This window comes from Gordonia effusa NBRC 100432, from assembly GCF_000241305.1.
GTDB classification, from domain to species: domain Bacteria; phylum Actinomycetota; class Actinomycetes; order Mycobacteriales; family Mycobacteriaceae; genus Gordonia; species Gordonia effusa.
The window spans coordinates 1-45,476 of sequence record NZ_BAEH01000098.1; the positions used below are offsets into that span (position 1 = coordinate 1).

Genomic DNA, 45,476 nt, shown 5'->3' on the forward strand with positions numbered 1-45,476 from the left:
GATGCGCCACCGGCGTCTGGATGAAGACCTCGCGGGTGACCGCGGTAATAATCGGCAGGATCATCACCGCCAATACGATTCCGGCGGTCAGCAGGGTGCCACCGGTGGACATATTGGTGACGTTGGCCTCTGGCGTCTTGAAGAACGGGAGCCAGCCGAGGTTGTTCACCAGCCAGGTGTTGACCGGTACCAGCGCGGGCCCGAGAACCAGGATGCCCCACAGGCCGTAGACGATCGACGGCACCGCGGCGAGCAGATCGACGAGGTAGGTGACCGGGCCGACGACACGTTTGGGTGCGTATTCGGTCAGGAAGATCGAGATGCCAAGCGCGATGGGCATAGCGATGAGTAGGGCGATGATCGCGACGACCGCCGTCGCGTAGAACAGTTTCGGAATACCGAACTGCAAGCTTCCGCCGTCGACTACCCAATCACCTTGGTAGGTAAAGAAATTCGCCTCGTTGTCGAGGAGCGCGGGGGCCGCCTGGACGACGAGGAACAGTGCGATCAACGCGATGACGATTGATACGAGAAGTCCCGACCCCACCGCGAGTCTGCGGAAGATGGCATCGCCCAACCGACCCCGCGCGGAGCCCGCCAGATCCGTCGGAGCACCGCCTGGTGACAGAGGTGGCGTCGCGCCGGAGTCGACGCTGACAGCGTCGGCGGCGTTATCCCCCTGGCTCTTACTCAGTGAGGTCATGCGTCCTTCTACGGATTCGGCTCTGGTCATGATTCGATTGGGTCCACTGGTCAGCTCGCGCTGACGTCCTGGCTCCCGCAGCCTTCCCCAAGTGTGTCAAGTGCGCCCGCGAGACCGCAAACGCTGCGGCCTCGCGGGCACGATGGTCATGCTGACGTGCTCACGAAAGCGCGTCGACGGTACCGCGGAGAGTCGCCTTGTAGGCGTCGGGCAGCGGCACGTAGCCCAGCTCGGTCAACCCTTCCTGGCCCTTGTCCAGGATGGTGGTGAAGGCACCCTTGAGAGCCGCACCGGTGTCCGCGTTCGAGTAGCCCTTGCTGCAGACGACCTCGTAGGTGGTCAGCAACAGCGGGTACGCACCGGCAACCTTGGAGGCGAACAACTTGTCCGAGTCGACGACGAGGTCTTTGCTACCCGGAGTCTTGAAGGTAACGGCGTCGAGCGCCTTACCGGCCGACGTCGCGTCGAGCTTGACCGCACCGGCACCGAAGTCGATATCGGCGACGCCGAGCTTGTTCTCGGTGGCGAAGCCCCACTCGACGTAGGTGACCGAGCCCGCGGTCTTCTTCACGGTGTCGCCGACGCCGGTCGACTTGGCGGCAGCCGAGCCGCCCTTGCCCTTGAATTCCTTGCTGTGCTCGTACGGCCACGCCTGCGGCGCGGCGTTCTGCAGGAACTTCTGGAAGTTGTCGGTGGTGCCCGAGCTGTCGCTGCGGTGAACCGGAACGATCTTGGTCGACGGCAGTTTTGCGCCCGGGTTCAGCGCGGCGATGGCCGGGTCGTTCCAGGTGGTGATCTTCGAGTCGAAGATGCCCGCAAGCACGGTCGGGTTGAGTTTCAGATTGTCGACGCCGTCGAGGTTGTAGGCGATGGCGACCGGTCCCGCGACGAGCGGGATGTGCCATGCGTCGTTGCCGCCGCAACGTTCCTTTGCCTTGGTGACCTCGTCGCCCTTGAGCGGGGAATCCGAACCCGCGAAGTCGACATCGCTCGACAGGAACTTCTTGATGCCGTCGCCCGAGCCGCTACCGGTGTAGTCGAGGACCGAACCGCCCTCGTCGGTCAGGACCTGGCTGAAATGCTCCAACGCCTTCTGCTGAGCCGTCGAGCCCTCGCCGGTGATGGTCTGTTCGGAGTCCGAGCCACCGCAGGCCGCGACGGCCATGATCGCCGCGACACCTGCAACTGCTGCACCCGCACGGATGCCTTTGCGCTTGATATTCACCGTCAGACTTGCCTTTCGCTCGATACTCCAACCACTGGAGTCTGTCGATCAGCGACGCTATGGGCCGGTAGTGGACGGTCGGACGCGGCAAGGTGAACACACGGTTAACTGACAAGGTCAGGCAAGGGGCAAAATGTCCGATTTCGTTGCCGTTGCGAACGAAATACTGCGACTATGCCCGGCCATATGCGACATCGATCGCATACTGGGCAAATCCCAACCGCTGATAAGTATGCAAAGCGGCGGTGTTGTCACCTTCGACGTAGAGATTGCATTCCGCGACCAGTGGCTCGAGATACCGTAGCCCCGCAAGCGTCAGGTATCTCCCCAGGCCACGGCCCTGCGCCGACGGATCAACGCCGACGATGTAGACCTCGCCCAGGTCCGGGCCGTGGATCTTGGTCCAGTGGAAGCCCAGGAGTCGCCGCGGCTGTTCGGCGTCGAAGGCCAGAAATAGACCGGCCTCATCGAACCAGTCCGATCCGGTGCGGGCCGCGATGTCATCCAGACTCCAGCCGCCCTGCTCTGGATGCCAGTCGAAGGCCGCGTTATTGACCCGCAGGATCTCGGCGTCATCCTCGGCGCCGGCATAGGTCCGCAGGATAATGTCCTCGCGGAGCGGGAGTTCGGGGAGCGCGGCGGCTGTTGTGCTTGACCCGAGAACATTCGGCCCGCTCGCTCCGCTCCCGGCGCCGAGCGCGCGTCGAAGCTGCAGCAGCTCGCGCTGCGACGAAACCCCAACCGATGCCGCGAGAGCCTGTGCGCCATCCAGATTCCCGTGCGCCCATAGTCGAACGTGCGGATAGGCATCGAGTATCGCGGTCAGCAGGGCAGTTCCGACACCGTTACGACGGTGCTCGGGTGCCACCACCAACTCACCGGTCGATGCTTCGCCGTCGCGGCCGGGCAGCACGTTGCCGTAGCCGCTCGCGGCGCCGGTCACCAAAAAGTGTTCGACCTGCGGCGCCGCGTGCGCGATCGCCAACTCCGCCTGCTCCGACAATGCCGCCACGCCGTCTTGCGCCAACGCGGCGTTGAGCATCTGCGCGACGTCGTGCCGCTGATCCGCCGTCAACGTCGACAAGCGGGCCACGTCAGTCATTCGACTGCCTCCTCCAACAGCTCGAAATCATCGGAATCCATTGCGGCAGAATCTGATTCATCATCCGATGGCCGAGTTCGACTAGACGGACGCACCGCCTTGTACCCGACGTTGCGCACCGTACCGATCAGCGATTCGTGGTCGCCGCCGAGTTTGGCACGCAATCGCCGAACGTGAACGTCGACGGTGCGGGTACCGCCGAAGAAGTCATAGCCCCACACCTCTTGTAAGAGTTGCGCACGGGTGAAAACGCGACCGGCGTTCTGCGCCAAGTATTTGAGTAGCTCAAATTCCTTATACGTCAGATCCATCGGCTTGCCGCGCAGCCGGGCGGTATAGGTGTCCTCATCGATGACGAGCTCGCCGAGCGCGATCGTCGATCCCGATTCCACCATCTCCCCACCGCGGGCTCGTACCGCGAGCAGCCGCAGCCGGGTGTCGAGTTCAGCGGGACCGGTCGTGGTGAGCAAGAAATCGTCGAGATCCCAGTCGGCATTGACCGCGACCAGTCCACCTTCGGTCAGAACGGCGACTACCGGTATCGACCCGGTGCTGCCCAGCAGCCGACAGAGCCCACGAGCGGCCGCAAGATCGGTACGCGCGTCAACCAGAACGGCTTCGGCGCTTCCGGTCGCCATCAGCGACGAGACTTCGGCCGGCGCGACGCGGGCGCTATGAGCCAACAGGGAGAGCGAGGGCAGCACGGCGTCGGCACTGGTTTCGCTCGTCAGAATTACGAGGTCCACTCCCACTCCGATCTGAAGTAGCGGCCCGTGGGGGCCTGAGTCGTCATCAACGCATCGAGATGAGTCGACGTTGACTCGGCGGTTTCACGCAGCGCGATAAATGACAGAATAGCCCCGATGTCGTTCACCGCAGCAGGCCCACCGGCCATTCCCACGTCGGACGGCGCGGATGAAACGGCCCGATCGGCTCGGCCACGTCTGCGCAGAGCCGTCATCGTTGGCCTGGCGACGGCGCTGGTAGTGGTCGTCGCATTGGTGATTGCCGACACGGTATTGGCCGCACGCAGCGAAAAGCGACTGTCGGAGGCACTGCAGACATCGCCTCGCCTGGAATTCGCGCCGGAGGTAACACTCGGTGGAATGCCATTCATTAGCCACGCGAACAGCGGCGAATTTCCCTCGCTCACCGTCACCGCCCGCGGCGTGCCGCTGCCGCGATCCGGGTCGGTCGCATGCGTCGCAACGCAATGTTGGGCCGAACTCGGTATCACCGCGACCGGCATCCGCGCCGACGACGGGTGGAGTTTCCACCCCACCAGCCACCTCTTCTTCGACACGGTCAACGGCTACGCGAAGTTGGATTCGGTCAACCTCGGCCGGCTACTCGACATCACCGACCTCTCGGTCAATACCCCCGCACCGGAAGGCAAGGCAGGAGGCGGCGGCCCCGGCGACGGATTGCTCGAACGCTCGTCGGGGTTACTGCTGACCGGGACCGTGGCCCTGCCCCCCGGACAGACGACGTCGTCCACCGTCCCCCCGTCGGCGTCGAGCTATCGCGGCGACAAGATCCGGGTCAGCGTTTCCGTCGACGTCGCGGTACGCGATGACGCCCTGGTGATCCGAGCAACTGACTTCTACGACGGCCCCGAGGAGCACGCATCGGCCGACGTCCCCGCGCAGTACCGGCAGGCGATCCTGGACCGGTTCAGTCGCGTACTCCCGATGCCCGCGCTGCCGTGGGGCATCATCCCGACGTCGGCGCATAGCGCGGGCAGTGACGTGCTGATTTCCGGCGACTCCGTGCGGCGTCGAGTCCGCGTGGATGAGTTCTGAGTGCTGTTGTATCCTTTCAGCCATGCAACCGTGCCGTGAGTTCATGCTCACCCGCCGCCGCGCCATCGACTTCTGTCGTGTCGCCAACTGTTGCTGTCGGTAAACGACGGTCGCCGCTACCGCGACCATCGTTGATGGCGGTATCGCACAAGCATTCCTGAGAAGGTTTTCGCACGTCACGTGCGCGCCGTCCATCACTCCCCCTGGATGAGAACTTCCCGCTCTAAAAGACGTTCATCATCTGTCCCCCTGAATCACCCGAAACATATTTCGAAAGGGAGCCATCATGGCACGTTCCGATGTCCTGGTCAGCACAGATTGGGCTGAGCAGAACCTCAATGCCGACAAGACCGTCTTCGTCGAGGTCGACGAAGACACCTCCGCCTACGACGGCGGACATATCGCCGGCGCGATCAAGCTCGATTGGAAGGCCGATCTGCAAGATCCGGTCCGTCGCGACTTCGTCGACGCCGATCAGTTCAGCAAGTTGCTGTCCGAGCGCGGGATCGCCAACGACGACACCGTGATTCTCTACGGCGGCAACAACAACTGGTTCGCCGCCTACGCGTACTGGTACTTCAAGCTTTACGGCCACAACGACGTCAAGCTGATCGACGGCGGACGCAAGAAGTGGGAGCTTGACGGCCGTCCGCTCTCGAGCGACGCCGTCACCCGTCCGGCAACCGAATACAAGGCCGGCGCAGCGGACAACAGCATCCGCGCATTCCGCGACGAGGTCGTCGAGGCGATCGGCAACAAGAACCTCGTCGACGTGCGCAGCCCTGACGAGTTCTCCGGCAAGATCCTCGCACCGGCACACCTCCCCCAGGAGCAGAGCCAGCGTCCCGGCCACATCACCGGTGCGATCAACGTGCCGTGGAGCAAGGCCGCCAACGAGGACGGCACCTTCCGCAGCGACGAAGAGCTCACCGAGCTCTACAAGGAAGCCGGCCTGGACGGCTCCAAAGAGACCATCGCGTACTGCCGCATCGGCGAGCGCTCCAGCCACACCTGGTTCGTGCTGCAGGAGATCCTCGGCCACCAGAACGTCAAGAACTACGACGGCAGCTGGACCGAATACGGTTCGCTGATCGGCGTGCCGATCGAGTTGGGAGAATAAGAAATCATGTGTGCCGCACCCAAGCAAGGACAGAAACTGCCCGCGGGCGTTGACGTCGAGAAGGAAACCGTGCTGACCGGTCAGGTCACCGACGGCTCGGGTGCACCGGTCGCCGGTGCGTTCGTCCGGTTGCTCGACTCGACCGGCGAATTCACCGCCGAGGTTGTCGCCAGCCCCACCGGAGACTTCCGGTTCTTCGCCGCACCCGGCACCTGGACGCTTCGCGCGCTGTCCGCCGCCGGCAACGGCGACGTAACCGTGAGCCCCGAAGGCCCCGGCGTCCACGAGCACGACGTCGTCGTAGCGAAGTAGCCCGGTAAGACTCAGAGCCCCGGTCCGCACAAGCGGGCCGGGGCTTTGTCGTTTCCGGCGAAACGAGATATTGGCCACCACCGCGATACGCCACCGACCGGTCGCGCTAGAATTTGGGCCGTGGTCCTCTTCTTTGAATTCCTGCTGGTGCTCGCTTCCGTGCTGATCACCTGGTTTGGCCTGTACGCCGTCTACCGCCTGGTCAAAGACGAATCGTGACGTCGGCCGACGATAGCCAGCCCGGCGATATCCGCTCAGGCAACGAGGCGATCGAAGCGGCCGAAGTACGCGCCAAGCAGACCGGTGATGTGAATCTGCCCGAATGGGGCGATCTCCCGGTCGCGCATGACACCGCTAATTTGCGTCAGGGCGCCGACCTTCATCCCGGCCTGCTGGGACTGTTGCCCCTGGTCGGCATCTGGCTCGGCGAGGGCGAGGGCCACGACCCGGTAACCGGCAAGGATTACCCCTTCGGCCAGCAAATCATCGTCAGCCACAGCGGTGAGAACTATCTAAACTGGTCGTCGCGCATCTGGCGCCTCGACGACGACGGCGGCCTCGACCGTCCTGACCTCCGCGAGAGCGGCTTCTGGCGGATCAGCGACGACGACAACATCGAACTACTTCTTGCCCACGCAGAAGGCTGGATCGAATTGTTCTACGGCCGTCCGCTCAATCAAACGTCGTGGAATCTCACCACCGACGTCGTGATCCGGTCAGAAACCGGCCAGCATGCCGGTGGCGCCAAACGGCTATACGGGCTGGTCCCCGACGGCGACCTCGCGTATGTCGAAGAGCGTGTCGATACCGACGGTGATCTGACGCCGCGCCTGTCGGCGAAGCTCAAGCGGTACGCGGGCTAGCAGCCCCGCCGAGGTCGGTCGACAGACCCGAGCAATCCAGGCCCGGCCCCGCCCCATCGGCAAAACTCTGGATATAACCCCGGTACCAAGGGCAACTTGCCCCCGACGGCATAACTATCTCCAGATTTCTCCGAAGGCCGCGCACATGAAACGGCCCCCGCACCACTCCCGTTGACGGGAGTAATACGACCGGACTGGGTCGTGATGCGAGGGCCGGGTGATCATCTGGAATTCGCCAAAGCGCTTGCGCGTAAACGAATTACAGCGTGACCGCTCTAGCGGATGACCACCTCACGTGTCCGTTTGTCAATCAACTTCAGACCACCTCCTTCCGTGTGTACCGACGAAACTACGCCTCGCCACGGAGCCTCGCAACGGATTATTCGACGCCGAGAGCCAGTCCATACTCAGCCAGGTCAATCACACGATCGGCGCCATGCCCGCGTGGCAGGTGATGTGTCGCCACGATGACGCTACGGCCCGCCCCGAATAGCGAGCCATCGCGCGAAAAGATGTCACGCAGCACGGCATCGGCGTCAACCGGATCCAGGTGTTCGGTTGGTTCGTCGAGCAACACCACTGGCGCCCGGTGCAATAGCGCTCGTGCGAGCAGCAACCGACGGCGTTGTCCGCCGCTCAGCGCCGCCTCGCCGCCGGACAAGGTGGTGTCTACGCCGTCGGGTAGTCCGTCGATCCAGGCGCCGAGCCCGACGGCGGTCAGTGCCACGACGATCTCCTCGTCACTCGCATCGCCGCGCGCGACCCGCAGGTTCTCCGCGACCGACGTCGAGAAGATATGCGCGTCGTCGGCGAAATAGCAGGTCGATGCCGAGAGGTCGCGGCCACCAGCGTCGATCGAACCGCCACGCGGGGTCAACAGACCGGCGAGGGTCATGAGCAGCGCGGTCTTCCCGACGCCGCTCGGTCCGACGACGGCCAACCGTTCACCCGGCTCGATCACGACGTTCAGTGCCTCGCCCACCGGCGACGTCGGCCAGCCCCACCGCAGGTCTCGGCAGGTCAACCGTGTCGGCCGAACATCGACCCCGATGTCGTCCGCGCTGGCGAACGCGTCGATGCCGGCATTGTCGAGTTCTGCCGACCCCGCGTCGTCGATCAGTGACAAGATCCTGGTGGCGGCCTGCCTACTGCGCTCTAGCTGCAAGCCGGCTTCGGTGAGCGGAGCCGTCGACTCGAACGCCGACAGCGGTAGCAGGATGAGCACACCCAAGGTCATCGGAGTCAATGTCGGGTCGCCGGCCAAGCCGATACCGATGACACAGGCCGCGAGCAATGAAATACCAACGGCCAGTGGCATTGCCGCGCTGCCTAGCGACTGTAGGCGCAGACCTTTGTCAGCGGCGGCGCGGACAGATCGCTCCGCGTCGGCGACCTCGGCCAATACCCGTGCGCGACTTCGCGCGACGGTCAACTCATCTGCGTGCCACAGGGCCAGAGTCACCGAATCGGCCAACTCCGTACGTGCTCGCGCACCCGATTCGACGACGTCGGCGCTGCCGCGCGCCGCCAATACCGGTGCGGCAACACCACTTACGAACAGAGCGACGCCTAACACGACTGCCGCCGGTACCGACACCACAGCCATGATCGCCACCGCGGCGATGTCGGTAATCACCGCGATGCCGATCGGGATCACGCCTCTAATGAGAGCGTTTCCCAAGTCGTCGAGGTCGGCACCGGTTCTCGACAGTAAGTCGCCGCGACCAAGCTGGACCGAATAGGAAGGTCTTCCCGCCGCGAGCGCGACGAATACCCGCGACCGCGCCGACGACATCGCCCGTAGCGCGAGATCATGGGTCGCCAGCCGCTCGAGATAGCGGAACACACCACGCGAAATCCCCAGCGCCCGAACGGCGGTGATCGCGACCGACAGATACAGGATGGGCGGCATCTGCCAGGCACGCGTAATCAGCCAGGCCGACAGCGCGGCCAAACCCAACGCGCTCAACGAGCCGCCGACGCCGAGCCCAAGGGCGGCCACTACCGGCCGGGGCTTCACACCCAGGTAGCCGAGGATTCGCCAAAGCGGGCGATCAGCGGGCCGACGCATGTGCGTTCCCTGTTTCGACGCTCCCGAGTTCGACGCTCCCGAATTCAACGAGGTGATCGGCTGCGGCCCACCAAGATTCGCGGTGACTGATCACGACGACGGTGGCACCTCGCTCGACGCGAGAACGAACGGCCGCGACCACCGCATCGGCAGAATCGTCATCGAGATGTGCGGTCGGCTCGTCGAGCAGTAGCAGCGGCGCCGGCGACGCGAGCACCCGGCTAAGACCCAGTCGCTGTCGCTGACCGGCAGACAACCCCACGCCCCCCGCACCCAACCGAGTCCGCACGCCCTGTGGCAACTGCTGCACCACCGCATCGAAACCTGTTGCGGCCATTGCCTGTTCGAGATCGCTCGAGGTGGGGTTACCGAATAGCTCGAGATTGTCGGCGACGGTCGCGGGCAGAATCGCCGGATGCTGCGGTAGCCACGCGATCTGGCTGCGGAAATGGTCGAGGTCGAGGTCACCAATCGATTGGCCGCTCACGGTTACGGTGCCCGAGTAGCCATCGACCAGACCGAGCAGCACCGACAGTGCGGTCGACTTCCCGATGCCGTTCGGCCCACGCCAGAGGGTAAGTGAGCCACCGGGAATCACCGACGAAAGACGATCGGGTGCTGGCCCATCTCTACCATCGACCGACAAGGCGTCGAATTCGAGGTCGGCGCCGCGCAGGTCAACTCGAGACACCCCCGATGCGGTCGCTGTCTCGTCACCGATCAGCTCGAAAACGTCGTCGGCCGCGGCCAAACCATCGGTCGAGTTGTGAAACTGAGCACCGACCTGCCGCAACGGCAGGTATACCTCTGGCGCCAAAATCAACGCGAAGACGCCCGCGAACAAAGACATCTCGCCGTACACAAGACGAACGCCAATCCCCACCGCCACCAACGCGACACACAGCGTCGCGAGCAATTCCAGCACCGCGCCGGAGAGAAAAGCGATACGCAGGGTAGCCATCGTCGAGCGCTGCCACCGCTGCCCCAACTCAGTTACCTGTCTGGTCGGGCGGTGGACACGATGTAACGCGCGCAACGTCGGGAGTCCGGCCACCAGGTCCATCAATTGACCCGACAATTGGCTTGTCGCAGCAAGTTTCGCGGCGGTTCGGTCCCGCGTCATCACACCGATCAGCACCATAAAGACCGGTATCAACGGCAACGTGATGAAGACGATGATCGCGGATGGCAGATCCACGATCGCGATAACCACCACCATCACCGGCGTGATCACCGTCGAAAGGATAAGCGCCGGAACATATCCAGACAGATACGGCGCCAAATCATCCAGACCGCGCAAGATTACGGTGACCGCATGATCGCGTACCTCAAGAAGTCGACGCGGCGCGGTCCGTCGCGGGTCGCTCAACACATCGGTCGCCTGGCCGCGCAAGTCGGCGATGACCAGGTCGGCCGCTCGTTGCGCGTATCGTTCTCGTGCGTAATGTAGGGCAACCCGAAGCAGCAGCGCACCGGCGAGCACAATCAGATGAGTCGACTGAGCCTCGAACGCCCGAGCATCGACGTCGACAACCAGCTCGGAAAGTATCGACGCCGTGACGGCCGCGATCACGATGACGCAGATCGAGGTAGCCACCGCGAAACACACTGTCGCCGCGACATATCGGCGCGCCGGCGCCGATCGTCGCAGCAGGCGGGGGTCCAGCGGCGGCCGTCGCTTCGCTCGCCCTGCCGGATCTTCCCGTCGCTTCGCTCGCCCGGTCACTTCCCGTCGCTTCGCTCGCCCTGCCGGATCTTCCCGTCGCTTCGCTCGCCCGGCCGGATCCCGTCGCTTCGCTCGCCCACCAACAGCGAGGGCAACCCCACCGACGGCGGGATCTGCTCCAGCGAAATACGTTGTCGGAACACCCAATACGACCATCCCTGATAGAGGATCACCACCGGCGTAATGAAGACCGCGGCCCAGGTCATGATGGTCAGGGTGTAGTGACTCGACGACGTATTGCCAATGGTGAGGTTGAAGGCCGGATCGGTGGTGGACGGCAAGACATTCGGATAGAGGACGCCGAACAGCGTTACAACGGTGCCGGCAATCGCGACCGTTGTCGCGGCAAACGCCAGGCCCTCAGCCCGTCGAAGTGTCGCGAACACCGCTCCGACCGCCGCCAGCGCGGCCAGGATGACCGGCACCCACGTCCATGTCTTCCCATACTCGAGTTGGGTCCAGAGTAAGAAGGCTCCCGCCACAACCAAGGTCGCAACCGAAAGCCGCACAGCGTATTTGGCGGCCTCGTCGCGGATCTCACCGGCCGTCTTCAACGACAGGAACACCGCCCCGTGGGTGGCGAAGACCAGTAACGTTGTCAACCCACCAAGCAGGGCATACGGGTTGAGCAGGTTGAAGAAACCGCCGGTGTATTGGTGATCCGCGGCTATCGGCAGGCCACGAACCACGTTGGCGAATGCGACACCCCACAACAACGCGGGTATCCACGAACCCAACCCGATGCCTACGTCACACCACATCCGCCAGCGCGGGTCGTTGATCTTGCCCCGCCATTCGATCGCCACCACCCGAACGATGAGACCGACCAGTATCAGCAGCAACGGGAAGTAGAAGGCGCTGAACATCGTTGCGTACCAACCACCGAAGGCCGCGAACATGGCACCACCAGCAGTGAGCAGCCACACCTCATTCGCGTCCCAGACCGGGCCGATGGTGTTCAGTAGTACCCGACGTCGGGTATCACCATCAACGCGACCATCCCCTCGCCCGATGAACGGCATGAGCATCCCGACGCCGAAGTCGAACCCCTCCAGGATGAAGTAGCCGCCGAAGAGAACCGCGATGACGATGAACCAGAACTCTGGCAATCCCATATCTGACTCCTAGTAGGCGAACGAAAGTTGTTCGGGGGCATCGACATCCGGCGAATCGTCACCGTCGCCGGAATCGTCGGAGCGAGCACTCGGACCTTCGATGATGTAGCGGCGCTGGAGCGCGAACCAAATAACCCCGAGGACGCCGTACAAGAGGGTTAGCGTGATCAGCGATACCCACACCATCCCGGCGGTGTGATTAGACACGCCATCATTCACCAGCATGCTGATCCGCAACGGGTCCAGCCGGTCGACCCAGTTCGGCGCGACCACCCAGGGCTGTCGGCCCATCTCGGTGAAAATCCAACCAGAACTGTTGGCCAAGAACGGAGTTGGCAACATCCACAGGGCGAAGAGTCCGAACCGGCGCGACTCAACCACGCGCTTCTTGCGAGTGAACCAGAGTCCGGCAATCGCCAGTAGTGCCGATCCCGCTGCCCAGGTGATCATCGCCCGGAAACTCCAATACGTAACAAACAGATTGGGCGCGAAGTTCTGGTCCGGCTTGTTGAACTCCTGGGCATACTGCGCCTGCAGTTCTTCAACGCCCTGCAAGCGGGTGTCGAAGCGATGATCAGCCAAGAATGACAACATATTCGGGATCACGATGACGTGATCGATGTTGGCGCAGTTGTTCTGTCGACCGATCGAGAGGACCGAGAACCCCGCGCCGGTCTCGCTCTCGCACAACGATTCCGCCGCCGCCATCTTCATCGGCTGCTGTTTGAACATGATCTGCGCCTGGAAGTCGCCGGTGATGAACAGAGCGACCCCGGCAAACATGGTGAGCCACAGACCAAATCGAGTCACCGGACGCCACAGTGTCCGCGCGTCGTCGCGTAATTGTTCCGGCGTCGCGCTGACCTGACTTGGCGAGACGGTATCGGGAATGTCGACGGTATCGTCGGAGTCGGCAGCCGCGTCAACCGACGTCGCGTTGGCCTTCTCCAATTGCTTTGCGCGCCAAATGTTTCGCGCCATCCACCAGCACCCGATACCGGCGACGAAGGTGGCTGCGGTGAGCAATGCCCCGGCAACGACGTGCGGAAACGCGGCAAGGGTGGTGTTGTTGGTGATGACGGCCCAAAAGTCGTTCATCGCAGGGCGATTGCGTTCGTTGTCCCACGTGACACCAACGGGATGCTGCATCCACGAGTTGGCCGCGATGATGAAGTAGGCCGACGCGTTCACACCGATGGCGACCAGCCAAATACAGGCAAGGTGAACACGTTTGGGCAATCGATCCCAGCCGAAGATCCACAGTCCGATGAAGGTGGATTCCAGGAAGAAGGCAACCAAACCTTCCAACGCCAGGGGCGCACCGAATACATCCGCCACAAACCGGCTGTACTCACTCCAGTTCATTCCGAACTGGAATTCCTGCACGATCCCGGTCGCCACCCCGAGCGCGAAGTTGATGAGGAAGAGCTTCCCGAAGAACTTGGTGGCGCGCAGCCACTGCTCGTTTCCGGTGACATGCCACACGGTCTGCATCACGGCGATCATCGGGGCAAGACCGATCGTGAGTGGGACCAAAATGAAGTGATAGACGGTGGTGATACCGAATTGCCATCGCGAAACGTCGACGACATCCATGGCCAGATTCATTGACACGGTGTCCATCTATGGGCATCCCATCGCAAGCAGTGGTGAGCGGGCTATCTCTCCGGTGCTACTACTCGTCGTAGTAGACAAATGTAACGCTACGCCCGCTCGGCTACTCCAACAAGAGACCTCAGTCTCATACCGGTCGACCGCTGACCAAATTGTGCCTCAGATCACATGCACGGGAGCGGGGAATCCAGATATTCCTTCGACCGTCGACGCCGACTTTCCGCTGCTAGCAACCGTTTTGACGCCACCGACGCGGGTCCACTACCCCGCGCAGCGCTCGCATAAGACCGGGACCGTGACGCTGCACACCTACGTGTTCAGTCGTCAGCGATCGCCCGGTTGACCAGCGCGGCGAGGTCGACCTGTTCGCGATCGCCGAGGTGGTCGTCGCCGAACTCATATGAGTTGAGTCGACGCACTCGTGCGGCGAGCGTCACGCTCGAAACCATCCATACCGAGTCCGCCGCGATCAGGTCCTCAGTCAGCAACGTCTCCGATTTGGTCTGCCAGCCTTGCGCCTCGGCCAATTCGAATAGAGCTTCTTGCGTTGTGCCAGGAAGGATTCCGGCTTCGGTGGGAGGGGTGACGAGCGTCTTGCCGGTCACCGCGACAACTGTGGACCGTGGCCCTTCGAGGACCACCCCCTCGCTGCTGAGGTAGATCACGTCGTCGTAGCCCAGCCTCGCCGCGTGGCGCAACGCCGCCATATTCGTCGCATAACTCAACGTCTTAGCGCCCAAGAGCGCCCAGGGCGCCGACGGCGCGAGATCCACTGAATAGCCGCGGTCGAGAGTCACAACCGAGACCCCGCTCTCACGCGCTTCGATCGCACGCGGCGCTACCGGACCGACCGTCACGTACGCGGTCGCTTTATCCGGCTCCTGCGCCGACGCCGGATCCGCTTCTCGCCCACGCGAATAAACAATGCGGAGTAGCCCTTCCGCGTCCGCGTGCTGTTCAGTCCAGAGCCGAGCTGCGGCATCCACGGCTGCGGCGAAGGCTTCGCGATCCGGAGCCGGTAGGTCGACGATGGCCGCGCTGCGCGCGAGTCGGTCAAGATGCCGCCTGACGCCACAGGGGCGCCCCTCTCGGACGAGAAGTGTCTCGAAGATGCCGTCACCGCGTACCGCGGCGAGATCATCGGCGAAGAGTAGGGGCGCACTCGCGTCGGCCGGACCGTCGGCAACCGTGACAAGGATCAAATCCGCCATGGGTTCACAGTCTAGTGTCGCGGGTAGGCTTTCTTCCGTGACCGCGTCGCCGATTCTCAATACTTTTTCCACTGCGGGAGCTGTCCCCGAGCCTGCGCCCGGCGATAACACCCGAAGTGTTGCTTGGCATTTTGGCGATCCGTTTGGTGAGCAGCGAGCCGCGACGACCGGCGCGGTGATCATCGACCGCGCCGACCGCGCCGTTCTCGAACTCGACGGTGACGAGCGACTGTCCTGGTTGCACACCATCTCCAGTCAGTTCGTCGCCGACCTCGCCGACCGTCGTAGCGCTGAAAATCTCTCTCTTGATCTGCGCGGACACGTCGAAGAACATTTTGTGTTGACCGACGTCGATGGCGTCACCTGGATCGATACCGAAGGTTCGCACGGTCCGGGGCTGCTCGATTTCCTGACGAAAATGGTGTTCTGGGCCAAGGTCACTCCGGTCGGCCGTCCGGACATGACGGTGCTGACGCTGGTCGGTCCCGCGGTTCGCGCGGGCGCGATCGCCGACCTGCTGGAGATCCCCGCCGAGGCCGGCGTGTACGCCGCGGGCGATCTCCCCGAACTACGCCACGACGACGAGCCACTGGGCTTCTGGCGAGTCATGCCGTCCATCGGTGAGGGCCGCACGCTTCCGGTGGTCGATCTGATCGTTCCCGACTCCGACGTCCTCACCTGGTGGAAAGCCATCGCCGACGCTGGCGCGCAGATGTCGGGCACGTGGACCTACGAGGCATTACGTGCCGCGGCGATCCGTCCCCGTATCGACGTCGACACCGACGACCGCACGATTCCGCACGAGGTCAACTGGATCGGTGGCCCGGATGAGCAGGGCGCCGTCCACGTCGACAAGGGCTGCTACCGCGGCCAGGAGACCGTCGCGCGGGTGCACAACCTCGGAAAGTCGCCGCGCCAGTTGGTGCTGCTTCATCTCGACGGCAGCGACGACATCCGGCCGCAGACCGGCGATCGGATACTCGGCGGCGCACGAGCTATCGGACGGGTCGGAACCGTCGTCGACCACTTCGAATATGGCCCGATCGCGCTGGCGCTGGTCAAGCGCGGGATACCCGTCGACACCGAACTGGCGATCGCCACCGGCGAGGACGCCGTAACGATTCCCGCTCGCATCGACCCCGACTCGGTTCAGGTCGACGACCGTGTTCAGGCTGGCCGCGAGGCCATTGCCAAGTTGCGTGGCACACAATCCTGACCGCTCCGACTGGGACTTTGCGCCACACCCGAGGGAGGAGTCCGCATTATCTTCGCGAGCGCGCTAGACTGTTCACTACGACAGAAATTCCTAACCTAGAACGGGGCCGCCACCAGTTTGGTCGCCCCGTCATTGTGCGAGGGGGTCCCATATGGGCCGCGGCCGGGCAAAGGCAAAGCAGACGAAAGTTGCTCGTCAGCTTAAGTACTCTGCACCCAATACGGATTTCGACAGCTTGCAACGCGAGCTGTCCGGAAGCACCGCACCGGAGCGACACGATCCGGTGGATGATTGGGTTGAGGAAGACGAGTGGCGTCGCGCTTGACGCGATTAGCCACCTTCCCCTCCTGAGGTAGATCAGTCGCCCCAACGGGGCGTTCCACACTTCTCACCCGGCCCTGCGAGCAGGGTCGGGTGCCAGTGTGCGTTTTGATGGCGTGATCCGGGTGGTTCTCTACGCCCGTGGTTACCCGCGGCGAGCCTCTATCCGCTGGTCGAGTGCCCGGCGAGGCGCCAGCCGAGCCTTATCCGCTGGTCGAGTGCCCGGCGAGGCGCCAGCCGAGCCGGGTGTATCGAGACCACGCACCGACATAACAAACCACAACCGTGGTCGCCGCACGACGTCGTCTCACCCAGTCTTGATACACGCGCGTCTCGCTACGCTCGGCGAGCGCACTCGACCACCAGAACTACCGCTGGTCGAGTGCCACCGCTAGTCAGACGCCACTACCGCCAGCCGCGCCTTTATCCGCTGGTCGAGTGCCCGGCGAGGCGCCAGCCGAGCCGGGTGTATCGAGACCACGTTCGGCACAAGCGCAACGCAACCGGCCCGCGACGTCAGAACCGCGGATGCTCCCCCAGCAGGACGGCCGAACCGGTCTTGGCGCCCTCGGAGGGTTCGCCGGACCGCTTGATGGAACCGAGCACCCAGTTGTCGACATGCTTGGCGGTGAGTACGGCCTGTGCCCGGTCGGTGTCCTCCGGTGCCACGATCGCGACCATGCCGACGCCCATGTTGAAGGTGCGTTCCATCTCCTCGCGCACCACGCGACCACGCTGCGCGATCATCGAGAAGATCGGCGCGGGCGACCAGGTGCCACGGTCCAATTCGGCGACAAGCCCACGCGGCAGGACGCGACCTAGATTGTCGGCAAGTCCACCGCCGGTGATATGCGCGAAAGTCCGCACGTCTGCCTCGGCGGCCAACGCCAGGCAGTCGCGAGCATAGATACGAGTCGGCTCGAGCAATTCTTCACCGAGACTGCGACCGAATTCTTCGACATGCCCGCCGATATCCATATGCCCCCAATCCAGGAGCACCTTGCGCGCCAGCGAGTAGCCGTTGGAATGCAACCCCGACGACCCCATCGCGATGACCACGTCACCGGGACGCACCCGATCCGCGGACAGCACAGCATCGGCTTCGACGACGCCGACACCCGTCGCCGAGATGTCGTAATGCCCGTCTTCCATCAGCCCGGGATGTTCGGCGGTCTCGCCGCCAAGCAGCGCACACCCCGCGTCGACGCAACCGTCGGCGATGCCCTTGACGATGTCGGCGACCACCTCCGGCACGACTTTGCCGATCGCGATGTAATCCTGCAGGAATAGCGGCTCGGCGCCGCAGACCACCAGGTCGTCGACGACCATGGCGACCAAATCGCGGCCGACGGTGTCGTGTATACCCATCGCCTGCGCCACCGCGAGCTTGGTCCCGACGCCGTCGCTCGACGCGGCGAGCACCGGTTCACGATAGTCACCCTTCAGCGCGAACAGTCCGGCGAAGCCGCCGAGTCCACCCAAAACCTCTGGTCGCGTCGCGCGTTTGGCATGTGGCTTGAAAAGTTCAATCGCGCGTTCACCAGCGTCGATGTCGACACCCGCTGCGGCGTACGAGGCTCCAGCCGAAGGTGCGTCGTGCTGATCGGCATCGCGATCGGACATGGTGATGAACTCCCCGAATAGTCGAGTGAAATGAGAGCTGCCGCTCGGCAGGACGGCTTTACGCTACCCGACCGACCGCGTCGACCACACATCCACGTCGCGCCGACGTGCCCGTCGTCACGATGCGGGACGTCAGGGCCGCATTACCGCGCTGACGTTGTCATTGGCACTCGTGAGCGGATCGACCGTAGCCGTCTCGCCGAGGTCTTCGGCGGCATTCTTGAGCATCGTCTCCAACACCGCTTTGCCCATCGACGTTTCCTTCGGCAGCGGAATCGGGTAGTGGCCGTCGAAACATGCGGCACAGAGTTTCGACGACGGCTGCTCGGTTGCCTTGATCATCTCGTCATTGCTGATGTAACCCAGCGAGTCGGCTCCGATTGCCTGCCGCACACCGTCGACCATGCCTTCTTCGGATTCCATTCCGTTGGCGATGAGTTCGGCCGGCGAAGCGAAGTCGATGCCGTAGAAGCAGGGCCAACGCACCGGCGACGAGGCGATGCGCACGTGCACCTCGGCGGCCCCCGCCTCACGCAACATGCGGATCAGCGCTCGCTGCGTATTGCCGCGCACGATCGAATCATCAACCACCACAAGGCGTTTGCCGCGGATGACATCTTTGAGCGGATTCAGCTTGAGCCGGATGCCGAGCTGCCGGATGGTCTGCGACGGCTGAATGAACGTGCGTCCGACGTAGGCATTCTTCATCAGGCCCTGCCCATAGGGAATGCCGGATTCCTGCGCGTAGCCAACTGCCGCTGGCGTTCCTGACTCCGGCACCGGGATGACCAGATCCCCCTCGGCGGGATGTTCGCGCGCGAGGCGACGACCGATGTCGACGCGAGTCGCATGGACACTGCGTCCGTTGATCACGCTGTCCGGACGCGCGAGGTACACATATTCGAAGACACAGCCCTTTGGCGTGGCCTCGGCGAACCGCTTGCTGCGCACACCGTCGGCGTCGATGGCAAGGAGTTCGCCAGGCTCGATATCGCGGACGAAGGAGGCGCCAACGATGTCGAAGGCCGCGGTTTCCGACGCGACCACCCAGCCGCGGTCGAGGCGACCAAGCGACAGCGGACGGACGCCGTGCGGGTCACGGGCGGCGTAAAGCGTGTTTTCGTCCATGAACGTGAGGCAAAACGCGCCCTCGACCGTCGGCAACACTTCCATCGCGGCTTGTTCGATGGTGCGGTCGGCGGCACCGTGCGCAAGCAGCGCGCCAAGAACATCGGAATCCGACGTCGCGCCGGCGGAGCCGGTAAGCCCCAGGTCGCGGGCTCGGCCGGCGAGTTCGGCGGTGTTGACCAAGTTGCCGTTATGCCCGAGTGCGATACCCGAGCCGGCGGCGGTGGTACGAAAGATCGGCTGCGAATTTTCCCAGGTGGTCGACCCGGTGGTCGAGTAGCGGCAGTGCCCAACCGCGACGTGACCGACCATTGCGGCCATTGTCTGCTCGTCGAATACCTGGCTAACTAGACCGAGATCTTTAAAGACGATGACCTGCGAGCCGTCGCCGACCGCGATACCCGCGGCTTCCTGACCGCGATGCTGCAGGGCGTAGAGGCCGTAATAGCTGAGTTTGGCGACATCCTCGCCAGGTGCCCAGACCCCGAAAACACCACATTCCTCGCGGGGTTCATTCTCCGAAACATCGTCGGCCGCAAGGAGATTCGGGCTGGTGATGGACATATCGGCCACAAGAACTCCCGGGGGGTTGGGGCTGGAATCAGGAGGCGCATGGCCTACTCTACCGGCCAGTCCGTGACAACTCCGAATCTCACAACGCGTGTACCGCGCGGTTTACTCCCCGCCGCCGGGCGCTGGCACTCGAATCAGTGGTAAGAAGCCACCGACCTCGCTCGCGCGGAAGCCCGACGACGACACGTCGCCAGCGGCCACCGCCGCATCGAAATCGACGAGTCCGGCTACCAGACGAAGCCAGACCCGCGGCGTCGTTTCCACGACGTTGGGCGGCGTGCCACGGGTATGTCGCGGCCCGGCAATACACTGCACCGCGACGAAAGGCGGCACGCGGACCTCGACAGATGCCCCCGGGGCCAGTTGCGCGAGGGTACGCGCGGACTGCCGGACCGCTGCGGCGATAGTCGGCCGCTGTGGGTCGGGCACATCAGCGTCGACGAGCCAGGGAAGTACATCCAGCACAGCGGCGCGCATCTGGGCGGGATCTACCGATTTCGGACGAGTCACGACGTCCATGTTGCACGATGGAGCAATGGGCGCCGATGTGTCGAAACGCACATTCACCGGAGCTGACCGCGTGCGGTTCCGACGTCAGGTCTCTCGCGGCACCGAAGCAATCGCACGAATGCTGACCGAAGGGCTCTTCACCGATCAGGGGCGCCCACCCGAACCGCTATTGGGAATGGAAGTCGAACTGAATCTGGTCGATGCGGCGATGCAGCCCGCGCTTGCCAATGCCGCTGTCCTCGACACCATCGCCGACCCCGACTTCCAGACCGAATTAGCTCAGTTCAATATCGAGATCAACGTCGCGCCGCGGCCGCTGTCCGGCGACGAGATGGTCGGCCTCGAACAGCAGCTTCGAGCCTCACTGAACTCAGCCGACGCGCGTGCTGCCGCGAAGGACACTCACCTGGTGATGACCGGCATGCTGCCAACCCTTCGGCCCGAGCACCTTACCCACGACGCGATATCGGCAAACCCGCGTTACGGGATACTCAACGAACAGATCTTCGCCGCCCGCGGCGAAGACATCACCATCGAAATCGCCGGGGTCGAATTGCCGTCGGCGCACCAACTCGAGCAGTTACACCTGACCTGCGACACGATCGTCCCCGAAGCCGCGTGCACGTCACTTCAATTGCACCTGCGGCTGGCGCCGGAAGACTTTGCCGCACACTGGAATGCAGCGCAGGCAATCGCCGGAGTGCAGGTGGGTATCGCGGGCAATTCCCCGTTCTTCGCCGGAACGGCTCTGTGGCACGAGAGCCGCATCCCCGTCTTCGAACAGGCAACCGACACCCGGCCATTGGAGTTGAAGAATCAGGGGGTACGCCCACGAGTCTGGTTCGGCGAGCGCTGGATAACCACCATCTTCGATCTATTCGAGGAGAACACCCGGTATTTCCCCGCGTTGCTGCCCGTATGCTCCGACGACGACCCGCTCGACATACTCGACTCCGGTCAGATTCCGCTCCTCGACGAGCTGCGTTTGCACAATGGAACGGTCTACCGCTGGAATCGCCCCGTCTACGACGTAGTCGACGGTCAGGCACATCTTCGGGTGGAGAATCGGGTGCTGCCGGCCGGACCCACGGTCATCGACACAATGGCCAACGCCGCGTTCTACTACGGACTGCTGCGGGGGCTCGTCGACCAGGAGCGTCCAGTGTGGTCGCAGATGTCCTTCGACGCCGCAGCCGAGAACTTACACGCCGGAGCACGGGAAGGCTTTGCGGCACAACTCTATTGGCCAAAGGTGGGATGGGTACGGCCGGACGAGCTCACGTTGCGAAAGCTTCTCCCCATCGCCGATGCGGGTTTGACGGCGTTCGGCGTTTCGCGCAAAGCGCGGTCGAGGTACCTGTCGGTGATCGAAGGACGTTGCCAGTCGCGGCAGTCGGGTTCGGAATGGCAACGACGCGCGGTTGCCGCGCGCGAGGCCGCTGGCGATGATCGCGACGTCGCTCTCGCCGGCATGCTCGCCGACTATGTCACCTTGATGCACGAGGGCGAGCCGGCGCATACCTGGCCGCTATAACAGGCTCAATAGCCTGAAGCAGACCGGCCGGTCGAGCCGATCAGCTGCTCCGTCGGTCGAGCCGATCAGCCATCTCCGCCGGTCGAGCAGGCCAGTCCACATCCGGTCGAGTAGGTCAGTCATCTCCGCCAGCGAGCAGGCCAGCCCACATCCGGTCGAGCAGGCCGCCCATCTCCGCCGGTCGAGCAGGCCAGCCCACGCCAACCGAATCAGCCACCCCCTCCGCCGGTCGAGTAGGTCAAACGAGCTTGCGAGTTTGACCGTATCGAGACCACCGCCGGCTAACAGACCAACCCAAAGTCCACTCCGCCAACCAAAGCCGGAAATTCCCGTCCCCTTCAGCACAACCAAAGGGCAATATGCCCTCGAAACCCTCTGAGGGGGACGATATTTCACGCGACTCTCACTCGTCCGATAACTACGGAGCCTTCCGACGGATGTAGCTGTCGGACGTGACCACAGCGGTGGGAAGAATCAGAAGGCGAACGAATGCCGGAGTACCACCGACGACCCCCGGTTCTAGCCTCCCGATACCAGTCCCCGACCACTCACCAACGGAAGATCAAGCGCAGTAACCAATCCCGGCTCCGCCGCCACCACGGCCCCGACCGCATTGACCAGCCGCTGGGCAGTGACGATCATGCCCGAGACGTTGTGATCCCCATTTTCGCCGTGGTGCGTGAACTCCACCTCCATTGCCGGCTCACCGGTAATGGCGATCCGATAACAACCGTCTCCCTTGGCCGGCTTCGGCCAATCGGGTCGCTGGTCGGGATGCGTACGGGTGTAGTGCTCCAACACGATTCGATCGACGCCGCCGACCTGCCCGACCACCTCGAAGCGCAAGGCCGCCATCGTGCCAGCCGGAATTTCGACAGATACCGTCGAATAACCCTGTTCCGCCACAACACGTTCCACTCGCTCGACGAGCGGTTCGTCAAGTGTCACACCAAGACCCGCGGCGAGCTGCCGCACAACACTTCCCCAAGCGAGAGACAGTACTCCGGGATTAAGTAGCATCGGCGTGCTGTCCATCGGCTGACCGAAGCCGAAAATCTGCTTCATCACAACTGGCTGATAGTAGGTCGAGTAGTCCGCGATCTCCTGACACCGCACCTCATCGATGCGCTGCGACAGGCTCGTCATCGCAAGCGGCAGAACATCATTGGCAAATCCGGGGTCGATTCCATTGACATGCAGACTCGCGCCGCCCGACTTTCCGGCCGTCACGACGCGTTCGACCATCGGATCGGGAATGACGCCCATCGGAAATTGAAGGACCACCGGCCCGCTCGAGACGACGTTGATCCCCGCCTCAAGAAACGACACCAGGTCGTCGATCGCCTCCATGATCCGATCGTCGGTCATAGCCGTATGGACGATGGCATCCGGCTTTAGCGCGAACAGTGCCTCACGATCATTGGTGGCAGCGACGCCAAGTTCGCGGCCGAGGTCGGCCAAGTCGCCTGCATCGCGACCGACTTTCGCCGGGTCAGACACCCACACTCCGACCAGCTCCAGGTCCGGATGCGCATCTATTCCGGCAATCGCGTGGCGCCCAACTGTTCCCGTCGACCATTCGACAATCCGTAGAGTCATACTCCGACCCTAGTTCACCGAAGTAGAACACGTTTCAGTTTGCTAGGATCCACTGCTTCGTCGGCGGAATAACAGCGAGCACGAGAGTTGCGATCGGGAAGATCAGCACGCAGAACGATCCGACAAATCCGCCTGCCAAAGTCGGCGTCGCCTCGTCCCCTACGCCGAGTGAATCAACCACAGAGTTAACGATCGCCATGGAGATGAGGTTGAGAACCAGAGTAAGAACCGCCAGTACCCCGCAGGCAGCGGCGACCAGGGTTCGACCAATGAGACGGTGTCGGAGGATCTGTATTCCCCCAACGGTCAACAACACGCCCACCAGAACGGCCATGACTACTTGTCCGACCGCCACGACGGTCATCTTGCCGTCATAGAAGTGGATCATCTCCTCGCTCGCAGCCAGATACACGCCCGTGCCCACGAGCACCAGCATGTGAACTACGCCGAGAAAGGACAGGACCGCAGCCGTGATAGCCGTGCCGCCCGACGGTCTCGGCTGCGGGTACGGGTACGGATAGCCCGGTTGACCATACTGGGCGCCGTAGGCAGAGTAGTCGGGCTGCCCGGCATACTGGGGCTGGCCATACTGAGGTTGACCGTACGGCTGGCCATACTGAGGTTGCTGGCCATACTGCGGCTGCTGTTGGCCATAGGGGTCGTAGGTCATGAGTTCTCCGATGTGCGACTTTGGTGTTCCACCCCGAGCGGAATTCGGCGTTTTCCCACCACACAGTACTCGAACCGGACAACTGTCGGGCGATAGCCACCGTTGGTCGCTAGCCTATGCGGATGGTCCTCGAACATGTAGTTCTGCCCGTTCGCCCCGGAATGGAACCGGATTTCGAGATCGCATTCCAGGAAGCGAAGGGGATCATTTCCGCTATCCCAGGATTTCTCTCACTACGCCTCTTGCGCGGGATTGAGAATGACTCGCATTATTTACTACTGGTCGAGTGGAAGTCGTTGGAAGCGCACACAATTGACTTCCGGCAGTCAGCCGACTACACGCGCTGGAGCAAACTTTTGCATCATTTCTACGACCCATTCCCCAACGTCGAACATTTCACCAGCGTTGACCAGGTGCGGGCCGGTTGAATCTCAAACCCTCAGCGCAGTAAACGGATACACGGGAATGTTGCGAATGACAAACCAGATTCCAACTACCACCAGCAGGATCATCGCCATCCAGCGATGATGCTGCCAACTTCGCACTCGCCGCCCCCGCCAGAGCCCTAGGCAGTAGGCCCCAAATGCCCAGAGCAACAACGCGATACACAAGACGCCCACCGCATTGAAATGCACAGCGGCCACAACGTCGCCGTGCATGAGCGAATAAATAGCCCGAAGCGATCCACATCCTGGGCAGTTGATGCCGAATAACAGTTTGGTCGGACAGATCGGCGACGGTCCCCCCGGCGTCGTGGGATCCGCAAGCCAGATGCCGACGCAGGCCGTCGAGGCCAATCCGATAACAGTCGCCGGCCCCGCGACCCGGTGGTGACTGATCTTCCCCACGACGCCCAAAACCCGGTCGGTAACGGGCACCGACCGGGTCTTAGATGAATCAGCTTGAGTCAGCACGATTCTCAGTAACTTGGGTACGTGTACGTGTACGACGGCGGTGTGTAGTCCGGCGTCGTCGAGGCGACACTGAATACAAAGATGAACAGCACTATGTAGAAGATGATCGCGACGACATAGATAATCACCGACGAGATCGCACCCCACATCGCCCACTTCTTGGCTTCGTCGGCCGCCCGCTGGGCCCCGGCGTAGTCGCCCGTGGCCCACAACTTACTCACCGACGTCGACTTCACAATCGCCACAATTCCCAGCGGCAAGCAACACAACACCGTGCACAGAATTGCCCACACCAAGTTGTTATCCGGTTCCGGCCCCGGAGGCGGGCCGTACGCACCGTATTGTGGTGCGCCATAAGGTTGTTGGCCGTATGGCGGGTGCTGACCGTACGGCTGTTGACCGTATGGGTCGTTCGGGTAGCTCACAATGACTGCCTCAGTATGTCGTCGATGTGGATACCGCGGCGACGCCGATAATCACATAGAAAATGATGAGCAGCACAATGCTCACGGCTCCGGCGATCGCACCCCACATCGCCCACTTTTTCGCTTCGTCGGCTGCGGCTTGAGCGCCAGCATAGTCGCCCGTGGCCCACAACTTACTCACCGACGTCGACTTCACAATCGCCACAATTCCCAGCGGCAAGCAACACAACACCGTGCACAGAATTGCCCACACCAGATTGTTGTCCGGTTCCGGACCGGGAGGAGTGCCGTATTGCGGTGCGGCACCATAAGGCTGGGCCGGCTGACCATACTGCGGCTGCTGACCGTATTGGGGCTGCTGACCATACTGCGGCTGCTGACCATATTGGGGCTGCTGACCATACTGCGGCTGCTGGCCACCCTGTGGCTGCTGACCTTGCGGATCGTTGTTATCGCCTGGGGTGCCATACGGGCTCGTCATCGAAGAGTCCTGTCCAATTAGGTGGTACGGAAATAGATTGTGCGATGTCTCTACACCTCAATACACACGAGGTGAGTGCACTGAGCCTACTAAACAACATTGCCATTTGGCGAGCACTCGCCAATAGGCTGTCCATTCATCGAATGACTAATGCCCTTTGCTAACGATTATCATGCGAGTCCGCTATTTCTGACCGCGGAAACCACTAGCCAAACAGTGCCGGCAATGTCGCCTCGAAGGTTGTGCGCAACTCTTCGAGCGGAAGGTCGAAATGGTCCTGAACACTGACCGAATCGCTGCCCTGGTCCACGACGCCGATGCGCGTCCACGGCATACCGCGAGCGTCGAGCATCGCGGAAAAACGCGACTCCTCGGTCCGCGGCACCGCGACCAGAACCCGGCCGGCCGACTCGGAGAACAGCGTGACGAATGGATCTGCGCCTTCGGGAAGGATTATGCGGCAACCTGTTTCGCCGGCGAGCGCAGCCTCGATGACGGATTGGATCAGACCACCCTCGGATAGGTCGTGTGCTGCCGAGATCAGACCGTCACGTGACGACGCGACCAGAATCTCACCGAGCAACTGCTCATGCGCCAGATCGACCACCGGGGGCACGCCGCCGAGGTGATCGTGCACAACCTGCGACCAAATCGAACCGTCGAACTCATCTCGAGTCTCACCCAGCAGAATCAGCGTCTCGCCGGGTTCGGTGCCAATACCGGTCGGGATCCGACGTCGCACGTCGTCGATGACGCCGAGTACACCGACCACCGGTGTCGGCAAGATCGGTGTCGAGCCGGTCTGGTTGTAGAAACTCACGTTGCCGCCGGTGACTGGAATGCCAAGTTGCACACAGCCATCGGCGAGTCCGCGAACGGCCTGCTGGAACTGCCACATCACCGCGGGGTCCTCCGGCGAGCCGAAGTTCAGGCAGTTGGTGACCGCCGCCGGCGTCGCCCCGGAGACCACGACGTTGCGATAGGCCTCAGCCAACGCCAATTGCGCTCCGCGATACGGATCGAGGAAGGTGTAGCGGCCCGACGCGTCGGTCGCCAGCGAAATGCCGCGACCGGTCTCCTCGTCGATGCGGATCATGCCCGAGTCGGCATTCTCGGCGAGAACGGTATTGCCGCGCACGTAGCGGTCGTACTGCTCGGTGATGAACTTGCGGCTGCACAACGCGGGTGAGGCCAGCAGCTTCAGCGTCGTCTCACGCAGTTCCGCGGCCGACCTCGGGCGTTGCAGACCAGCGGTGGTCGAGGCGACGACGTCGTCCTGCGATGCCGGTCGCTGAACCGGTCGCTCGTAGACCGGGCCTTGATGCGCGACCGTGCGCGGTGGCACATCAACGACGGTCTGTCCGTGCCAATCGATGACGAGGCGCTCACCGTCGGTGACCTCACCGATCACCGTGGCCAGCACGTCCCACTTGCGGCAGACCTCCATGAAACGGTCAACGTTCTCCGGTGCGACGACTGCGCACATGCGTTCCTGCGACTCACTCGACAGCACCTCGGCCGGGGTCATACCTTCGGCGCGCATCGGCACTTGTTCGAGATCGATGTGCATGCCGCCATCACCGGCTGCGGCCAATTCCGAAGTGGCGCAAGACAATCCGGCGCCACCGAGATCCTGAATGCCGACCACGATGCCCGCCCGGTACAGGTCGAGACAGCACTCGATGAGCACCTTCTCGGTGAACGGGTCTCCTACCTGGACACTCGGCAGCTTCTTACGGTTGGGGCCCGATTCACCCGCATCATCGAAGGTCTCCGACGCCAGCACCGACACGCCACCGATGCCGTCGAGTCCGGTACGCGCACCGAACAAGATGATCTTGTTACCCGATCCCGACGCGAACGCCAGTTTGAGGTCTTCGGTGCGCAGCACACCGGCACACAGGGCGTTGACGAGCGGGTTGCCCTGATAACTGGCGTCGAAGACGGTCTCGCCGCCAACATTGGGCAGGCCGAGGGAGTTGCCGTAGCCGCCGACGCCCCGCACCACGCCGTCCACGACGCGACGGGTGTCGGGGTGATCCGCCGCACCGAAACGCAACTGGTCCATGACCGCGATCGGGCGCGCACCCATCGCCATGATGTCGCGGACGATGCCTCCGACACCGGTCGCCGCGCCCTGGTAGGGCTCCACGTACGAGGGGTGATTATGCGACTCGACCTTGAAGGTGACCGCCCAGCCATCACCGATGTCGACCACGCCGGCGTTCTCGCCGATGCCCGCAAGCATGCGCGAACGCATCTCGTCGGTGGTGGTCTCCCCGAAATACTTCAGGTGCACCTTCGAGGACTTGTAGCTGCAATGTTCGGACCACATGATCGAGTACATCGCCAGCTCGGCGTCAGTTGGCCGACGACCAAGGATCTCGCGGATGCGGGCGTACTCGTCGTCCTTGAGACCGAGTTCGCGGTAGGGCTGGGGCTGATCTGCGGAGGCCGCAGCGTCGGACACGGTGTCGGGGTGTGCGCTCACTTGTCTAAGTCTAGGTGACGCCGCACAATCGGCTCGCTTCGTGCCGACGGAGTCGCTGGAACTGTCCCCCTGGCTGGCGCAGGCGCTATAAGAGCGCCTGCTCTCGTCCTGGGGACATTTCCAGCAGGGACCTACCGCACGACGATCGTTCCGCTGCATGTCGTCGCGGGCACTGACCACAGCGCATTGCGATTGACCGAGCTCAGCGTGGCACTGACCCGGCCGGTGCCGATCTGCGACGTCGGGAATGAAATCTGATGGGTGCCGACATAGGGCGGCGACACCCGGCGGTCGGACCGCAGGCTCAGGCGTTTGCCTGTCCGAAGATTCCGCAGGTCGAGACGCACAGCGGACTGATAGCCCCACAGACTGCTGAACTCGGTAGTCAGGTAGGTCTTTCCGGCATAGTCGGCGACAATGACGCGAGTCGGGTTGTACGGAAGATCAACGACGTTGGGGCTCAAGCCGATACAGCTCGATAAAGGATAAGCCGCGCTCGCTGCCACCGCTTGTCCACTTCCACCGACCAAGGTGGCGCCGATTGCGCCGGCGGCGGCAAGTGCAGCGGCACCGACCTTGATTCGCGAACGTGAGTGGCTCATTCGTGTGGCTCCATCTGGTGTATTGGACAGGTTCCCATAGGAATGTCGATCAGAACAGTCACGACGTTAGCGAAAGCAACCGGCCTACACTCCCTCCCTCCGGAAAATCGTCCGAATAAGGGTCCACCAAGGGCAGAATGCCCTCGGTGGACGACTATTCGGACGATTTTCGCGGGACCGGGGTCACGGGCCGGGGCGAGGCGGGATCAGCCGGGATCGACCGACGCCGCGCGGATCGTCTCGATGATCGTTTCCGCCAGTTCGGGTCGGCACACGATGAGGTCGGGCAGATAGGTGTCGGACTGGTTGTAGACCAGCGGTGAACCGTCAATTCTGCTGCACCACAGTCCTTTTGCTTGCGCGACGGCAACCGGGGCGGCCGAATCCCACTCATACTGGCCGCCCGCGTGTACATAGGCGTCAGCTTCGCCGCGCACAACCGCGATCGCCTTGGCACCAGCCGATCCCATCGACAACACATCGCCACCGAGCGCGTCGGCGACCGCCTGCGCGAATGCCGGCGGACGCGAACCACTCACCACGACGCGTGGGCGCTCATCGCTACGCGGCGGCGCCAATCCGACGGTTGGCGCGACCACTTCGTCGTTGTCGGAGTAGGTCACCCCCAACGCGGGCAACGCCACCGCGCCGACAAGCAGACCTGAGTCCGCGCCCCACAACGCCACATGCACTGCCCAGTCGGTGCGCGCACCATTCGGCCCCTCGAGAGTTCCGTATTCACGCGTCCCGTCGACCGGATCGACGATCCACACCCGCGCCGCGTCCAATCGACTGCGATCATCGGCCGATTCCTCCGACAACACCGAATCGTTCGGTCGAGCCGCGGCCAATTCTTCCTGCAGAAAATCGTCGGCGCGCCGGTCCCCGACGTCGCCTAGCTCCTTGCCACTCAAACGGCTGCTCGCGCGCACCTCAACCAGCAGTTCGCCGGCTCGGGTGGCCAGATCAACGGCAAGTCGACGGTCGGCGGTCGTCGAATCAGTCATACGATTCGTCCTCTCTAGAGTCCCAAGTTCCGCAAGATGGCATCGGCAACCTCGGCCGGCGTCCCATCGGCCGGCGTTACAACAGCTTCCGGTGTCAGTGGCCGCTCATACGGCGAGTCGATTCCAGTGAACTGAGCTATTTCACCCCGACGAGCCTTGGCGTACAAACCTTTTGGATCACGCCGCTCGCATTCCGCAAGTGGCGTGTCGACGAAGATTTCGTAGAATGGCAACCCGCGTTCGGCATGGATCTCTCGGGCGCGTTGGCGTTCGGCGGCGAACGGACTGATCAGCGACACGATGGCGATCGCACCGGAGTCGGCGAACAACGACGCCACTTCGCTTGTCCGCCTGATATTTTCACGACGGTCATCGTCGCCGAAGCCGAGGTCGGAGTTGAGCCCGTGACGCAGATTATCGCCATCCATGAGATACGACGGCCGACCTTCGGCGACCAACCTTCGTTCAAGTTCGACGGCCAGCGCCGACTTCCCCGACCCGGACAATCCGGTAAGCCAGAGTGTCGCGCCGCGATGCGGACGTTGTTCGCGGCCAACTTTGGTGGTCTGCCACACGACGTTTGAGCTTGCCTGGACCGGCCCGTTGATCATGCCAGCACCAACAGTCTTATTGGTCGACTCGTCGATCAGGATAAAGCTGCCGGTCTCGCGGTTCGTTCGGTACGGATCAAACATCACCGGATGCTGCGTATGGAGACTAATCCGACCAATTTCGTTGAGCTGCAACTGATCTGCCTGCGAGTCGCGATGCAGAGAGTTGACGTCGAGCCGATAGTTGAAGCCAGACACCGTCGCTCGGGTCGTCCGCGTTCCGGTGGCCAGGACATAGCGCGCGTCCGGTCGTAGCTGCGAGTCTTCGGAAAACCAGCACACCAGGGCATCGAGATCCCGGCCGACATGCGGCCGGTTATGCGGACGGGCGATCATGTCGCCGCGCACGATATCGATCTCATCGGCGAGTTCGACCGCAACTGCCATCGACGCGAACGCCTCGTCGACCTTGGCTCCCCCCGGTCCCCAGATCGCGCTAATCGTGGTGCTGAAACCGCTTGGCAGCACAACGATTTCGTCGCCGACCGAGAACACACCGCCGGCGACCGTGCCCGCGTACGAGCGGTGGTCATTGCCATCGCTGCGCTGCGGCCGGATCACATACTGCACCGGCAGCCGAGCGTCGATCAGATTTCGATCGGATGCGATGTAGACATTCTCAAGGTGACTCAGTAGCGGACGGCCCTCGTACCACGGCATATTCGACGACGGGTCGACCACATTGTCGCCGGCCAACGCGGAAATCGGAATGAAGGTCAGATCGGTCACGTTGAGTTTCGCCGCGAACGCCACGAACTCCTCGCGGATCTCGGTGAACCGCTCGAGCGACCAGTCCACCAGATCCATCTTGTTGATACAGATACATAAATGCGGAATGCCAAGCAGCGACGACAGAAACGCGTGTCGCCGAGTCTGTTCCAACACACCTTTGCGGGCATCGATCAGAATGATCGCGAGATCCGCGGTCGATGCCCCGGTGACCATATTGCGGGTGTACTGCACATGGCCCGGAGTGTCGGCGATGATGAACTTGCGGCTCGGCGTCGAAAAGTACCGGTACGCAACGTCAATCGTGATGCCCTGCTCACGCTCGGCACGCAAACCGTCGGTCAGCAACGCGAGATTCGCAAATTCGTCCCCACGCTCAGCGCTGGTCTTCTCGATGGATTCGAGCTGATCGGTGAAGATCGCCTTCGAGTCGTACAGCAGACGTCCGATCAGCGTCGACTTACCGTCGTCAACAGAGCCGGCCGTAGCCAGACGTAGTAGTTCGGTACTCATGGTTAGTGCTGTCCTGTCTGATGGGCCCGCTCTCGCTCCGAGCCTCCTTCGTCGATTCTCACTCGGCGACCCATCAGAAGTACCCCTCCTTCTTCCGGTCTTCCATCCCCGCCTCCGAGATCCGATCGTCGGCGCGCGTGGCGCCGCGTTCGGTCACGCGAGTCACCTCAATCTCTTCGATGACTTTCTCCACGGTGTCCGCGTCGCTGAGGACGCAACCGGTGCAGGTGGCATCGCCGACGGTGCGGAACCGGACCAGTCGCGATTCCACCGTCTCGCCCGAAATCATCTCCAGGAAGCGGGTTTTCGCGAGCAACATACCGTCGCGCGTCACAACGTCGCGCTCGTGGGCGTAATAGATCGACGGCAGCGCGATGGCTTCGCGCGCGATGTACTGCCAGATGTCGAGCTCAGTCCAGTTCGACAGCGGGAACACTCGAATGTGCTCGCCTTTGTGATGACGACCGTTGTACAGATGCCAGAGTTCTGGCCGTTGACCACGCGGGTCCCAGGCCCCAAACTCGTCGCGGAAACTGAAGATGCGCTCCTTGGCGCGAGCCTTCTCTTCGTCGCGACGGGCCCCGCCGAAGACGGCGTCGAACCCATTCTCGGTGATGCCACGCAGCAGCGCGGCAGTCTGGAGCCGATTGCGGCTCGCGCCGGGGCCGGTCTGCTCGACAACCCGGCCAGCATCGATGTCATCCTGCACCGAGCTCACGACGAGTCGCACACCTGTCTCCGCGACGACCCGATCGCGATACTCGATGACCTCGTCGAAGTTGTGGCCAGTGTCGACATGCATCAACGGAAACGGAACGGGCGCCGGCCAGAAGGCTTTACGCGCGATGTGGAACATGACGACCGAATCCTTGCCGCCGGAGAACAACATCCCGGGCCGCTCGAATGTGGCGGCAACCTCCCGGAAAATATGAACCGCCTCAGCTTCGAGCGCGTCGAGATGCGACAACTCGTACCCCGGTGAACTTTCGGTTTCGGCGACTTCCACCGGTGCTCCTCGAATAGCTAATCAGTACTTGACATGTCGAATACTCGACACTCTATATTGAGTATGTGACACAGACCGTAAGCGACGACGCCAAGTCTCGTCAACCGTCACCACCGACCGAGCGCGCGATCCGCGTCATCGAGCTGCTGGCCGATCGATCCATCGCCCCCATGACGCTTGCTGACATTGTCCGCCGTACCGGGCAATCTCGTGCGACAGCACACGCAATAGTCAGCGAATTGATAGCTCAACGGTGGGCGGTGCGCGATCGCGTGACCGGAGCCATCGACATTGGGCCGGGATTCACTTCCCTCGCCGCAAGCGTGAGCCCGCCCGACCCCGTTATCGAACTCGCTCGGCCAAGAACGACCGCGCTCCATAACTCCCTCGGCATTCCGTGTTTTGTCGCGCGCCGCAGCAGTCCAGACACGATCAGTGTCGCCATCGCGACATGGAGCACAGACGCACCAGCCGATTCACGGGCAACCGAATTGCCTTGGCTCACCGGCGATCGCCCCATCCGCCTGCGACCGCCTATCTCTCGCGAGTTCTTCGCGTGGGCGACTCCGGCCGAACAAGACGCGTGGATCTCGCGCGCACCGGCGGCGTTGCGAACTCGACTGCGCCTGGCGCTGGCCGCGGTGGCCGAGCGCGGCTACTCCATCGAGCGAATGAGCGATGATTACGTCGCTTTGATGGACGCGCTGAATTCCCTTGGCACAGCATCGGACTCGTTGCGCTCCCGGATGAGCGACATACTCACCGAACTAACCACTATCGACTATCTAGCCGACGAACTCCACGGCGAAGTACCGGTTATCACCATCGGTGCACCCATCTTCGATGACGACGGCTCGGTCATCGCGGCCCTCGTCGCGTGCCCAAATGCCACCATGGCCACGTCCGCGGTAGTCGACGTCGGACGCACGGTTCGCGAGGCCGCCGACGAGGTGACAGCCGCATACCGCGGCCTCGATCACCGAAGGGAGTCACGATGACCGACCCAGCACTCCCCCGACGGCTCGTCAACATCGGCGCAGCCGTGGAGGCGAAACCCGAGCCGGCGGGAGTCCTCTGGAAACTCGACGCCGTCGGTCGCGGGCTTGACTCCAATATCGTCGCCCTTCGGCCCGAACAGCGCATCGAGCGACATGTCGGCGCAGAGGTCGACGTTCTGCTGCACGTTCTTTCGGGAGATGGCTCGCTGGGTACCGCCAGCGACACAATCACCCTGTCGGCTGGCGACCTCATCTGGCTACCGCGACATTCCGAGCGCGCGTTCATCGCTGGCCCCGGCGGGCTGATCTACCTCACCGTTCATCAGCACCGCGAATCATTGGTGGTCAGACCATTCCGTGCGGATCGGGGCACGAACGGTGAAGTACTTTGAATTGGTAACGATGGCCGCGGGCGAGACTTCACGAGGTCACCCGACGTTTCGCGCCGCCGACTCAGGAGGATCATGACCGACGCGCAGGGAATCAGAAGGGCGATCGTCATCCACGGCTACCTGGGTAATTCTCAGAAGCATTGGTTCGGGTCACTTACCTCTGAACTCGAAGACGCGGGTGTCGCCGCGCGGGCGATCGACCTGCCCAACCCGACGCAGCCGCGGTTGGACCAGTGGCTTAACCACCTCGACGGCGAGATAGGGATACCCGACCCCGGACTACTACTCATCACACACAGTCTGGGGTGTCTGACCACCACGGCATATCTTCGACAGCTCGCGTCACCATTCACACTTGGCGGACTCGTGGCAGTCGCGCCGTTTTACGAGGCCTTGCCGACACTTCCCGAACTGGACGGCTTCATCTCCGATGTCGATGATCCCGCGGGAGGGCTGCGCCAGATCAGTCCTAACATATTGCGGCGCATCATAATTCGATCAGATGACGACCCATATGTCCCGCCAGCGCACTCGGACCGATATGCACGGGGTCTCGATGCGTCGGTGGTGATCGATCCGCACGCGGAGCACTTCTTCGAGGCCACGTATCCGAGTATCTCCGCAGCGGCGAAGGCGATGCTTGGCACGTCGCCGACGACACCGGGGGTGTAGGTCCGGCTTCTCGTGCGCCACCGCAGCCCCACCGCCTGGTGCGCGACCACCTGACTACCAACCAAGCACTTGCTAGGTTACTCTCGAAGCCATGAGTGATGCCGTCATCCCATCCGCGCTCAAGCCCGACGAACTCGGCCCGGAGACCACACCGGTGGCCTACGAAACCGATTCGACCGGCTCGATAGCGTATGTGACCCTCAATCGCCCCGAGTACCGCAATGCGCAGAACTCGGTGATGACCTACTCGCTCGACGCCGCATTCCGCCGCGCGGTCGACGATGCCGCGGTCAAGGTCATCGTTCTCCGAGCGAATGGCAAGCACTTCTCCGCCGGCCACGACATCGGCACACCCGAACGCGACTTCGACACCTTCTATGACAACGCCGCGACACTGTACTGGGATCACACCGACCGCAGCGGCGGCGATCAGCGTCTCGCCCGTGAGATCGAGGTGTATATGGGTATGTGTCGTCGCTGGCGCGAGATTCCCAAGCCGGTGATCGCTCAAGTCCACGGCGCATGTATCGCTGGTGGTCTGATGCTCGCCTGGATCGCCGATTTCATCGTCGCGGCCGATGACGCGTTCTTCTCCGATCCCGTTGTGCGCATGGGCATTCCGGGTGTCGAATACTTCGCGCATGCCTTCGTTCTCGGACCACGTCGCGCCAAGGAGATCTTGTTCACCGGCGAAAGATTCACCGCCACACAGGCTGCCGACTGGGGCATGGTCAATCATGTTGTGCCGCGCGATGAGCTGGCCGCAAAGGTCGATGGCATCGCGACGTCGATCGCCGAGATGCCCCAACTGGGTCTCGCTCTGACCAAGAAGGCCGTCAATATCTGCGAAGACCAGATGGGCTTTCGCAATTCGATGGACTCCGTCTTCGGCTGGCACCACTTTGCGCACTCGGCTAATGCCGAAGCAGCAGGCGGGGATTCACTCGGCGGAATGGACGCCAAGTCGATGAAAGCTTCAGCCGAGCAAGGTCGCCGCTGACATGGACCTACTCTTCGACGATGCCGCGCAAGCCTTCCGTGCCGAGGTGCGCGAGTGGCTCGCGGCGCACGTTCCGTCCACGCCGCTCCCCTCCATGGACACTGCCGAAGGCTTTGCGGCACACCGCGAGTGGGAAGCGACGATGGCAGCCGACCGGATGTCGGTGGTCAGTTGGCCCGAAGAGTACGGAGGTCGCGACGAGCCCCTGTTGCACTGGGTGATCTTCGAGGAGGAATACTACCGATCCGGAGCACCGGGCCGAGTGAGCCAGAACGGCATATTCTTACTCGCCCCAACACTTTTCGAACATGCCACACCCGAGCAGCTGGCCCGCATCATGCCCCGGATGGCACGTGCCGACGATATCTGGGGCCAGGCGTGGAGCGAGCCCGAGGCAGGCAGTGACTTGGCGTCGCTGCGCTCGACCGCGACTCGCACCGAGGGCGGCTGGTTACTCAACGGGCAGAAAACCTGGAGTTCACGCTCGAGTTTCGCCGATCTCGCATTCGGACTGTTCCGCTCGGATAATGCCGGGGCGAGCGAAGCGACGGGGAATGTTGCCGGGGCGAGCGAAGCGACGGGGAAAGTTAAACGCCATCAGGGCTTGACCTATTTCATGTTCGACCTGCGGGCTCCAGGTGTGACAGTCCGCCCGATCGCACAACTCGACGGCGAACCAGGCTTCGCGGAGTTGTTCTTGGAGAACGTCTTCGTGCCCGATGATCCGGCCAATCCGGGCGAGTCCGGGGTAATCGGTGAGGTGAACAACGGCTGGAAAGTCGCCATGAGCACCGCGGCCAACGAGCGTGGCCTCTCATTACGTTCGCCCGGACGGTTCCTAGCGACCACCGATCGACTGGTCGATCTGTGGCGCGCGCACTATGCGGACGTACCCACCACTGCCGCAACCGATCTCGGGGTGGCCGATGCGTGGATCGGTTCGCGCGCTTACGAATTGTCGACCTATGCGACAGTCAGCCGCTTGGCCGCTGGCGGCCAGCTCGGTATGGAGTCCTCGATCAATAAGGTCTTCTGGTCGCAGTGGGATATCGCCGCGCATGAAACCGCACTCGATCTGCGGGGAGCCGACGCCGAGTTGGCGGACAACTGGACCGATGGCTATCTGTTCTCGCTATCCGGGCCGATCTACGCCGGTACCAACGAGATTCAGCGCAATGTGATCGCTGAACGGTTACTCGGTCTCCCTCGGTGACCAGGAAGACGTGAGATGAAATTCCTCCTCAAAGAAGAACACGACGATCTGGCCGCCGCGATTGACGCCATGCTTGCCAAGGCCGATGTCGCCACCGCTGCGCGCGCCTGGGCGGACGAAAAATACGAAGCGGGACTGGACATCTGGCAGGCACTTACCGATATCGGCGTAGCCGGGCTGCTGGTCCCCGACGAATACGGTGGAAGTGGCGCAGGTGCCGTCGAGATGGTCGTCGCCGCCGAGCAATTGGGTCGGCACGCGGTCCCGGGACCGGTCGCCGAAACATTGGGCGGCGTCCCAATATTGTTGCGCGACACCGGCTCAGTCCAACAACTCGAGGCCCACGCGCGTGGCGATCTCACTACCCTAGCGGCGGCTCCATTCGCCCCACGCGCCGTGGACACCGAAGTAGCCACCGCATATCTGCTCGACGGCGCCACGCTGTCCGAGGGCATCGCCGGGCAGCTGAAACAATCGGTCGACCCCACGCGCCGCCTGGCGACACTGACCGCGGGTGAGGTCCTCGATACCAACGTAGACGGTTCGGCCGCAATCGATTACGCGGTGCTGGCCACCGCCGCACAACTACTGGGTATGGGCCAGACGATGTTGACGATCGCAGCGGATTACGCCAAGTCGCGCAACCAATTCGGCAAACCCATCGGTTCTTTCCAGGCAGTCAAACACCACCTGGCCGACGTCGTGGTCGCGCTGGAAATGGCTCGCCCACTAGTGCTCGGTGCGGCGCTCGCACTCGACGGGCAGGTACCCGACACCGTGCTGGTTACGCGCGAGGTCTCCGCCGCGAAGGTCGCGGCCGGCGATGCCGCGTATCTCGCCGCGCGCAAATCACTTCAGGTGATGGGCGCGATCGGTTACACCGCCGAACACGACATCTCGCTATTCATCACGAAGACTCGTGCACTGGTAAGCACCTGGGGTACCGGGGCACTACACCGGGAACTCATTCTCGAAAGCTTGCGCCGCACCGGGACCAGCGAGACGCCGCGATGACCAACGCTGCCGCGGTGTCCGCGCAAGAGGTTGCCGCACTACGGGATTCAGTTCGCGAGGTCATCCGCCGACGAGGTGACCACGCGCTGCGGGATGCGTTCGGCTCCGCATCGCGATACGACGCGGACCTGTGGACTACGCTCTGCCAACAGGTGGGAGTCGCCGCGCTCGCGATCCCCGAGGAGTACGGCGGCGTTGGCGCATCCTGGTTGGAAACCGCTGCGGTGACCGAAGAGCTCGGCGGATCGCTGTCGGGCGTGCCGATGTTGGCATCTGCTGTGATGGCGACCGGCGCTTTGCTACTGAGCGGCGACGATGCCGTCTGTACGCAATTGCTACCCGATCTGGCAGACGGGTCACGCACCGCGGCGCTATGCTGGTCCGCGCACCAGGATTGGAATCGCTCCGGAGTCGCCGCCGACGCCGGATTACTCACCGGCACAGCCAATTACGTGATCAACGCCGAATCCGCCGATCTGCTGGTGGTGTTCGCCGGTTCCGCCGCCGACACTCGTCCGGCCACGCTGCATTACGTCGACGCGGCGACCGCGGGCGTAGATGTCACACCACTCCCGGTTCTCGATCCGACGCGGCCGATGGCCCGCGTCACCTTTAACGATGTTCCGGCAAGCGCGGTGTCCTCCGACCCGGGCGTATTCAGCCGACTGCGGGACCTGACCTGGGCATTGCTGGCAGTAGAGCAGGTCGGTGGAGCGGCCGCAGCACTCGACCTCACCGTCGAATACACCAAGTCTCGCAAGCAATTCGGACGAGTTATCGGTTCCTTCCAGGCGCTTAAGCATCGGATGGCCGATATGTACGCCGACGTCGAGACGTCGCGGTCGATCGCATACGCGGCGGTCGAAGCGATAGTTTCAGGTGCCGCCGACGCCAGTGAAGTGGCAGCGTCTGCCCATGTCTATTGTTCCGAGGCATTTCGTCGGGTAACCGGCGAGGCCATCCAACTTCACGGCGGCATCGGCATCACGTGGGAACACGACATCCAACTGTATTTCAAACGGGCACAGGGAAGTTCGCAATTGTTGGGTCAACCGCACGAGGTGATCGCGGAGCTCAGCGCCAACCTCTGACCGCGTGGGGCCAAGCTCCAAGTGTCGCACGGGCCGATCTACCCAACTAGATCCTCATACCGATACTCGGTCGAAATCGATTGTCCCGCACCGTGTGCGCTCGCTTCGCGCTGCTGCAACTCGACACGGCGGATCTTGCCCGAGATAGTCTTGGGCAACTCGAAGAACTCGACGCGGCGCACCTTAAGATAGGGCGCCAGGTGATCGCGCGAATACTCGAGTATCGCCTTGGCGGTCTCCTCATTCGGTTCCCATCCGGCAGCCAGACTGACATACGCCTTGGGTACCGCCAGCCGAGTATCGTCTGGCTGCGGTACCACCGCCGCCTCGACCACCGCCGGGTGCTCGATGAGCACACTTTCCAGTTCGAATGGCGAGACTTTGTAATCCGAAGACTTGAAGACGTCGTCGATGCGTCCGACATACGTGATGTACCCATCCGAATCACGTTGCGCCACATCGCCGGTGTGGTAGTAACCACCGGCCATCACCTGTTCGTTCCGTGCCGGATCGCCGAGATAGCCGGTCATCAGATTCATCGGATTCCGGGACAGGTCCAAGCAAATCTCACCCTCGTCACCGAGCTCGCCGGTCAGCGGATCGACTAGCACCACCGGCACGCCCGGCATCGGTCGCCCCATCGATCCGGCCTTCACCGGTTGGCCAGGCGTATTGCCCACCTGAAGGGTTGTTTCCGTCTGCCCAAAACCGTCGCGAATCGTCAGCCCCCACGCCTGCTCCACCTGTCGGATCACGTCGGGATTCAACGGCTCGCCCGCGCCGAGAACTTCCCGCAGTCCCGTGGGTTTCGCGCCAAGGTCCGCCTGAATCAGCATGCGCCACACCGTCGGTGGCGCGCAGAAGGTATTTACCGCCGCCCTGTGCAATTGCCCCAGCAGAGCCGCGGCGTCGAATCGCGAGTAGTTGTAGACGAAGATCGTCGACTCCGCGATCCACGGCGCGAAGAAGCAACTCCACGCGTGCTTGGCCCATCCGGGAGAACTGATCGCTAGATGTACATCGCCGGGACGCAATCCGATCCATGCGACGGTGGTGAAATGTCCTACGGCATAACTGATCTGCGAATGCTCCACGAGTTTCGGTTTGCTTGTGGTGCCTGACGTGAAGTAGATCAGCATCGGCTCGTCGACGGAGGTCACCGACTCGAACGGTCCCGCCGACTCGACGTCGGCCGAGTCGGAATACGAATGCCAACCACTCTCCTCACCGCCGACGACAATCCGCAGGTAATCGCCATCGATATCGGTGAACTTGGATGCATCTGCGAGATTCGTTATGACACAACGTGCTTGGCCGCGGTCGATGCGGTCGCGCAAGTCGTCGGGCCCAAGTGCCGCAGTCGTCGGCATCACGATGGCGCCCAGTTTCATTACCGCGAGCATTACCTCCCACAACTCGACCTGGTTGCCGAGCATCAGAATCACTCTGTCGCCCTTTGTGATTCCCAATCCGGAGAGCCACGTGGCTACCTGATCCGAACGCCGTGCCATCTCATCAAAGGTCACCTTGAGGTCGGAGCCGTCCTGCTCGGCGATCCAGAGTGCGATGCCGTCGTTTCCGCGCGCGAATGCGTCGAACCAGTCGATCGCCCAGTTAAAAGAACCCGTCAATCGCGGCCAGCGAAATTCGGCGACGGCGCGGTCGTAGTCGCTGATCGTTTCAATCAGCTGGTCACGACTGAGGCGATAGAGGTCGGTGTTGGTAGACATGCCTTTATGATCCACGTCACATCGTCAGTCGACCACCCTCCGAAGAGGGTATCCGTTCACGCCGTGGCTGAAGGAGGCGCCGGAGTCAATCTCCGTCGAGTCCAAGTTCGGACTTGACGTCTTCCCATTTGTGGCGCTCACCGTTGTCATTGGCGATAGCCTCGCGAAGAGCATCCGCGTCAGCTTCGTCTTCAAGTTGTTCGAAATAGGCGAGGTCATCGGCGCTGACGAGGGCGGCGGCCGGCTTTCCGTGTCGGGTGATGATCACTCGTTCACCGGTGTAAGCGGTGCGAGCGATGGTGTCGCCTAGCGTGGCACGCAGGTCTGCGACTGCGATTTCGGTATGTGCGGTGCTCATGTCACCAAGATAGACCTTATGCCCAAACTGTATCAACTGAACTCTTTGTACAAAAAGTACAATAGGGCTACGGTGTGACCGTGAGCAGGTACACGGTCAACATCACCAGCACCGCTCGCAAAGAGCTGGCCAAAATCGTCCGTGCTAACGCGCAACTCGGCAAGCAACTCGGCAGCGCAATAGACGCACTCGCCGACAATCCACGACCCCACGGCTGCAAGAAGCTCCAGAGTGTCGAGGGGTACCGCATTCGCGTTCGCGAGTACCGCGTGCTCTATACGGTCAGCGATGCGGCAATCACCGTGCAGGTGTTCCGCGTTTCTAAGCGCGGCGCGGCGTACTGACACCTACGACGGTCCGGACCTGACCTAGGCTACGAGCATGAACAGGGCGGCCGACGTGCTACTCGCGTTGTTATGGGTAGCGGGTCAGGTATGCACTGCTGTCGCGATGTTCGCGATCGCTCTGGCCGGAACTATGGGAACCGCGAACTGTAATCGTCCCGACCCGTGCGGCAGTCAAACGTGGCTGGACGTCGGATGGTGGTTCGGCGTGGGAACTGTCATCGTGATCCCACTCACCTCGTGGATATTCGCTGTCATTCGCGGTAGCACCGGACGCTGGGGATCGCCGATGATTCTGATCGGTCTCATCGTGATGATTATCGCCGCGTTCATCATGTTCCAGATGTTCCTTCAGGCGGGCCCGGTTTCCGACCCGTGAGGGCGGACAAAAACCAGCGGCGCAATCCTCAATCAGATTGCGCCGCTGGCGTATTCAATTGTTATACCTAGCTCGCGTCGGCCTCGCCGCCGGCGGTCTTGGACATTTCGATCGGGGTATCGGGCACCTCGCGCGGCTTCTCCGAGCCCGCGAAAGTGAACTTCGCGTCCTCACCGTCTCCTTCGCCGTCCCAGTTCTCGACGTCAACGAGCACGATCTGACCCGGCGTGATGTCGCCGAAGAGGATCTTCTCGGAGAGCTGATCCTCAATCTCGCGCTGGATGGTGCGACGCAGCGGACGGGCGCCGAGCACCGGGTCGAAGCCGCGCTTGGACAGTAGCGACTTCGCCTTGTCGGTGACCTCGATGGCCATATCCTTGTTCTTGAGCGCACCCTCCACGCGGTTCAGCATGAGGTCGACCATCTGGATGATCTCCTCCTGCGTCAGCTGGTGGAACACGACGATGTCGTCGATACGGTTCAGGAACTCGGGCCGGAAGTGCTTCTTCAGCTCGTCGTTGACCTTGAGCTTCATCCGCTCGTAGTTCGACGTCGAGTCGTCACCCTTGGTGAAGCCCAGTCCAACCGCCTTGGAAATGTCGCTGGTACCGAGGTTCGAGGTGAAGATCAGCACGGTGTTCTTGAAGTCGACGGTGCGGCCCTGACCGTCGGTGAGGCGGCCGTCTTCGAGAACCTGCAACAGGGTGTTGTAGATCTCCTGGTGAGCCTTTTCGATCTCGTCGAACAGCACCACCGAGAACGGCTTGCGACGCACCTTCTCGGTGAGCTGGCCCCCCTCTTCGTACCCGACGTAGCCGGGAGGCGCACCGAACAGACGCGACGCGGTGAAGCGGTCATGGAACTCGCCCATATCGATCTGGATGAGCGCGTCGTCGTCGCCAAACAGGAAGTTAGCCAACGCCTTTGACAACTCGGTCTTACCGACACCCGACGGTCCGGCGAAGATGAACGAACCCGACGGGCGCTTGGGGTCTTTCAGACCGGCACGCGTACGGCGGATCGCCTTGGACACCGCCTTGACGGCGTCCTCTTGGCCGATGATCCGCTTATGCAGCTCATCCTCCATGCGGAGCAGACGGGTGGTCTCCTCTTCGGTGAGCTTGAAGACCGGGATGCCGGTCCAGTTGCCGAGCACTTCGGCGATCTGCTCGTCGTCGACCTCGGCCACGACGTCCATATCGCCACTGCGCCACTGCTTTTCGCGCTCGGCACGCTCGGCGACGAGGGTCTTCTCCTTGTCGCGCAGGCTGGCTGCCTTCTCGAAGTCCTGGGCGTCTATCGCCGATTCCTTCTCCTTGCGCGCATCGGCGATGCGATCGTCGAATTCGCGCAGGTCTGGCGGCGCGGTCATCCGGCGGATACGCATACGTGCGCCTGCCTCGTCGATGAGGTCGATCGCCTTGTCCGGCAAGAAGCGGTCGTTGATGTAGCGGTCGGCCAGTGTCGCCGCGGCCACCAACGCGCCGTCAGTGATGGACACGCGGTGGTGCGACTCGTAACGGTCGCGCAACCCCTTGAGGATCTCGATGGTGTGTTCCACCGAGGGCTCGCCCACCTGGACCGGCTGGAAACGCCGTTCGAGGGCGGCGTCCTTCTCGATGTACTTGCGGTACTCGTCGAGGGTGGTCGCGCCGATCGTCTGCAACTCGCCGCGGGCCAGTTTCGGCTTGAGGATCGACGCGGCGTCGATGGCACCTTCGGCTGCGCCCGCACCAACCAGCGTGTGCAGCTCGTCGATGAACAGGATGATGTCGCCGCGGGTGTTGATCTCCTTGAGGACCTTCTTCAGGCGCTCTTCGAAGTCACCGCGATAGCGGCTGCCAGCGACCAGCGACCCGAGGTCGAGGGTGTAGAGCTGCTTGTCCTTGAGCGTCTCGGGCACGTTGCCGTTGACGATCGCCTGCGCCAGACCTTCGACGACGGCGGTCTTGCCGACGCCGGGTTCGCCGATGAGAACCGGGTTGTTCTTGGTACGACGGCTCAGCACCTGCATGACCCGCTCGATTTCCTTTTCCCGGCCGATGACCGGGTCGAGCTTGCCTTCGCCAGCGGCAGCGGTCAGGTTTCGACCGAACTGATCGAGGACCAGCGACGTCGAGGGGCTGCCCGCTTCGGTGCTGCGGCCGCCGGTGCCGGCTTCCTGCGGCTCCTTGCCCTGGTAACCGCTCAGCAACTGGATGACCTGCTGGCGGACCCGGTTCAGGTCGGCGCCGAGCTTGACGAGGACCTGTGCGGCAACGCCTTCGCCTTCGCGGATCAGGCCGAGCAGGATGTGCTCGGTGCCGATGTAATTGTGGCCGAGCTGAAGCGCCTCACGCAGCGACAACTCGAGAACCTTCTTGGCACGCGGGGTGAAGGGAATATGTCCCGACGGCGCCTGCTGGCCCTGGCCGATTATTTCCTCGACCTGACTGCGGACACCCTCGAGCGAGATGCCAAGCGACTCGAGCGCCTTGGCGGCAACGCCTTCACCCTCGTGGATCAAACCCAGCAGGATGTGCTCGGTGCCGATGTAGTTGTGATTGAGCATGCGCGCTTCTTCTTGGGCCAAAACCACAACCCGCCGAGCGCGATCGGTGAACCGTTCGAACATCGTTCTCCCTTTTCGTTAAAGCCTTCGACCCAGCCGCGTGACACGACAAAAAGCCTGCTTGTCTCAAGTCTAGTGGTCACGTGAACTACGCCTGCAGTTAATGTCCACCCAAACGATTGACGCCGGGGTGAGACTGCGGGTCTTGCAAGCCTCAACGTCGCAGGCAGAGCAACTGTTCCGCAGTTGCTACGCCCTGAGCGAACGGGCCTCACGGCGTGGTCGCCAGCGCCGATATCAGCTGTTCAATGACATCGCGGGTCTCCCGGCGGGCACGAACCGGGTCGTCGGCACGGGAGATATAGAGCGCCAATTCGTCGACGGCGCCGATCACCAGATGCGCCAACGGACGCAACGGTTGCCGTCGCAACTGGCCCAATTCGACCGCCTGCCCCAACACCGCTTCGACCACACTGAACCCATACTGCTCACCCCGCGCACGCCATTCTTGCCAACCGAGTACCGCGGGGGCATCGATCAGAATTATTCGGTTGAGCGCGGGATCGGCGAGCTGTGCGACGAAATCGTCGAAGCCGATGACCAGCGCCCCGAGCGGATCGTCGGGATCTGCCTTCGACATCGCCGACGCCGTCGCCGCGATGACCTCACTCTCGACATCGTCGAAAACCGCCGCGAAAAGGCCAACTTTGTCGTCGAACTGGTGATAGAGCGCACCTCGGCTCACGCCGGCGGCGTCGACGATCATCTGCGTACTCACCGCCGCGAAACCGTGCTCGGCAAAAAGTCCGCGCGCAGCTTTTCGGAGCGCCTGTCGGGTGGCAGCGGTACGCTCCGCCTGAGTTCGCCGGTTGACTTTCATACAGAGTGTTTGTAACTTTCATGCAAGGTGTTTGTAA

The 45,476-nt window shown here is 62.6% G+C and carries 44 protein-coding genes; 18 read left to right on the forward strand and 26 right to left on the reverse strand.

Going from position 1 to position 45,476, the window contains the following annotated elements; genetic code table 11:
- The 4 genes from GOEFS_RS17470 to GOEFS_RS17485 all read right to left on the reverse strand — a co-directional run.
- A partial coding sequence (locus GOEFS_RS17470) for a PstC family ABC transporter permease (protein ID WP_007319270.1) occupies positions 1-703 on the reverse strand: 703 nt, incomplete at its 3' end.
- A 160-nt stretch (positions 704-863) separates the two neighbouring features.
- Positions 864-1,928, reverse strand: a complete 1,065-nt coding sequence (pstS, locus tag GOEFS_RS17475) for a phosphate ABC transporter substrate-binding protein PstS (RefSeq protein WP_007319271.1) — start codon at positions 1,926-1,928, stop codon at positions 864-866.
- A 172-nt stretch (positions 1,929-2,100) separates the two neighbouring features.
- Positions 2,101-3,030: a mycothiol synthase gene (gene mshD / locus GOEFS_RS17480; RefSeq protein WP_007319272.1), complete on the reverse strand. Its 930-nt coding sequence runs from the start codon at positions 3,028-3,030 to the stop codon at positions 2,101-2,103.
- A complete protein-coding gene (locus GOEFS_RS17485) occupies positions 3,027-3,776 on the reverse strand; it encodes a winged helix-turn-helix domain-containing protein (RefSeq protein ID WP_007319273.1) in 750 nt (249 codons plus the stop codon). Before GOEFS_RS17485 ends, mshD begins: the two co-directional genes overlap by 4 nt.
- 117 nt (positions 3,777-3,893) lie before the next feature.
- On the opposite strand from GOEFS_RS17485, the gene GOEFS_RS17490 reads away from it, so the two are divergent.
- The 5 genes from GOEFS_RS17490 (at position 3,894) to GOEFS_RS17510 (ending at position 7,127) form a co-directional block, all read left to right on the forward strand.
- A complete protein-coding gene (locus tag GOEFS_RS17490; protein WP_007319274.1) occupies positions 3,894-4,832 on the forward strand; it encodes an LmeA family phospholipid-binding protein in 939 nt (312 codons plus the stop codon).
- Positions 4,833-4,875: 43 nt separating this feature from the next.
- On the forward strand, positions 4,876-4,935 hold the full coding sequence (locus GOEFS_RS23980; protein ID WP_373278227.1) for a putative leader peptide: 60 nt from the start codon (positions 4,876-4,878) through the stop codon (positions 4,933-4,935).
- A gap of 183 nt (positions 4,936-5,118) precedes the next feature.
- A complete protein-coding gene (locus GOEFS_RS17495; RefSeq protein WP_007319275.1) occupies positions 5,119-5,952 on the forward strand; it encodes a sulfurtransferase in 834 nt (277 codons plus the stop codon).
- Between the two features lie 6 nt (positions 5,953-5,958).
- On the forward strand, positions 5,959-6,264 hold the full coding sequence (locus GOEFS_RS17500) for a DUF1416 domain-containing protein (RefSeq protein ID WP_007319276.1): 306 nt from the start codon (positions 5,959-5,961) through the stop codon (positions 6,262-6,264).
- 215 nt (positions 6,265-6,479) lie between these two features.
- The gene (locus tag GOEFS_RS17510) at positions 6,480-7,127 is read left to right on the forward strand and encodes a heme-binding beta-barrel domain-containing protein (RefSeq protein WP_007319277.1); all 648 of its coding nucleotides are present in this window, start codon (positions 6,480-6,482) and stop codon (positions 7,125-7,127) included.
- A gap of 379 nt (positions 7,128-7,506) precedes the next feature.
- Here the strand turns inward: GOEFS_RS17510 and cydC are convergent, their stop codons facing one another.
- From cydC to GOEFS_RS17535, 5 genes are all read right to left on the reverse strand, one after another.
- Positions 7,507-9,198 carry a thiol reductant ABC exporter subunit CydC gene (gene cydC / locus GOEFS_RS17515; protein WP_007319278.1) on the reverse strand — a complete coding sequence of 564 codons (1,692 nt, stop codon included), beginning with the start codon at positions 9,196-9,198 and terminating at the stop codon, positions 7,507-7,509.
- Positions 9,182-10,924 carry a thiol reductant ABC exporter subunit CydD gene (cydD, locus tag GOEFS_RS17520; RefSeq protein ID WP_050949953.1) on the reverse strand — a complete coding sequence of 581 codons (1,743 nt, stop codon included), beginning with the start codon at positions 10,922-10,924 and terminating at the stop codon, positions 9,182-9,184. The genes cydC and cydD overlap by 17 nt, the downstream gene beginning before the upstream one ends.
- Positions 10,921-12,039: a cytochrome d ubiquinol oxidase subunit II gene (gene cydB, locus GOEFS_RS17525; protein WP_007319280.1), complete on the reverse strand. Its 1,119-nt coding sequence runs from the start codon at positions 12,037-12,039 to the stop codon at positions 10,921-10,923. The genes cydD and cydB overlap by 4 nt, the downstream gene beginning before the upstream one ends.
- 9 nt (positions 12,040-12,048) lie before the next feature.
- A complete protein-coding gene (locus GOEFS_RS17530) occupies positions 12,049-13,635 on the reverse strand; it encodes a cytochrome ubiquinol oxidase subunit I (protein WP_040525442.1) in 1,587 nt (528 codons plus the stop codon).
- A 335-nt stretch (positions 13,636-13,970) separates the two neighbouring features.
- Positions 13,971-14,864 carry an aminodeoxychorismate lyase gene (locus GOEFS_RS17535; protein ID WP_007319282.1) on the reverse strand — a complete coding sequence of 298 codons (894 nt, stop codon included), beginning with the start codon at positions 14,862-14,864 and terminating at the stop codon, positions 13,971-13,973.
- A gap of 37 nt (positions 14,865-14,901) precedes the next feature.
- Between GOEFS_RS17535 and ygfZ the strand changes: the two genes are divergently transcribed.
- Both ygfZ and GOEFS_RS22950 read left to right on the forward strand, forming a co-directional pair.
- Positions 14,902-16,080, forward strand: a complete 1,179-nt coding sequence (gene ygfZ, locus GOEFS_RS17540; RefSeq protein WP_040525425.1) for a CAF17-like 4Fe-4S cluster assembly/insertion protein YgfZ — start codon at positions 14,902-14,904, stop codon at positions 16,078-16,080.
- 151 nt (positions 16,081-16,231) lie between these two features.
- Positions 16,232-16,405, forward strand: coding sequence for a DUF3073 domain-containing protein (locus GOEFS_RS22950; protein ID WP_007319285.1), 174 nt, complete (start codon positions 16,232-16,234; stop codon positions 16,403-16,405).
- A gap of 512 nt (positions 16,406-16,917) precedes the next feature.
- Here the strand turns inward: GOEFS_RS22950 and purM are convergent.
- From purM to GOEFS_RS17555, 3 genes are all read right to left on the reverse strand, one after another.
- Positions 16,918-18,024 (reverse strand): phosphoribosylformylglycinamidine cyclo-ligase, encoded by a 1,107-nt coding sequence (gene purM, locus GOEFS_RS17545; RefSeq protein WP_007319286.1) that lies wholly within the window; start codon positions 18,022-18,024, stop codon positions 16,918-16,920.
- 132 nt (positions 18,025-18,156) lie between these two features.
- Positions 18,157-19,716, reverse strand: a complete 1,560-nt coding sequence (gene purF, locus GOEFS_RS17550; RefSeq protein WP_085949537.1) for an amidophosphoribosyltransferase — start codon at positions 19,714-19,716, stop codon at positions 18,157-18,159.
- Positions 19,717-19,827: 111 nt separating this feature from the next.
- A complete protein-coding gene (locus tag GOEFS_RS17555; RefSeq protein ID WP_040525426.1) occupies positions 19,828-20,244 on the reverse strand; it encodes a sterol carrier family protein in 417 nt (138 codons plus the stop codon).
- Positions 20,245-20,260: 16 nt separating this feature from the next.
- On the opposite strand from GOEFS_RS17555, the gene GOEFS_RS17560 reads away from it, so the two are divergent.
- On the forward strand, positions 20,261-21,769 hold the full coding sequence (locus tag GOEFS_RS17560; protein WP_007319289.1) for a glutamate-cysteine ligase family protein: 1,509 nt from the start codon (positions 20,261-20,263) through the stop codon (positions 21,767-21,769).
- Positions 21,770-22,288: 519 nt separating this feature from the next.
- Here GOEFS_RS17560 and GOEFS_RS17570 read toward each other — a convergent pair.
- Together GOEFS_RS17570 and GOEFS_RS17575 are read right to left on the reverse strand one after the other, a co-directional pair.
- Positions 22,289-23,368 carry an NAD(P)H-dependent amine dehydrogenase family protein gene (locus GOEFS_RS17570; protein ID WP_007319290.1) on the reverse strand — a complete coding sequence of 360 codons (1,080 nt, stop codon included), beginning with the start codon at positions 23,366-23,368 and terminating at the stop codon, positions 22,289-22,291.
- Positions 23,369-23,402: 34 nt separating this feature from the next.
- Positions 23,403-24,038, reverse strand: coding sequence for a hypothetical protein (locus GOEFS_RS17575; protein WP_007319291.1), 636 nt, complete (start codon positions 24,036-24,038; stop codon positions 23,403-23,405).
- 122 nt (positions 24,039-24,160) lie between these two features.
- Here GOEFS_RS17575 and GOEFS_RS17580 point away from each other — a divergent pair, with 122 nt between their 5' ends.
- On the forward strand, positions 24,161-24,466 hold the full coding sequence (locus tag GOEFS_RS17580; protein ID WP_040525428.1) for an antibiotic biosynthesis monooxygenase family protein: 306 nt from the start codon (positions 24,161-24,163) through the stop codon (positions 24,464-24,466).
- A 3-nt stretch (positions 24,467-24,469) separates the two neighbouring features.
- On the opposite strand, the gene GOEFS_RS17585 is transcribed toward GOEFS_RS17580, so the two are convergent.
- From GOEFS_RS17585 to cysD, 8 genes are all read right to left on the reverse strand, one after another.
- Positions 24,470-24,952, reverse strand: a complete 483-nt coding sequence (locus GOEFS_RS17585; RefSeq protein ID WP_007319293.1) for a DUF2752 domain-containing protein — start codon at positions 24,950-24,952, stop codon at positions 24,470-24,472.
- Between the two features lie 5 nt (positions 24,953-24,957).
- The gene (locus GOEFS_RS17590) at positions 24,958-25,377 is read right to left on the reverse strand and encodes a CD225/dispanin family protein (RefSeq protein ID WP_007319294.1); all 420 of its coding nucleotides are present in this window, start codon (positions 25,375-25,377) and stop codon (positions 24,958-24,960) included.
- A gap of 10 nt (positions 25,378-25,387) precedes the next feature.
- Positions 25,388-25,858, reverse strand: a complete 471-nt coding sequence (locus tag GOEFS_RS17595; RefSeq protein WP_040525430.1) for a CD225/dispanin family protein — start codon at positions 25,856-25,858, stop codon at positions 25,388-25,390.
- Positions 25,859-26,063: 205 nt separating this feature from the next.
- Positions 26,064-28,349, reverse strand: coding sequence for a phosphoribosylformylglycinamidine synthase subunit PurL (gene purL, locus GOEFS_RS17600; protein WP_007319297.1), 2,286 nt, complete (start codon positions 28,347-28,349; stop codon positions 26,064-26,066).
- 131 nt (positions 28,350-28,480) lie between these two features.
- Positions 28,481-28,951: a hypothetical protein gene (locus GOEFS_RS17605; RefSeq protein WP_007319298.1), complete on the reverse strand. Its 471-nt coding sequence runs from the start codon at positions 28,949-28,951 to the stop codon at positions 28,481-28,483.
- Positions 28,952-29,157: 206 nt separating this feature from the next.
- Positions 29,158-29,958 carry a 3'(2'),5'-bisphosphate nucleotidase CysQ gene (locus tag GOEFS_RS17610; RefSeq protein ID WP_007319299.1) on the reverse strand — a complete coding sequence of 267 codons (801 nt, stop codon included), beginning with the start codon at positions 29,956-29,958 and terminating at the stop codon, positions 29,158-29,160.
- Between the two features lie 14 nt (positions 29,959-29,972).
- Complete coding sequence (cysC, locus tag GOEFS_RS17615) at positions 29,973-31,811, reverse strand: adenylyl-sulfate kinase (protein WP_007319300.1); 1,839 nt, start codon at positions 31,809-31,811, stop codon at positions 29,973-29,975.
- Positions 31,812-31,884: 73 nt separating this feature from the next.
- Positions 31,885-32,817, reverse strand: coding sequence for a sulfate adenylyltransferase subunit CysD (gene cysD / locus GOEFS_RS17620; protein ID WP_007319301.1), 933 nt, complete (start codon positions 32,815-32,817; stop codon positions 31,885-31,887).
- 65 nt (positions 32,818-32,882) lie between these two features.
- Between cysD and GOEFS_RS17625 the strand changes: the two genes are divergently transcribed.
- From GOEFS_RS17625 to GOEFS_RS17655, 7 genes are all read left to right on the forward strand, one after another.
- Positions 32,883-33,815 carry an IclR family transcriptional regulator gene (locus GOEFS_RS17625; RefSeq protein ID WP_007319302.1) on the forward strand — a complete coding sequence of 311 codons (933 nt, stop codon included), beginning with the start codon at positions 32,883-32,885 and terminating at the stop codon, positions 33,813-33,815.
- Positions 33,812-34,207, forward strand: a complete 396-nt coding sequence (locus GOEFS_RS17630) for a cupin domain-containing protein (RefSeq protein WP_007319303.1) — start codon at positions 33,812-33,814, stop codon at positions 34,205-34,207. The genes GOEFS_RS17625 and GOEFS_RS17630 overlap by 4 nt, the downstream gene beginning before the upstream one ends.
- Before the next feature lie 72 nt (positions 34,208-34,279).
- Complete coding sequence (locus tag GOEFS_RS17635; protein WP_007319304.1) at positions 34,280-34,879, forward strand: RBBP9/YdeN family alpha/beta hydrolase; 600 nt, start codon at positions 34,280-34,282, stop codon at positions 34,877-34,879.
- 91 nt (positions 34,880-34,970) lie between these two features.
- The gene (locus tag GOEFS_RS17640; protein WP_007319305.1) at positions 34,971-35,879 is read left to right on the forward strand and encodes an enoyl-CoA hydratase; all 909 of its coding nucleotides are present in this window, start codon (positions 34,971-34,973) and stop codon (positions 35,877-35,879) included.
- A 1-nt stretch (position 35,880) separates the two neighbouring features.
- The gene (locus GOEFS_RS17645) at positions 35,881-37,092 is read left to right on the forward strand and encodes an acyl-CoA dehydrogenase family protein (RefSeq protein ID WP_007319306.1); all 1,212 of its coding nucleotides are present in this window, start codon (positions 35,881-35,883) and stop codon (positions 37,090-37,092) included.
- Between the two features lie 15 nt (positions 37,093-37,107).
- Entirely contained in the window at positions 37,108-38,106 is a 999-nt protein-coding gene (locus GOEFS_RS17650; protein ID WP_007319307.1) for an acyl-CoA dehydrogenase family protein, read from the forward strand.
- Complete coding sequence (locus tag GOEFS_RS17655; RefSeq protein WP_007319308.1) at positions 38,103-39,197, forward strand: acyl-CoA dehydrogenase family protein; 1,095 nt, start codon at positions 38,103-38,105, stop codon at positions 39,195-39,197. The genes GOEFS_RS17650 and GOEFS_RS17655 overlap by 4 nt, the downstream gene beginning before the upstream one ends.
- Before the next feature lie 38 nt (positions 39,198-39,235).
- Here the strand turns inward: GOEFS_RS17655 and GOEFS_RS17660 are convergent, their stop codons facing one another.
- Together GOEFS_RS17660 and GOEFS_RS17665 are read right to left on the reverse strand one after the other, a co-directional pair.
- The gene (locus tag GOEFS_RS17660; RefSeq protein WP_040525434.1) at positions 39,236-40,927 is read right to left on the reverse strand and encodes an AMP-binding protein; all 1,692 of its coding nucleotides are present in this window, start codon (positions 40,925-40,927) and stop codon (positions 39,236-39,238) included.
- An 85-nt stretch (positions 40,928-41,012) separates the two neighbouring features.
- Complete coding sequence (locus GOEFS_RS17665) at positions 41,013-41,285, reverse strand: type II toxin-antitoxin system Phd/YefM family antitoxin (protein ID WP_040525436.1); 273 nt, start codon at positions 41,283-41,285, stop codon at positions 41,013-41,015.
- A gap of 80 nt (positions 41,286-41,365) precedes the next feature.
- On the opposite strand from GOEFS_RS17665, the gene GOEFS_RS17670 reads away from it, so the two are divergent.
- Entirely contained in the window at positions 41,366-41,629 is a 264-nt protein-coding gene (locus GOEFS_RS17670; protein ID WP_040525444.1) for a type II toxin-antitoxin system RelE family toxin, read from the forward strand.
- Between the two features lie 37 nt (positions 41,630-41,666).
- On the forward strand, positions 41,667-42,008 hold the full coding sequence (locus GOEFS_RS17675; protein ID WP_007319312.1) for a hypothetical protein: 342 nt from the start codon (positions 41,667-41,669) through the stop codon (positions 42,006-42,008).
- Positions 42,009-42,075: 67 nt separating this feature from the next.
- Here the strand turns inward: GOEFS_RS17675 and GOEFS_RS17680 are convergent, their stop codons facing one another.
- Both GOEFS_RS17680 and GOEFS_RS17685 read right to left on the reverse strand, forming a co-directional pair.
- On the reverse strand, positions 42,076-44,622 hold the full coding sequence (locus GOEFS_RS17680) for an ATP-dependent Clp protease ATP-binding subunit (protein WP_007319313.1): 2,547 nt from the start codon (positions 44,620-44,622) through the stop codon (positions 42,076-42,078).
- 208 nt (positions 44,623-44,830) lie between these two features.
- Positions 44,831-45,439 carry a TetR/AcrR family transcriptional regulator gene (locus GOEFS_RS17685; protein WP_007319314.1) on the reverse strand — a complete coding sequence of 203 codons (609 nt, stop codon included), beginning with the start codon at positions 45,437-45,439 and terminating at the stop codon, positions 44,831-44,833.
- Positions 45,440-45,476 lie beyond the last annotated feature (37 nt).

What these genes read in the sequence shown, in the direction of transcription:
- GOEFS_RS17595 (WP_040525430.1), bottom strand. Translation starts at nt 25,858, where the DNA reads ATGACGAGCCCGTATGGCACCCCAGGCGATAACAACGATCCGCAAGGT.
- GOEFS_RS17640 (WP_007319305.1), top strand. Translation starts at nt 34,971, where the DNA reads ATGAGTGATGCCGTCATCCCATCCGCGCTCAAGCCCGACGAACTCGGC.
- cydB (WP_007319280.1), bottom strand. Translation starts at nt 12,039, where the DNA reads ATGGGATTGCCAGAGTTCTGGTTCATCGTCATCGCGGTTCTCTTCGGC.
- GOEFS_RS17580 (WP_040525428.1), top strand. Translation starts at nt 24,161, where the DNA reads ATGGTCCTCGAACATGTAGTTCTGCCCGTTCGCCCCGGAATGGAACCG.
- mshD (WP_007319272.1), bottom strand. Translation starts at nt 3,030, where the DNA reads ATGACTGACGTGGCCCGCTTGTCGACGTTGACGGCGGATCAGCGGCAC.
- GOEFS_RS17555 (WP_040525426.1), bottom strand. Translation starts at nt 20,244, where the DNA reads ATGGACGTCGTGACTCGTCCGAAATCGGTAGATCCCGCCCAGATGCGC.
- GOEFS_RS17635 (WP_007319304.1), top strand. Translation starts at nt 34,280, where the DNA reads ATGACCGACGCGCAGGGAATCAGAAGGGCGATCGTCATCCACGGCTAC.
- GOEFS_RS17535 (WP_007319282.1), bottom strand. Translation starts at nt 14,864, where the DNA reads ATGGCGGATTTGATCCTTGTCACGGTTGCCGACGGTCCGGCCGACGCG.
- cysC (WP_007319300.1), bottom strand. Translation starts at nt 31,811, where the DNA reads ATGAGTACCGAACTACTACGTCTGGCTACGGCCGGCTCTGTTGACGAC.
- GOEFS_RS17570 (WP_007319290.1), bottom strand. Translation starts at nt 23,368, where the DNA reads ATGACTCTACGGATTGTCGAATGGTCGACGGGAACAGTTGGGCGCCAC.
- GOEFS_RS17605 (WP_007319298.1), bottom strand. Translation starts at nt 28,951, where the DNA reads ATGAGCCACTCACGTTCGCGAATCAAGGTCGGTGCCGCTGCACTTGCC.
- GOEFS_RS17530 (WP_040525442.1), bottom strand. Translation starts at nt 13,635, where the DNA reads ATGGATGTCGTCGACGTTTCGCGATGGCAATTCGGTATCACCACCGTC.
- GOEFS_RS17500 (WP_007319276.1), top strand. Translation starts at nt 5,959, where the DNA reads ATGTGTGCCGCACCCAAGCAAGGACAGAAACTGCCCGCGGGCGTTGAC.
- purM (WP_007319286.1), bottom strand. Translation starts at nt 18,024, where the DNA reads ATGTCCGATCGCGATGCCGATCAGCACGACGCACCTTCGGCTGGAGCC.
- GOEFS_RS17610 (WP_007319299.1), bottom strand. Translation starts at nt 29,958, where the DNA reads ATGACTGATTCGACGACCGCCGACCGTCGACTTGCCGTTGATCTGGCC.
- GOEFS_RS17665 (WP_040525436.1), bottom strand. Translation starts at nt 41,285, where the DNA reads ATGAGCACCGCACATACCGAAATCGCAGTCGCAGACCTGCGTGCCACG.
- GOEFS_RS17660 (WP_040525434.1), bottom strand. Translation starts at nt 40,927, where the DNA reads ATGTCTACCAACACCGACCTCTATCGCCTCAGTCGTGACCAGCTGATT.
- cydC (WP_007319278.1), bottom strand. Translation starts at nt 9,198, where the DNA reads ATGCGTCGGCCCGCTGATCGCCCGCTTTGGCGAATCCTCGGCTACCTG.
- GOEFS_RS17495 (WP_007319275.1), top strand. Translation starts at nt 5,119, where the DNA reads ATGGCACGTTCCGATGTCCTGGTCAGCACAGATTGGGCTGAGCAGAAC.
- GOEFS_RS17645 (WP_007319306.1), top strand. Translation starts at nt 35,881, where the DNA reads ATGGACCTACTCTTCGACGATGCCGCGCAAGCCTTCCGTGCCGAGGTG.
- GOEFS_RS17655 (WP_007319308.1), top strand. Translation starts at nt 38,103, where the DNA reads ATGACCAACGCTGCCGCGGTGTCCGCGCAAGAGGTTGCCGCACTACGG.
- GOEFS_RS17650 (WP_007319307.1), top strand. Translation starts at nt 37,108, where the DNA reads ATGAAATTCCTCCTCAAAGAAGAACACGACGATCTGGCCGCCGCGATT.
- GOEFS_RS17560 (WP_007319289.1), top strand. Translation starts at nt 20,261, where the DNA reads ATGGGCGCCGATGTGTCGAAACGCACATTCACCGGAGCTGACCGCGTG.
- GOEFS_RS22950 (WP_007319285.1), top strand. Translation starts at nt 16,232, where the DNA reads ATGGGCCGCGGCCGGGCAAAGGCAAAGCAGACGAAAGTTGCTCGTCAG.
- GOEFS_RS17680 (WP_007319313.1), bottom strand. Translation starts at nt 44,622, where the DNA reads ATGTTCGAACGGTTCACCGATCGCGCTCGGCGGGTTGTGGTTTTGGCC.
- GOEFS_RS17685 (WP_007319314.1), bottom strand. Translation starts at nt 45,439, where the DNA reads ATGAAAGTCAACCGGCGAACTCAGGCGGAGCGTACCGCTGCCACCCGA.
- purF (WP_085949537.1), bottom strand. Translation starts at nt 19,716, where the DNA reads ATGTCCATCACCAGCCCGAATCTCCTTGCGGCCGACGATGTTTCGGAG.
- GOEFS_RS17575 (WP_007319291.1), bottom strand. Translation starts at nt 24,038, where the DNA reads ATGACCTACGACCCCTATGGCCAACAGCAGCCGCAGTATGGCCAGCAA.
- GOEFS_RS17490 (WP_007319274.1), top strand. Translation starts at nt 3,894, where the DNA reads ATGTCGTTCACCGCAGCAGGCCCACCGGCCATTCCCACGTCGGACGGC.
- GOEFS_RS17630 (WP_007319303.1), top strand. Translation starts at nt 33,812, where the DNA reads ATGACCGACCCAGCACTCCCCCGACGGCTCGTCAACATCGGCGCAGCC.
- GOEFS_RS17675 (WP_007319312.1), top strand. Translation starts at nt 41,667, where the DNA reads ATGAACAGGGCGGCCGACGTGCTACTCGCGTTGTTATGGGTAGCGGGT.